Below are 46,577 nucleotides of genomic sequence, written 5' to 3'. Positions count from 1 at the left end.
CGCGCCGATGATAGTGCGGATTCCCGTGTGAAAGTAGGTCATCGTCAGGCTTTTATACTGATCAACCCCTCTGCTCTACCGAGTAGAGGGGTTTTTCTTTTTATCTCGCTGCAGCAGCGGTCTGTGGCTGGCGTGAAGGGGTTGGGATGCAGTTGCAGGATATGTTGTATTCGCAGGGTTTTGGTGTGCGCCGCGTGTGCTCGGGCCTGGTGCAACAAGGCTGGGTGCAGTTGTGGGATGCACAGGCGAACGAATGGGTTGCGGAGACGGACTCGACCGCCGACATAGAGCCTGAAGGCCTGCGCTTCAAGGTTCAGGGCGTGGAGTGGGAATACCATGCGCTGGGCTATGTGCTGCTGAACAAGCCCGCCGGCACCGAGTGCTCGCAAAAGCCTTCGGCCTATCCCAGCATCTACAGCCTGCTGCCGGTGCCGCTGCGCACGCGCCCCAACAAGAACGCCATCCAGGGTTTGCAGGCCGTCGGCCGCCTGGACCAGGACACGACTGGCATGCTGCTGCTGAGCGACGACGGCCAGTTCATCCACCGCATGAGCTCGCCCAAGAAGCATGTGCCCAAGCGCTACCAGGTGACGGCCAAGCATGCGGTGACCGAGCAGCAGATCGAGCGTTTGTTGGCCGGTGTGGTCCTGGATGACGACCCCAAGCCAGTGAAGGCTGCGGCCTGCGTGAAGACGGGTGACAACACGCTGGATCTGACGCTGACCGAAGGCAAATACCACCAGGTCAAGCGCATGCTGGCAGCCGTCGGTAACCGGGTGGAGGGCCTGCACCGTGCGCAGATTGGTGGCCTGGTGCTGAGCGATGAGCTCAAGCCGGGCGAGTGGCGCTGGTTGACGGCCGACGAGCTGGCACTGCTCAAGCCCTGAGGGTTTTGGGCCTGCTGTAGCTTTGGCGCAAGTTCAACGATTATTTACATCGCCAATCGCCCCTGCGTCGTGCTGCAATTTATCGCGGGCGGCTACACTCGCTGCGTTACTAGTAGGAATCGCTTGTGAAGCCTTTCGTTTTTGCCCGTTCTCTGCTTGCGGTGATGGCCTTTGCCGCCACTGCGGTGCATGCTGCCAACCCCATTTTGGTGCTCAATTCGCTGGATGCCAGCATCAGCGTGATTGACCCCACGACCTGGAAAGAGGTCAAGCGCATTCCTACGGGCAAGGAGCCCCACCACCTGTACCTGACGCCGGACAGCAAGTCGGTGATCGTGGCCAATGCGACCGGTGACTCGCTGACCTTTGTCGATCCCAAGACGGCCGAGGTGCAGCGCGTGATTCAGGGCATCTCCGACCCCTACCATCTGCGTTTTTCGCCCGACATGAAGTGGTTTGTGACGGCGGCCAACCGCCTCAACCACATCGACATCTACCGCTGGGATGGGCAAGAGCCCAAGCTGGTCAAGCGCATTGCCACCGGCAAGACGCCCAGCCACCTGTGGATCGACAGCAAGAGCCGGACGATCTACTCGACCATGCAGGACAGCGATGAGCTGGTCGCGATCGACATCGCCACCCAGACCCTGAAATGGCGCACCAAGACGGGGCAGATGCCCGCCGATCTGTATGGCAGCCCGGACGACAAATTCGTTTTTGTCGCACTAACCGGCAGCGACGGCGTGCAGGTGTTTGATGTGAGCGGCGCAGAGCCCCAGCTGGTCAAGACCATCAAGACCGACAAGGGTGCACACGCCTTCCGCGCGACCGGCGATGGCCGCCATCTTTTTGTCAGCAACCGGGTGGCCAATACCATCAGCAAGCTCGACATGCTGAGCCAGACGGTCGTTGACCGCTATCCCGGCCCCAGCGGCCCTGACTGCATGGATGTGAGTCCGGATGGCCGCTATATCTACCTCAGCTCGCGCTGGGCGGGCAAGATGAGCGTGATCGATACGGTCGAGCGCAAGGTGGTCAACCAGGTGAAGGTGGGCAAGTCGCCGCATGGCATCTGGGTGCTGGACCACGCACCGCGCTAGTGCATGGTCCGTGCATTGTTGAGTCAGTAGCAGAGGGGATCTCCACGCCATGCGCAGCACATTTTTCTGGCTTCTGGCCGCAAGTTGGGGCAGCGCTGCTGCCTTTGCCCAGCCTGCTGCTGCAGTCACTGCGGCAGGCAGCTGCAGCAAGCCTGTCTATCTGACCTTGGACACCGGCCACATGGGCGTGGCCAACCAGATCGCCGACGTCTTGCGCAAGACGCAGGTGAAGGTGACCTTCTTTGCCGCCAATGAACGCACCAAGGAGGGCGATGGCAGTCTGGGTGACCACTGGGCCCCTTGGTGGCGCGCCCGCGCCGCAGAAGGCCATGCTTTTGCCTCGCACACCTGGGACCACACCTACTGGCGTGGCGACATCAAAGTGCCGGCAGGTGCTGCGCCCCGCTTCAAAGTGCAGCCGTCGCAAGGGCCGCAGGCGGGGCAGCGCTTTGAATGGACCGCTGCGCAGTACTGCGCGCAGATCCAGCTATCCGAAGACCGTCTGGCCAAGATCACCGGCGTCAAGCCTTTGCCGCTGTTCCGGGCTCCCGGCGGCAAGACCTCGCCCAGCCTGATTGCGGCGGCCAGGCGCTGCGGCTATGCCCATGTGGGCTGGTCGCCAGCGGGCTTTCTGGGCGATGAACTGCCCAGCGACAAGTACCCCAACCAGCAGTTGCTGGACAAGGCACTGCGCGACATCCGCCCCGGCGATATCTTGCTGGCCCACCTGGGCATCTGGGACCGCAAGGACCCCTGGGCGCCTGCCGTGCTGCAGCCCTTGATTGAAGGCTTGCAGGCCAAGGGATTTTGTTTTGCCACCTTGCGTGAGCACCCGCAGTACCAAGATTGGATTCGTCAGCATGGTGGCTGATAGCCCTTGCCGTAGCGCACACTGGCGGCTGCAGGGCTTGCGGCCCGCATAGAACTAATGGTTTGCCATGGAATTTCTCAGCACGCTTTTTGACAACGCACAGCAGTGGCTGTTTGAGCAGTTGCTGCAGCCGCTGCTGTTCAACCTCGGCCTGGCCAGCTATCTGGAAGATGGCTACACGGCAGCGGGCTGGTTCCTCGTGGGCTGCCTGCAGATCCTCGTCATGGTGCTGGTGATTGCGCCCTTGCAGCGCTGGCGGCCGGTCGAGGCCGTGACCGACCGGCATGCGATCCGTGTGGACATGCTCTACACCTTTATCCATCGCCTGGGCCTGTTCCGCCTGGCCTTGTTCTTTACCATCGATCCGCTGTGGGACATGGTGGTGGGGGCGCTGCGCGTGCGCGGCTTTGAGACCTGGCACCTCGATGCGCTGTGGCCTGGCGTGACCGACCTGGGCTGGGTCAGCCTGCTGATCTACCTGGTGGTGTTCGACTTTGTCGCGTACTGGATCCACCGGGGTCAGCACCAATTCGTCTGGTGGTGGCGCCTGCATGCCTTGCACCATTCGCAGCAGCAGATGACGATGTGGAGCGACAACCGCAACCACCTGCTCGATGACCTGGTGCATGACAGTATTCTGGTGTTTGTCGCCGTGTTGATCGGTGTCGCACCCAGCCAGTTTGTGGCGATTGTCGCGATCACCCAGCTGAGCGAAAGCCTGCAGCATGCCAATCTGCGCCTGTGGTTTGGCCGCCTGGGTGAGCGGCTGTGGATCAGCCCGCGTTTTCACCGCCGTCACCATGCGATCGGCATCGGCCATGAGTCGCCTGCCAACAATGCCGCGCCCAACACCGCTGTGAAAGCCGGCGAGGCTGCCCCGCGCACCCGCTTGGGGGGCTGCAATTTTGGTGTGCTGCTGCCATGGTGGGATATGCTTTTTGGCACCGCCAACTTTGAGCTACGCTATGACCCCACCGGCATCCGTGACCAGGTGCAGCCCAACCGGCAAGGGCAGCTGCGCGATTACGGGCGCGGCTTTTGGAGCCAGCAATGGCGTGGGGTACTGCGCCTTTTGGGCCGCGCCTAGGTGCGGCACACCCGCTTGATACCGAATCACTGAGCGGCCCGCCAGCCTGGCCACCCGCCCAGATACACAAGGAGTTCACCCCATGCCCCTCGCGTCTGCGGGCTCCCGCCTGATGTTTGATGCCTTCTGGCGTGCCGCCGCCTATTGTTTCCGGCCCCGGGTCATGCTGCTGTCGGTGCTGCCACTGGTGGTGATGCTGGTGGCCTTGGGTGGCTGGAGCTATTTTTACTGGTCGGGCGCCGTGGCGACGATGCAGCACTGGGTGGAGACGATTGGCTGGCTGCGCACGGTATTCAGCTGGTTTGGCAGCAGTGGCACCGAAGGTTTTGCGGCCGGCATTGCGCCCTTTGTGGTGCTGATCCTGATCACGCCGGTGGCAGCGGTGGTCGCGCTGCTGGTGATTGCGCTTTTGATGACGCCGGCCCTGGTCAACATGGTGACCGAGCAGCGCTTTGCCCGGCTGGAGAAGAAGCAGGGCATGGGCCTGGTCACCAGCGTGCTCTGGGCCTTGAGCACCTCGGCGGTGGCCATTGTGGCCTTTGTCGTCACCATGCCGCTGTGGCTGATCCCGCCTTTGGTGCTGATTGTGCCGCCCGTCATCTGGGGCTGGCTGACCTACCGCGTGATGAGTGTGGATGCCCTGGCCGAGCATGCCAGCAAGGCTGAGCGCGACACGCTGCTGCAGCGCCACCGCTGGCCGCTCTTGCTGATGGGCATCATCTCGGGCTACATCGGCATTGCGCCCAGCGTCGTCTGGGCCTCGGGCATGGTGTTCACCATTGGCTTTGTGGTGCTGATTCCCATCGCCGTGTGGATCTATGCCATCACCTTTGCGTTTTCCTCGCTGTGGTTCATCCACTTCTGCCTGGCCGCGCTGCAGCAGCTGCGGATCGAGAATGGCGACCTGGGCGCGCAGCCGCCGGTGGCGGAGCCGCTCGTGGCCGATACAACCGATGCCAGCTTGCTGGCCGATGGCACGGAGCCCAAGTAAAAACCTGTTCAAAAATGGAAGGGCGCGGAGCAGGGCATGTGCCAATGGGCTCGGCCTGTGCCTCAGCTGCCAATGCACCAATAAGGTGCGAAAATAGCTATTTTGGTGCATGTGCGCCATCCGCATAAAGCGCTGGTAGTTTTGCACCATCTTGGTGCTTGTGCGGCAATGCAGGCCCTGGTCTGCAGGGATCTGGGCCCTGGGCTGCAAAATCCTCGTCGTCCCTCGGAGGCCCAGGCCAAAAGCGCGGTACAGTCTGGCATTGGGCACAGTCCGGGTGCGGTCGCGTTCTGGCGGGCCCGCATTTTCTGGTCGGCATGGGCATGTCACAAAACTGGCACGTAAACTGCTTTAGTCTTGGCACAGCCCTTTTTATTCACGATTTTCTTTGGAGCATTAGATGGCCAAGAGCGTTGCAGATGTGATGAGCATGTTGGACGAGAACGAGGTCAAGTTCGTTGATCTGCGTTTCACCGACACCCGTGGCAAGGAACAGCACGTCACGGTGCCTATCTCGCACTTTGACGAAGACAAGTTCACCTCGGGCCACGCGTTTGATGGCTCCTCCATCGCTGGCTGGAAGGGTATTGAAGCATCCGACATGCTGCTGATGCCCGATCCCAACACCGCCAATATCGATCCGTTCTTTGACGAAACCACGATGTTCCTGCAGTGCGACGTGATCGAGCCCGGTGATGGCAAGGCCTATGACCGCGATCCACGTTCGGTGGCCAAGCGCGCAGAAGCCTACCTGAAGGCATCGGGCCTGGGCGATACCGCCTACTTTGGTCCAGAGCCAGAATTCTTCATCTTCGACGGCGTGCGTTGGAGCACCGAACCCAACAACCCGTTCTTCGACATCGAAGAATACGAAGCACCCTGGAACAGCGGCGCCAAGTTCGACAACGGCAACCGTGGTCACCGTCCACGCGTCAAGGGCGGCTACTTTCCTGTGCCTCCTGTTGACAGCACCCAGGACATGCGCGCTGAAATGTCGCTGCTGCTCGAATCGCTGGGCATCCCGGTCGAAGTGTTCCACCATGAAGTGGCGGGCGCTGGCCAGAACGAACTGGGCACCCGTTTCTCGACTCTGGTCGAGCGTGCGGACTGGACCCAGGTGCAAAAGTACGTGATCTGGAACGTGGCAGACACCTATGGCAAGACGGCAACCTTCATGCCTAAGCCATACTCGGGCGACAACGGCTCGGGCATGCACGTGCACCAGTCTGTGTGGAAAGACGGCAAGAACCTGTTCGCCGGTGACGGCTATGCCGGTCTGTCCGATTTCGCGCTGTACTACATCGGCGGCATCATCAAGCACGCTCGCGCGCTGAACGCCATCACCAACCCTGGCACCAACAGCTACAAGCGCCTGGTTCCTGGTTTCGAAGCGCCTGTGAAGCTGGCTTACTCGGCCAAGAACCGCTCGGCATCGATCCGTATTCCTTACGTGAGCAACCCCAAGGGCCGCCGCGTGGAAGCACGTTTCCCCGATCCCCTGATGAACCCCTACCTGGGCTTCGCAGCGCTGTTGATGGCCGGTCTGGACGGCGTGGAAAACAAGATCCATCCGGGTGAAGCCGCCACCAAGGATCTGTACCATCTGCCTCCAGAGGAAGACAAGCTGGTTCCTACCGTGTGCCACAGCCTGGACCAGGCTCTGGAAGCACTGGATGCCGACCGCGCGTTCCTGACCAAGGGCGGTGTGTTCAGCGACAGCATGCTGGATGCCTACATCGAGCTGAAGATGGGCGAAGTGACCCGCTTCCGCCAAGCCGTGCACCCTGTCGAATACGACATGTACTACTCGCTGTAAGGCCCTGCTGGCCAGGCCCTTGGGGCTTGGCTCTTTGGGTAAAACGGCCTGCCGACCTGCGAGGGTGGCAGGCCTTTTTTTATGCGTGCTCTCGGGGCAGGGGGCATGCCCGGACAGGGGTGAATCTGTAACAGCAGGAACTGTTCGGCATGATCGGCCTCCTTTGTAGCTACACTGCGGGTTGCAGAGAGGGGCCATCGTGCAAAGCCGGTAAAGGCTGTCACGGACATACGGGCTAAGTGGAGTGAACGGGCGAAACGGGGTTATGCATACAAAGTTGTTGTTTTTGATGGTGGCAGTGGCATGTGCGCAAGGCGCGGTGGCGCAGGATCGCATTTATCGCTGTGGCAATGAATACACCAACGATGTGGCCAAGGCGCGGCAAAAGGGCTGCGCCGTGGTTGAAGGCGCCAATGTCACCATCGTGCAAGGCACGCGCCCGCACGCGCCTGCTGCCAGCCCGGCGCCCGCCCCCAATGCCCCCGCAGCTGCCCCGCGCCCCGCGCGCGCGCCCGCTGCTGCCACCCCCGCGCCACGCTCCACCACGGCCGAAGGCCGCGCCCGCGATTCCGATGCGCGCCTCATCCTCGAGACCGAGCTGAAAAAGGCCCAGGACAAAAAGCTCGCCTTGGCGCGCGAGTACAACAACGGCGAGCCCGAGAAAAACGCCCTGGAGATGCGCAACCCTGCCTTCTACACCAAGCGCGTGTCCGATCTGAAGCAGGAAATCACGCGCAACGACAGCGATATCGCCGGCATCCAGCGTGAGCTCCAACGCCTGCCGGCCCCATAATCAAAACTTCTACCTTTTGGGGCATATCCCATGTCTGACCTCCGTGCCATGGATCGCGAATGGCAGGCGCTGGAACACATCGCCACCTTGGTCGCCGTGATACGGCTCGATGGCGCCGCTGTGCGGGTCAATGCGGCGCTGGAGAATGCGCTGGGCGTCTCGCGCAAAAGCATTCTGGGCCACTACTTTGGTGGATTTTTCCAGGACGATGAGCTGATCCACAAGGCCCTGGTCGATGCGCGGGCGCAGCGCTTTTCCTCGCTGCGCTTTGAGGCGCAATTGCGGCGCAGCCTGCAAGATGCCTTTCCCGTGCATGCCAACCTCTCCTGGTGGGAAGAGGAGGAGAGCATTCTGGTGGAGCTGTGGCCGCTGGAGCAGCAGGTGCGTCAGGACCGCGAGGAGCGTGTGCGCGAGCAGGCGCTGGCCAACAAGGAGCTGATCCGCAACCTTGCCCACGAGATCAAGAACCCGCTGGGCGGCATACGGGGTGCGGCCCAGCTGCTGGAGCTGGAGCTGCCCGATGCCCAGCTCAAGGAATACACCGACGTCATCATCCACGAGGCCGATCGCTTGCAGGCCCTGGTGGATCGCTTGCTCGCGCCGCACCGCCACCCGCACACGGTGGGGGATGTGAATATCCACGAGGTCTGCGAGCGCGTTTGCCAGTTGGTGCTGCTGGAGTACCCGCAGGGCCTGCGCATCGAGCGCGATTACGACACCTCGCTGCCCGAGATCCGAGGCGATCGCGAGCAGCTGATCCAGGCCTTGCTGAACATTGTGCAAAATGCTGCGCAGGTGCTGGTGCCGCAAATGGCCCAGGACAATGCGCGCATTACTTTGCGCACCCGCATTGCCCGGCAGCTGACCTTGGGCCGCAAGCGGCACAAGTTGGCACTGGAATTGCATGTCATCGACAACGGTCCTGGCATCGAGCCGGACATCAAGGAGCGGATCTTCTACCCCTTGGTGACCGGACGTGATGGTGGCACGGGCCTGGGTTTGCCGCTGGCGCAGACCTTCGTGCAGCGGCATGAAGGCCTGATTGAATGCGAGAGCGAGCCCGGGCGCACGGATTTCCGCATCATGCTGCCGTTGACAGACTAGGGGGCAGTTGGCTTCCCTTGCTGCAGGACCACGGTATGTAGAACTGTAAGGGTAGGGTGATAGCGACAATGAAACCAATCTGGATAGTGGATGATGACCCGTCGATCCGATTTGTACTGGAGAAGGCACTCGCCCGCGAGCAACTGCCCACGCGCAGCTTTGTGCATCCCAAGGAAGTACTCGAAGCCTTTGACAATGTGAGCGACCAGGCGCTGGCGCCGTCGGTGCTGGTCAGCGACATCCGCATGCCGGGCGGCAATGGCCTGCAGTTGCTCGAACAGGTGCACGAAGACCATCCGCAGCTACCGGTCATCATCATGACCGCGTACTCGGACCTGGACAGCGCTGTCTCGGCCTTCCAGCGCGGAGCCTTTGAATACCTGCCCAAGCCCTTTGACCTGCCCAAGGCCGTGGAGCTGATCAAGCGCGCCGTGCAGCAGAGCGAAAGCCAGGCGCCCGAGCTGTCGCAGGCCGCTGGCGGTGGAGAGATGCTGGGCCAGGCGCCTGCGATGCAGGATGTGTTCCGTGCCATTGGCCGGCTGTCGCAAAGCAATGTCACGGTGATGGTGACGGGCGAGTCTGGCTCGGGCAAGGAGCTGGTCGCGCGCGCGCTGCACAAGCATTCGCCGGTAGCGGGCGGCCCTTTTGTCGCCATCAACACTGCGGCCATCCCCAAGGATCTGCTTGAGAGCGAGCTGTTCGGCCATGAGCGCGGTGCCTTCACCGGCGCGCAGACCCAGCGCCGGGGCCGCTTTGAGCAGGCCGAGGGCGGTACCTTGTTCCTCGACGAAATCGGCGATATGCCGTTTGACCTGCAGACACGGCTGCTGCGCGTGCTGTCTGACGGGCATTTCTACCGTGTGGGCGGCCATGTGCCGGTTAAGTCGCATGTGCGGGTGATAGCGGCCACCCACCAGAACCTGGAAGACCGGGTGCACAAGGGCGTGTTCCGCGAGGACTTATTCCACCGCCTCAATGTGATCCGCCTGCGCCTGCCCCCGCTGCGCGAGCGCAAGGAAGACATTCCGATGCTGGCGCGGCATTTTCTGGCTGCCAGTGCCAAGCAACTGGGGGTGGAGCCCAAGCAGCTGTCGGAAGCGGCACTGGCCCAACTGGCCCAGTTTGCGTTCCCGGGCAATGTGCGGCAGCTGGAGAACATCTGCCACTGGATCACCGTCATGGCGCCCGCGCAATGGGTGTCCGTGCAGGATCTGCCACCGGAAGTGCTGCAGGCCACGCCTGCTGCGCCGCCGGTCACCCCCAGCCAGCCCAGCGCAGCGCAAGCCGTGCAGGCTGCGCCGCAAGAGCACAGCTACCGGCCCGCTGCCGCTGAGGTGCCAGCCAGCCTGCCTGCCGTGTCCATGCCCGTCCATGGCGTGCCCAATGGCGCAGCGCAGGGCGGCGATTGGGAGGGCGATCTGGCCCGCGAGGCCGATGTGCTGCTGCAATCGGGCAGCACCGAGGTCTGGGATGTGCTCAGCCGCCGCTTTGAATCGCAGCTGATCAAGAGTGCGCTGGCCGCTACCCATGGCCGCCGCATGGAAGCGGCCCAGCGCCTGGGCATTGGCCGCAACACCATCACGCGCAAGATCCAGGAGCTGGGGCTGTCGGCCAGCGATGATTGATGCGTAAGCGCGCCGATCTTTAGAAAAACCGCCGCCTTCCAAGGCGGCGGTTTCGCTGACAGAGGCCCGCCATCGATACGGTTTGAACCGTGCCACAATGGGCTATTCCTGTCTGTCCGGTGGTGCAATCCATGCAAAAGATGACTTCGGTGTTTTCGGCCCAGGCGTACCGCAATTCGCCCGAACGCATTGGCCGCCAGCGCTCGGCGCTGCTCAATAGCTTGCGGCTGGCAGCGTCGACCGCCAATGGCATGGCTCAGCTGGCGGGCGACGCGCTGCACAGCGCCATGGCCGGCGGCCTGCCGCCCAAGGCCAAGGCCCTGTGGGGCAACCCAGCGCGCGAAGACAGCTACTGGCGCAGCCACTACCAAAGCATGGATTTTTATGTGGCGGGCCAACCCTTCGAGGCCTACCGCCCGGCGCTGGCGCTGGGCTGGTATGCCGCGCAGCGTAACCCCTCGGGCTTTGATGCGCTGGCCACCCAACTGGAGGTGCAGTGGCAGCATGTGCGCGGCAGCAACCCCATGGACTGGCCCGAGGCGAGGACCATTGCACGCGCTGCCTATGACCATGCGATCAGCGGCCTGCAAGGCGAACAGCTGTCTGCCGCCCAGGTGCAGCACGCGGTGCGCGTGCTGCAGCACGGACTGGCCGATTGCGAGGAATGCCTGGTCGCGGGCAGCGAGCAAGCCCGGGCGATTGCGTTGCGCAGCCACCTGTATGCGCTGGCCGAGCAGTTCCGCGCCATGGACTGGCAGCTGCAGGATGTGCAGCTGCTACAGGCCGAGCCCAGCCCGCTGGTCGAGCGGCCAGGATTGAGCGCCGCTGGTCGCATGCACCGCCGCTGGACCGAGTTCAAGCAGCGCGCCAACCTCCACAGCGATCGCGACCTGATTGCCGAGTGCAACCTCAGCCTGGTGCTGGTGGCCGAGCGCTACCAGCGCGTGCTGGAATCGGCCTTGCCACTGGATGTGCGGCCGCTGCTGCAAGGCCAGGCGCAGCAGCTGCGCCGTTATACCGATGAGCTGCAGCATATGCAGGACGCCCGCGCGCGCTAGAGCGCGCATTCTGAATAAGCTGTTACAAGACGCCTATACGAAATCGGGCAGACTGCCTGTGAAGCCGCCCGCACTGCGCCGTAAGTTGCCTGGCAGCTTTGTAATATTTCCCGTGAATTGGGAAAAAATTACCATGTAGGCGCCCACTTTCTCAAGGCGTACGCGTTTACCCGTAAAAACTTGCGGCTACAATCGGGCCCGCAGAACCTGCAATCCTGCCGTCCAAGGCAGCCTCATCGCTCTTCCCTTTTGCGGCCGAACCGCCGCTTGCTCCCGGCAGCAAAGCCTGCCCGGGCTGGAAAAAGCGCACACAGTCCAGCATGAACGCCTTGCTGATGTGCCGCATACGAGGCCCAGATCGCCCTGGACAGCACCATAAATCACAGACATCAAAGGTATTGGTTATGGCTCTCACGGGCAAAAAGGGCTCTTCGTCGGCGCTGTGGATTTTGGCGGCGATGCTGGCCGGTATTGCACTGGGCTACGCAGTCAATGCAGGCGCTGCGGATGCAGCCGCTGCCAAGGATATTGCTGGCTATATCGCTATCGTCTCGGATGTGTTCCTGCGCCTGATCAAGATGCTGATCGGGCCGCTGGTGTTCTCGACCCTGGTGGTGGGCATTGCGCACATGGGCGATGCCGCCTCGGTGGGGCGGGTGTTCTTCAAGGCGATGATGTGGTTCCTGACCGCATCGCTCGTGTCGCTGCTCTTGGGCATGGTGCTGGCCAATGTGCTGCAGCCCGGCGCCAACCTCGGTCTGCCGCTGCCCGATGTGAGCGCGGCCACCAACCTGGCCACCGGCAAGTTCACCTTGCGCGAGTTCATCAACCACACGGTGCCCAAGTCGTTTGCCGAAGCGATGGCGAACAACGAGATCTTGCAGATCGTCGTGTTCTCGATGTTCTTTGGTGTGGCCATGGCCGCGCTGGGCGACAAGGCCAAGACGCTTCTGGCCGCCATTGATGAGCTATCACACGTGATGCTCAAGATCACCGGCTATGTGATGAAGCTCGCGCCGCTGGCGGTGCTCTCGGCCATGGCCTCGACCGTGGCCATCAATGGCCTGGGCATTTTGCTCAAGTTCGCCGTGTTCATGGGCGAGTTCTACCTGGGCCTGTTCATTCTGTGGTCCCTGCTGGTGCTGGCCGGCATGGCCTTCCTGGGCAAGCGCGTGTTCAAGCTGCTGACCCTCATCAAGGAGGCCTTCATGGTCTCCTTTGCCACGGCCAGCTCCGAAGCTGCCTACCCCAAGATCCTCGACGCGCTGGACCGCTTTGGCGTCAAGCGCAAGATCTCGAGCTTTGTGATGCCGATGGGTTACTCCTTCAACCTCGATGGCTCGATGATGTACTGCACCTTTGCGACCCTGTTCATCGCACAGGCCTATGGCATTGAGCTGTCCTTGGGCACGCAGATCACCATGCTGCTGGTGCTGATGCTCACCTCCAAGGGCATTGCCGGGGTGCCGCGCGCCTCGCTGGTGGTGATTGCCGCCACCTTGAGCCACTTCAATATCCCTGAAGCAGGTCTGCTGCTGATCCTGGGCATCGACACCTTCCTGGACATGGGCCGCTCCGCGACCAATGCGGTGGGCAACTCGCTGGCTTCTGCCGTGGTCGCCAAGTGGGAGGGTGAGCTGCTGTCCGAAGAAGACGCCGAGGCCCTGGGCCGCAAGCTCGATGCGGAAGCCGCGCTGGCGATGCATGCGCTGCCGGAGACAGATCCCAAGGCTTGATTGAGGGCTGCGCTCAGCGCGGTACAGACAACAAAAAAACGGGCTGCGGCCCGTTTTCGCATTGGCCGAAGGCCAGATCAGCCCAAGGTCACCACCACCGGTGCATGGTCGCTGGGCTGCTTGTTCTTGCGCGGTGCGCGGTCAATCGTGCAGGCGCTCACCGCACCCTTGAGTGCATCGCTCACCAGGATATGGTCAATGCGCAGGCCCCGGTTTTTCTGAAAGCCCAGCATGCGGTAGTCCCACCAGCTGTAGCTTTTTTCGGGCTGCTCGAACAGCCGGTAGGCATCGGTCAGGCCCAGCGCGAGCAGGCTCTGGAAAGCATCGCGCTCTTCCTTGGTGTGGTGGATGGTGTCGCGCAGGCCATCGGGGTCGTAGCTGTCGCGGTCTTCCGGCGCCACATTGAAATCGCCCACCAGCACCAGGCGCGGGTGCAAGGCCATCTCGGCCTTCACATAGGCCTCCAGCCCGCTGAGCCAGCGCAGCTTGTAGGCAAACTTGTCCGAGCCCGGCTCCTGGCCGTTGACGAAGTAGCAGTTGATCACGCGGATATCGCCAGCCGGGCTGGCCACCGTACCGGCAATGATGCGCGACTGCTCATCGGCAAACTGCGGGTTGGCGCGCACCACATCCTTGAGCTCGCCCCGGCTGAGCAGCGCCACGCCGTTGTAAGTCTTCTGGCCAAAGGCCACTGCCTGGTAGCCGGCCTCCGCCAGAGCCTCATGCGGAAACTTGTCATCGGTCAGCTTGAGCTCCTGCAGACCCAGCACATCGACCGGGTTGGCCGCCAGCCATTCCAGCACCTGCGGCAAACGGACGGAGAGGGAGTTGACGTTCCAAGTGGCTATGCGCATAAAAATATCTTTCTATTGATCAATGATGTGTGGAGGCGTTTGGCCGCCAGAAAAGCGCTAGCGACCAACACTGCTACCAGTCCTTCGCACCATCGGAATTCTTGCTAGGCTCCATTTTGCTGCATGCTGGTGGTCAGATCTGCCTTGGTCCAGCTGCGGCGTACTTGAGGAAAACCTCCTTGGCATTATTTTGGCTTCTCAGCAGAGCCAAACTACACAGTCACTTGTATCAGTCCCAATTCGGGACTAAAATTCACCCTATGCGAATCATTGCCCTGTCCACGTTGCGCACATTCTGGGAGAAGCATCCACTCGCGATGGCTCCTTTGCAGGGTTGGTACCAAGAGGTTTCCAGTGCGGAATGGAAAACACCGGCTGAGATCAAGGCTCAGTACCGCAATGCAAGCTTTGTTGGAAACAACCGTGTTGTGTTTAATATCAAGGGCAATGACTATCGCATCGTCGTTGCGGTGGTTTACAAAGCTGGGGTCATGTTCATCAAGTTCGTTGGCACCCATGAGGAATACGACCAGGCTGACGTCGAAACTGTGGAGCATAAAGCATGAAATTCCAACTCAAACCGATTCGCACAGAGGCTGACTACCAAGCCGCTTTGAAAGCGGCTGAGGCATTCTTTGATGCACCAACCGAGCCAGATCCAGACAGCGAAGAAGGGGCAGCGTTTGACGCGCTTGTTACGCTGATTGAGGCCTATGAGCGGAAGCACTATCCCATAGACCCACCGGACCCTATTGAGGCCATTAAGTTTCGAATGGATCAACAAGGACTGTCAGTGAAGGATCTTGTGCCGATGATCGGGCAGACCAATCGGGTCTATGAGGTGCTAGCGCACAAGCGCCCGCTCTCTTTGACCATGATTCGTAGCCTGCATCGAGGCCTTGGCATTCCTGCTGAGACATTGATCCGCGAGACTGGGGAAAGCCCCGCGAGGATTTAGCCGGGCGTGGCAGCTTCGCTGAGGTTTGGCTTCAACTGCTTTGGCAAAATATGGCGCCATCGCATGTGCCACTTCACCCCAAGTGCAACAATGCCGCCGAGGCCGCGCACACCAGCAAGAACGGAATGCTGATGCGATGAAACTCCCACAGCCCATTGGGCAGGCGCGCCAGGCGCAGGGCGATGAGGTTGGCCAGCGAGCCCAGCACGCAGCCAAAGCCGCCCACGCTCACGCCAGCGGCCAGGGCGGGCAGGTCGCGTACGGCGCCGTCGAGCAAAATGGTGGCGGGCACATTGCTGATGACCTGTGAGGCCACAATGGCGGCCAGGTAGGCGCGCCAGCCTTCGGCAATCGGCCACTGCAGCAGCAGCGCTTGCATCGCAGGCAGCTCTGCCACCTGGCGCAGCACCACAAACATCAGCGCAATGGTGGCCAGCAAGGCCCAGTCCACGCCGCGCAGCACCCGGGGCGCTGCCAGTGCAAACACGCCAAACACCAGGCCCAGGCCGGCCAGGGTCCAGTGGCGCTCCAGTGCGATGACAAAGGCCACAAACAGCAGCACCGCGATGCTCAGCAAGCGCGGCTGCACGGCAACGGCTGCAGTAGCCGGCTTGAGCGTGATGGCCGTGCGCGGCACCAGCCACCACACTGCCACCAGGAGCCAGGCCAGCATGATGGCGACGGTCGGGCCCATCATCGCCATAAAGCCCAGAAAGCTCTCGCCAGAGCGGTGCCAGAGGTAGAGGTTTTGCGGGTTGCCGATGGGGGTGAGGGCAGAGCCGGCATTCACCGCCAAGGCCTGCAGCACCACGAGGCGCGCCAACGGCAAATGGGCCTGGGCGGCCAGCACGGCCGTCAGCGGCACCAGCAGAAACAGGCTGACATCGTTGGTCACCAGGGCCGACAGCAGCGCCGCAGTGGCCGTCAGCAGCAGTGCCAGGCCGCGCAAGGTCGATACCCGCGTCAGCAGCCGCTGCGCGGTGGCCTGCAGCATGCCGCTGCGCTCGACCGCCTGGGTAATGGCCAGCAGGCCGGCCAAGGCACCAATGGTCTGCCAATCGACCAGCGCCATGGTGGCCTGCGGGCTGCGCGGCTGCCAGACGGCGAAACCTAGGGCCAGCGCCAACAGGATCCAGAGCAGCATATTGCCACTGGGGGCATCTTGCGGCGCGTCAGAAGAGGGAGATGAGGTCGACATAGCAGAGGGCGAGGGAGAACGCTCCGCCACGGCGGAGAAGTGGATGGATTGTGCTGCAAGTCGGCACTGCCCGCGCGGCCCGAGGCGGCTGGATGGCAAATACAAGCGCCCATTCACTACAATGGCGGCCACTGCCATGAACAAGCCTCTTTCTCCCTCTTTGATCAGCACGGCCGCCCCAGCAGCCAACAGCGCGCAGCTGCGCCGCTCGGTGCGTGGTTTTAGCTCGCAGCCTGTCGCCGATGCACTGCTGCACGATTGCCTGCAGGAGGCACGGCGTGCGCCCAGTGGCGCCAATTTGCAGCCCGGCTACTTCTGGCAGGTGTGCGGCGCGCGGCGCGACCAGCTCTCTAGCCGCCTGCAGCAGGCCTATGCGGCGGGCGAGCAAGAGGCCGAGGACTATGGCTATTTCCCCAACCCTCTGCCGCTGTCGCTGCGCAAACGCCAGGTAGCAGCGGCCCAGGCCTTGTATGGCGCCTTGGGCGTGGAGCGGGGCGATGCAGCCGGGCGGGGCGCGCAGTTTGGGCGCAACTTTCGCTTTTTTGATGCCCCGGTGGCCCTCATCATCACCATCGACAGTGGCTTTGGGCCGGGCGGCTATATGGACCTGGGCATGGCCATCTACGGACTGATGCTGGCGGCGCAGTCACGCGGTTTGGCGACCTGTGCCATTGGCGCCATGGCCTCGTACCCGGGTCTGATCCGCGATGTGCTGGCGCTGCCGGCCACGCAAACGGTAGTCTGCGGCATGGCGCTTGGCTATGAGGATATGGCAGCGCCGGTGAACCAGACCTTGACCGCGCGCGCGGAACTGGACGCCTACTTCAAACGCCTCGATTGAGGCAGGCACCTGGGTCTAGCGCTCATGCCATTGCCAGCGCGGCAGCTCGCTCGCTGGGATATTGGCGATATGGGTCTCGCCCAGATTCTTTTCCAAATGGATGGCCTGGTAGTCCAGCTCGGCGGCGGCGTCTTCCAACGCGGCCAGCAAGCGGTTGGCGTGGGTGACGACGATCACCTGGGTCTGGCGCGCAGCCACTGCGATCAGCCGGCCCAGCGCGGGCAGCAGATCGGGGTGCAGGCTGGTTTCGGGCTCGTTGAGCACCAGCATCTGCGGCGGGCGCGGTGTCAGCAGCGCGGCAATCCACAGCAGATAACGCAAGGTGCCGTCAGACAGCTCATTGGTATGCAAGGGCCGCAGCAGGCCGGGCTGGTGCATCAGCAGCGCGAGGCGGCTGCCGTCCTGGTGTACCGAGATGGTGGCGCCGGCAAAGGCATCGTCCACCGCTGCCATCAGCGCCTCGTGGTCGCCAATGGCATGGATGGTTTCCCAGGCCGCTGCCAGATCGGCGCCATCGTTGCTGAGTACCGGCGTGTAGGTGCCCAGCTGCGGCTGGCGCGCAGGGGCATCCACATCGCTGCGGAAATGGTCGTAAAAGCGCCAGGAGCGCAGCTGCTCGCGCACGGTCAGCATCTCGGGCGCGGCAACGGGGTCAACAAACTCGGTCAGCATGCTGGCCCAGCGCGGGATAGGGCGCTCGACCGGCTGCCAGTCCGCGCCACGGCCATCACCGCGCAGGCGCAGCTGGGCAGCCTGGCGCTCCACCAACGTGGCGCTGGGGCGCCAGGTTGGGCCGGCCCAAAGCGCCTCGTGCTTGATTTCGGGGTCGTGTGCAAAGGCCTGCAGAGCCTGGTTGGGGACCGGCATGCCAATGTCAATGGCATAGCCAAAGCCGTCATCATCTGACGCAAAGCCCAGTTGCAGCTGCAGCGGTTTGCGCCGCACCGTCCCTTGCACCGGTACTTCGCCACGGCGCATGCGCGCCGTGATTTCTTCGGGCCCGGCCCAGAGGGTGGATGCCAGGCCGCCTTCACGCACCAAGGAGCGCACCACGCCGCCATGGGCGATATCGGCCAACAGGCGCAGGGCCTTGTAGACGCTGCTTTTGCCGCTGCCATTGGGCCCGGTAATGACGGTGAGCTGCCCCAGCGGCACCAGCAGCTGGCGCAAGGAGCGGTAGTTGGCAATGGCTAAGGTGCTGAGCATCCCGTCAATATAGCAGCGCCGTCTGACGCACCAGCGCCGCGCTGCCCAGGCCGCCGGCACCGGCTACCGCCGCCAGCCCCAGGGCTGCGGATGTGCCCGTTTTCGCCTGTTCCAGATCAGCCAGCACGCGGACCAGAGCCACCGCAGCCGATGCCCCAATCGGGTGGCCGCGCGCGATGCCGCCGCCATGGCGGTTGAGCAGGCTGGCATCCGCAGCCTGGTCTTGCAGCAGCGCCTGCCATTGCAGGCCCTGCACCGCAAAGGCATCGTGCAGCTCGATGGTGGCCAGCTGGGACCAGCCCAGTTCATTTCGCTGCAGCAAGGCCTGGGCGGCATCCCAGGCCAGCACCAGCGGCATCGCAGGCGAGCCGCCCAGCGCCTGGTGGCCCAGCCATTGCGCGCCAGGCTGCAGGCCCCAGTGCCGGCAGGCAGCTTCGCTGACCAGCAACACCAGCGCGGCGGCATCGGCCTTGGGTGAGATGGCGACGGTGCTGACGGCATGGTCGCGGCGCGCCTCGTCGGCCATGTCGGCATCGGTCTGCGCGACCACGGGCATGCGGTCCAACTGGCGCTGGCGCAAGGCGCGCGGAAAGGCGTCTTGCACCACACCCGCGATGGGGATGATCTCGCGGGCCAGCACAGCGGCACTCGCCAGCGCGCATGCATGGCTGGCGGCCGCATAGCCCTCTTGCGCGGCGCGGCTGTAGCCGGCGCTGGCGGCATAGCGGGCGGCGGCCAGCAGCAGATCCGGATCCTCATGCGGTAGCGGGGCAAAGGGCGGGCGCTCATAGGGTACGGCGCTGTCACCTGCATGCAGAGGGCGGGTGGCACGGATGGGCGCACGGCTCCAGGCCTCAGCGCCGCCGGCCACCACCACCTCGGCCTGGCCGCTGGCCACCAGACTGGCGCCCAGCGCGATGGCGTCGAGCCCGGCGCAGCACTGTGTATCGACCGTGTAGGCGGCGCAGTGCAGCGGCAGCTGGCCTGCCAGCGCCAGCATGCGTGCGGGGTTGCCGCCAGCGCCCAGGGCATTGCCCAGCACGACGGCATCGACGGCATCGGTGGGCAGCCCGGCGCGTTGCAGCAAGGCCTGCAGCACGGGTGCGGCCATCTCATGCGTTTGCAGATGCTTGAAGGCGCCGCCCACCGGCACCACGGCACTGCGGGCATGGCTGGCGATAAAGACGGGTGGAGTGGGCATGGTGGCGTTGCGCGATCAAGCTGTTTTGTCGGCGCTGGGCAGTGCAGCTGCCAGCCATTGTGCAAGCTTGGGGTGGTCCGTCTTGCCACTGGCCGTCTGCGGCCAGGGCGTGGCGCTGAACCAGCGGCGTGGGCATTTGTGGGCTTCGAGCTGGCTGCGGCACCAGGCGGCCAGCTCGCGGGCCAGCGCGGCATCGGCCAGCGGTTGCAATGGCGGCTGCGCAGGCGATGTGGGAGCATCGTCATGCAATTGCAGCGCCACCCAGACCTGCTTGCCGCGCAGCGCATCGTCGACGCCATGCACCGATGCAGCGGCCACGCGCGGGTGCTCGCAGAGCACCGCTTCCACCTCTTCGGGGAACAGGTTTTTGCCCTGGGTGACGATCATGCGCTTCTCGCGCCCCACCAGGGTCAGCAGGCCTTGCGCATCGAGGCTGCCCATGTCGCGCACGCTGAGCCAGTCGCCATCGCGCAGGGCAGCCGTCGCATCGGCCTGTGCACCCACATAGTCGATAAACAGCATGGGGCTCTTGAGCCAGATGGTGCCCACGTTGCCGCTGGGCAGCGGCTGTATCTCTGCATCGCGGATCTGCAGCTGCACATTGCTGAAGGCCCGGCCCACCACCTGCGGCGAGGCCTCGGCATCGGCATCCATCCAGGCGATAAAGCTCGATTCCGAGGCGCCATAGAACTCGACAATCCGCGCACGGGGGAACAGCGCCTGCAGCGCCGGTGTGTGCTGGCGCATCCAGCGCGCGCCGCTGATCATCAGCAGCTGGAGCGACTCTACCGGCGCGATCGCACGGCGCTCGGCCAGCTGCAGCATCACAAGCAGCTGGCTGGGCACCGCCACGAGGCAAGGCGTGGCCTGCTCTCGCAAGGTCGCCAGACACTGGCTCGCAGAAAAACGTGGCTGCAGCTGCATACCGCCGCCCGTCCAGATGCCTTGCAGCGCGCCAAACAAAAACAGCGAATGCGACAGGCTGCCAGGCGCCATCACGCAGCCGTTGGCGGCCTCGCCAAAGCTATCGACGCACACGCGAAAGCTCTCGCTCCAGGACTGGTGGTGGCGCCGAAAGCCCTTGGGCAGCCCGGTGCTGCCCGAGGTAAAGCCAATGTAGAAGGGCTGTAATGCGGCATCAGCCTGGTGGTTGCGGGGCGTGGCGGCCAGCGCGTCTACCCATTGCTGCGCCTGCGCTTGCTGGGCGGGCGACCAGGCCCTGTCGCCCAGCGCGGCGCAGCGGCCGCTCGCATTGGTGGCCAAAAAATCGCTGATCAGCGCCGCCGGCGACTGGCTGGCATCGAGCAGGCGCGTGTGCGGTGCATTCCGGGCCTCCAAGGCCTGGGCTTGCTGCGCTACAGCGGCATGCAGATCGGCAAAGCGGATGCGTTGCTGGCCGTCATCGATGGCGATGGCATCGGGCCGCTGCTGCGCCCAATGGGCCAGCGGGCCATGCACCAGGCGCTGCCAGGGGGCCAGGCCAGGGGGCACGTGGGGCAAGCCGCTCACAAGCGGCGTCCACCAAAGCGCCAGTCGGGCAGGCCGCGTGCCACCGTGTGCACAATCAGCGCCACCAGCACACACTTGACCAGGTCACCGGGCACAAACACCAGCGTGCCGACGGCGGCCTGCACCAAGCTCAGCTTGGCCAGCAGCATCAGACCGACCACCCCAAAGGCGTGGACCACGACAATGCCGCCCACCACCGAGGCCACAAAGGCGCAACCCGCCAGCCGCGCGGGCGACGAGTTGCCCTTGCCCGCCAAGGCGCGCATCACCAGGCCCGCCACCGCAGCGGCGACGGGGTACGAGACAAGGTAGCCTGCGGACGGCAAAAAGAACACACCCATGCCGCCCCGGCCGCCCGACAGCAGCGGCAGGCCCAGCGCCACCGCGGCCAGGAACAGCACCATGGCCTGAAAGCCCATGCGCGCGCCCAGCATGCAGCCGGCCAGCATCACGCCGGTGGTCTGCGCGGTAATGGGCACGCCCAGTGGCAGGTCAATCTTGGGAATCAGGCCAAAGGCGGCCAGCAGCGCGGCAAACAGCGCCACCATGGCAATGCGCTGGGCGCGGGTTTCGGTGCGGTGATCGGTGGTCATGTGCATGTCCGTGGTTTCCAGTGGTGTCGGGTGGTGGTGAGGGGCGCCTGGCGGCTTAGAGCTTGAGGCGAATGGCCAGCGCATCGGCCACCTTGCGGGCGGTGATGAGCATATGGATGGTGAGCGGTGCCAGCAAGCGCCAGCCGCCCGGGCGGCCGGTGCGCACCCGGTAGGCATCGGCCAGGCGCTGCCATTGCACAAAAAACTGCTCGGCAAAGCGCAGCATCAGGCCTAGCTGCAAAGCCAGGCGCTCGACTGGCAGGCCCAGGCGCGCGAGCGGCGACAGCAGCCATTCGGCCACGCCCAGCAGATCGCCAAACCGGGTGGTCGCCGTCAGCATCGCGCCCAGCATCGTCGTGCTGACCAGGCGCAGGCCGCTGGCCAGGCCCAGCCAGGGCTGGCCGGTCGCTGTATGCAGGCCACCCACCAGCGCCGACGCAATCAGGGCCACCACCACCAGCCGGCGCGTGGGGCGCGAGGCCGCGCCGAGGCTCGCGTAAAGCAAGGCAATCGCAGCAAAGGCCAGCGCCTGTATACGCAGATCGCTGAGCGCCAGCAAGGCCATGCTGCTCAGGGCCAGCAGCAAGAGCTTGAGCCCGGCGGGCAGCCGGTGCATCCAGCTGGGGATTTCGCTGTAGAGCGTACCCATCACGGCGCCCCTGGCGTGGTGGCGGCGGCTGCCGTATCCAGTGGCTGGGCAATGCGCGCTTTTACATCGGCCTCATAGGCCGCGCAGACGGCAGCGCCGGGGCCGTCGCCGCGCAGCTGGCCCTGGTCCAGCCACAGCACGCGCTCAAACTGGCGCACATGGTCCAGCACATGGGTGGAGATGATGACCTGGGCGGGAGCGGCATCGAGCTCACGCGCCAGGCGTGCCTGGCCGGGCAGATCCAGGCTGGCAAAAGGCTCGTCCAGCAGCATCACCTGCGGGGCGGCCATCAGCATCGCCAAAAAGCAGACCTGCTGGCGCTGGCCTTGGCTCAGGCCACTGACGGCGCGCGGCGCCCAGTCGGCCAGGCCCCGCGCCGCCAAAAACTCCCGGGCCTGCACAATGGCGGCCTTGCGGGCCACGCCACGGTATTGCAGGCTCAGACCCAGCTCTTCCTCCACGGTGGGGAAGATGATCTGGTCATCGGGGTTCTGGAACATCAGGCCCACCACGCCCGGCAATTGCTCGCGCTGGCGCTGCACATCGCAGCCTGCCACCTGCACGCTGCCCTGGTGGGCATGCTCGAGCCCGCAGAGCAGCCTGAACAGGCTCGTCTTGCCTGCCCCGTTGTCGCCAATCAAGCCGATGCGCTGCTGCGTCAAGTGCAGGCTCAGACCCTGAAACACCGTATGCGCACCTCGGTTAAGGTGCACATCGCTCAGGCGGATGTCTGCAGTGGATAGGGGCTGGGCCGAAGGGAGGGTCATGTCAGCTGCTAAAGGCAACGACGCATGCGGTGCCGTCTGGTTCCAAAAAATACAAGTTGCATGTCGCGACCATGGCTCCAGCGGAGTGGCAGGTTTGGTACCCCATATCCGGTGGCGGTGATGGCTGGGCGACAAGCGGGCGAGCCAACCGCTCATGGCTGGCAAAGCCCATACAGACGCGGCTTGCGGCCAGCTTGCAGGGCTGGGGCGTATTGTCGCACCAAGCGCCGGCCAGGGGCAGGGCGGGGCCAAGGCTGAAGCCAGCGATAGCCACCTTGTTTTGGCCACTGCTTTGCGGGTAGTTGCCAGACGTTGACGTAAAGATGTCTGCAAGTTCGCTTAACACTGCGGCAACATGCAGGCTCTCACAGCCACCCCGCCTGCCGATAAGCCCCGAGCCACTATCAAAAAGGATAGCAATAAATGCGATGAATAAAGGGCTTGTGGATGATCGCCTTCAGGTGCGCAGATCGATTCCCAAAAAGTGCCAAGCTGGCTGTGGGGTTATCCGGCGGATTCCGGGGCAGTTTGTTCAACAAACAACGGTATAAGCACAGACGTTTTCTGACAGACAGCGGGAATGCCCCATGGTGCAATAGAGACATTCCACAGTTCCCATCCCGCGTTGGGGTGGCAGAGGCACAGGTTCAAGTAACACCAGTCTCCGTGGAAAGGAGGTTCACCATGTTTCAGCACCACCACAGCCATTGGTTTGACGCAGCCTCTTTTATCGCCCTGGTCCTCGCCGTCCTGGTGGCCTTTATCCTCACCATCTGGCCGGTCTCCAGCGCAGCCGCAGCCGACTCGCTGGCGCACATGATGCAGGGCGTGATCCAGGTCTGGTGCCGTCCCTGAGCTTGACCGTTCCGAGCTGCGGCTCGTGCAAGCCAAGCCGCTACACACACCACAAGCCGTCCTGTGGGCCATGGGGCGGCTTTTTGCTGTGCGCTTATAGATCCCAATGGCATGAGCTGATATCGATAATTTCTGAGCGAAGGGCCGCTGGCAGGTTCATACTTGCGGGTTTGCTGCGGCGCCGTCCACACAGGGCTTGGAAAGGCTCGGATCTGGTTGCTGCGTTTTCGGATTGCCTGGAGAGTTTTTTGATGTCCGCTCGTTTTTCCTTCGCTGCTGGGCGCCGTGCCGTGGTGGCTGGCGCTGCCCTGGCTTTGATTGCCGCTGTGTCCCTGCCTGCCATGGCCCAGGATGTGGCCAAGAAGAGCCTCAAGATTGGCGCCACTGCCGGCTCCAACTACGACCTGCTGCAAAAGGGCATCCTGCCGCAGCTGGAGAAAAAGGGCTACCAGATCAAGCTGATCGAGTTCAACGACTATGTGCAGCCCAACCTGGCGCTGTCCGACGGCTCGCTGGACGCGAACTTCTTCCAGCACCGCGCCTACTTTGACCAGTTCACGACCGACCGCAAGCTGGCGTTGACAGCCATCGTGCAAGGCCCGGTGGCACCGATGGGCGTCTACAGCAAAAAGCACAAGACCCTGGCCGATATCCAAAGCGGCGCCAAGGTGGCCTTGCCCAACGACCCGAGCAACCTGGCACGCGCCCTGCTGGTGCTGCAACAAGCAGGTCTCGTCAAGGTGAAGGAGGGTGTGAACCCGGCCCGTATCTCCGAGCTGGACCTGGCGGCCAACCCGCACAAGCTCAAGTTTGTGGCGCTCGAAGCTGCCCAGCTGCCACGCGTGCTCGAAGACGCCGATTACGTGGTCGTCAATGGCAACTTTGCCGTCTCCTCGGGCCTGAAGCTGAGCGAAGCCGTGGTGCTGGAGAACACGCCCGACCAGTACCTGAACGTGGTCGCCGTCAAGACCGGCAATGAGAAAAGCGCTTGGGCCCAGGACCTGGCTGCCGCCTACCGCTCGCCCGAGTTCAAGGCCGTGGTGGACAGCCAGTTTCCCGGCTACGCCAAGCCTGCTTTCCTGAAGTAAGGCGTTGCGCCGGGCAGGCCCGGCGTATTTACCGCGTGCGCGCCAGCACCTCGGCTTCCAGGTGCTGCAGTGCGCGCAGCTCCATCTCCTGCAGCTGCAGGCGCTGCGCCGCTGGCAATTCGCCCAGCATCGATGCTGCGCCCAAATCGCTCAGCACCGCGTCGCCAGTGTCCGGGTTCCACAAAATATTGTGGGCATACAAATCCCCATGCAGCATGCCCCGGCCATGCAGATGCGCGACGGCGCTGCGCACCTGCGCGAGCAGGCGTTGCGCGGCAGCAAGAGAGAAGCGGGCGCCGTCGGCATAGACATCGCGCGTGCAGCTCGCCAGGCTGGGCGGGCCGGCCAAGGGCTGCAGGCCGGGGGGCAGCAGTGGCAGGACCATTGCCAACATGGAGGTGTCCATCCCAGCCTCCGCATCCGGCTGCAGCACCGCCAGCGGTGTCAGCAAATGCGGGTGCTCGCCAGCTGCCAGGCCTGCGGCCATTTCTGACTGGGGCGTGCCATCGCTCGTCTGCCCCGCCTTGAACACTTTCAGCGCCACATCGGCCGCACCATCCACAGGGCTTGCGCGGTAGATATGGCCGCTGGCGCCTTGCCCCAGCAGTTCATGCCGCTGCAGATCCTGGCTGCGCCAGGCGCGTGGGGCCTGGGCCTGCAGCACCTGCTGCTCGCTGTGCTGGGTCATCGGGTTGCCGGCCATCGCCAGCCAGGCCAGCGCCGGCATGGCCAGCACCTCGGGCGGCAGCGCGGTAAAGCGGTTGCCGGCCAGGCGCAGCAGCTCCAGCCGGGGGCTGCGGGCGAGGCCGCGCGGCAAAGCCTGCAACTGGTTGCAGGCCAGCATCAGCTTTTGCAGGCGCGGGCGCTCGCCCAGGGTATCGGGCAGCTCGGTGATCTGGTTGTCGGTCAGGATCAGCCAGCGCAGCTGCGCGGGCAGGCTATCGGCCGCCACGGTGCGGATCTGGCAGGCCTTGAAGCCCACCATCTCCAGCCGGGGCATGCGGCCTAGCACGCGTGGCAGCTCGGTGAACGGGTTGTTCGATGCGAACAGCACCCGCAACTGGCCAAAGCGGCTCAGGTCATCGGGCAGGCTGGCGAGCTGGTTGCCGCTGAGGTCGAGCACTTCGAGGGTGTCTGCGAGCGCAAAAAGTTCGCGTGGAAACTCGGACAGACCCGCCGACAGCTTGATCTGGCGGGCGCCGCGCAGCGCGCCGCTGTGCAGCTGCGCTTGGAAGGCTTGGAGGCTTTGCATGGCTGCACAGTGTAGGTGCTGGCAGCGCAGGCCAGCCCCAGATCTGGCTGGATCTGGGGTGCCATAGGGTCAGATAGGGCCAGACGGGGCCGGATAGTGCCAGCTGCGATCATTCGGCCCGCTCAATGCGGGTGATCGTCAGGCTGCCGCCTTCGTTCTGCACATGAAAGCGTACCTTGTCGCCCGGGTTGAACTGCGCCACCTGCGTGCTGTCCTTGAGGCCAAACACCATGGTCATGGCCGGCATGTCCAGGTTCTTGATGTCCTCATGGCGAATGGTCAGCTTGCTCGCGCGCTTGTCCACGCGGGTGATCTCGCCGGCAGTCATCACCGCGCCGGGCGTGGCGGCCGCCGCGGGCGCGGTGGCCGGTGCTGCGCTGCCATGGCTGGCGTGGTCGGCATGGTTCTGGGCCAGCGCTGGGGTCAGCAGGCTGCAAGCCAGGGTGAAGGCGGCGAGGGTAGAAGTGGTGGTGTTCATTCAGTGCTCCAAATGTCTATAAAAAAATAGTGGTGTGCTCAGTCGCGGTAGCTGCTGAAAACGCGGGTTGTCACCTCGCTGCCCGCTCCGGTTTTGCTGACCAGCAGCACATCAAACGGGTCTTTGCGGCCGCCGTAGGCGGGTCCGTCCATGCCGGGGCTGCCCACCGGCATGCCGGCCACGACAATGCCCAGGGCCTTGGGCTTTTGCTGCAGCAGCTTGCGTACATCGGCGGGCGGCACATGGCCTTCCACCAGGTAGCCGCCTACCACGGCGGTGTGGCAGGAACCCAGGTGCTGGGGTAGCCCCAGCCTGGCGCGCACTGCCTGGTTGCCGCTGTCATGCACGGTGGCGCTAAAACCGGCTTTTTCCATCAAGGTGATCCAGTCCTTGCAGCAGCCGCAGTTCGGGTCTTTCCATACCTCTATGGGTGTCAGGGCTGGGCTGGCCGCGAGCGCGGACCATACGGCGGTCATACCGGTGCTCAGGCCAGCGGCCAGCATTTGCAAGCTGCGGCGGCGGGTGCCGTCGTGGGTGTGGAGGTGCTGCATGGGGTGTCCTTGGTATGGGTCAATCGGTGACGGTAAACGTGCCCGTCATCCCGGCCTGGTAGTGGCCGGGGATCAGGCAGGCAAAGTCAAAATTGCCGGCGCGGTTGAAGTGCCAGACCAGGTCCTCGCTTTTTTGCGGCGCCACATGGGCCATGTAGGGCTCGGCATGCTCCATGCCGGGGTACTTGAGCATCATCTGCGCGTGTTGCGCAAGCGAGGCCTTGGTGCCCAGCACCACCTCGTGCATGACCTGGCCCTGGTTGACGACGCGCAGGCGCAGGGTTTCGCCCTTTTTCACCGTGAAGTGCGCGGGTGAGAAGCGCATGTCATCGCCCATGTTCAGCGCGATGATGCGCGTGGCCTGCCGGGGATCGCCGCCGATGCCCCAGTCCTTTTGTTCCTTGGTGGCCGCCAGGGTGGCATGGGCGGTTGCTGGGGCGGCTGCATGGCTTTCGCTGCCATGGGCAAAGGCGCTGCTGGCGCTGGCCAGCAGCGCACAGGCCAGTATTTTTGGGATGGTGTTCATGGGATCACTCCGGGGTTCAATGGTTGGCATGGCCGCTGCCAGCGGCGGGCTTGTGGACGCTGGGCGCGCCGGGCGCCGTGCCGGGCAGGCTCTGGCGGGGCGCTTGCGCATCCAGCGGCGCGCCCTGCCACTCGTAGGCCACGGTGCCTGCGGGCTGGGCATACCAGCCGGGGTCGCGGTAGTCCTGCGCAGCCAGGCCCCGGCGCACCTTGAAGGTGGTGAACATGCCACCCATCTCGATATTGCCGAAGGGGCCCTTGCCGGTCATCATCGGGAAGGTGTTGTCGGGCAGCGGCATCTGCATGGCGCCCATGTCGCCCATGCCGCGCTCGCCCATCAGCATGTAGTCGGGCACGATCTTCTGGATCTGGCCGACCAGGCCTTTGTGGTCCACGCCAATCATCGTTGGCACATCGTGGCCCATGGCGCCCATGGTGTGGTGGCTTTTGTGGCAGTGAAAGGCCCAGTCGCCCGGTTCGTCGGCGATCAGCTCGATCTGGCGCATCTGGCCGACGGCCACATCGGTGGTCACCTCGGGCCAGCGCGCGCTGCGCGGCACCGGGCCGCCGTCGGTGCCAGTCACCTCAAACTCATGGCCATGGATATGGATGGGGTGGTTGGTCATGGTGAGGTTGCCCACGCGGATGCGCACCCGCTCGCCCAGGCCTGCGACCAGCGGCGTGATCGCGGGGAAGGCCCGGCTGTTGAAGGTCCAGATGTTGAAGTCCGTCATCTCGGCCACACGGGGCGTCATCGCGCCGGGCTCCACTGCATAGGCGCTGAGCAGAAAGGCGTAGTCGCGCGCCACCTCGGCGATCTGCGGGTGGCGGCCCTTGGGGTGGGTGATCCACAGGCCCATCATGCCCATGGCCATCTGCACCATCTCGTCCGAATGTGGGTGGTACATGAAGGTGCCAGGGCGGCGCGCCTCGAACTCGTAGACAAAGGTCTTGCCCGGCGGGATATGGGGCTGGTTGAGGCCTCCCACGCCATCCATGCCATTGGGCAGGCGCTGGCCATGCCAGTGCACCGTTGTGGCTTCGGGCAGGCGGTTGGTGACAAAGATGCGCACCCGGTCGCCTTCAACCACCTCGATGGTGGGGCCGGGCGACTGGCCGTTGTAGCCCCACATGTTGACAAAAAAGCCCGGTGCCACCTCGCGCACCACGGCCTCGGCCACCAGGTGGAACTCCTTGACGCCAGCGTTCATGCGCCAGGGCAGGGTCCAGCCGTTGAGGGTGACCACCGGCTGGTAGGGCCGGCCATTGGGTGGCGCCAGTGGCGCAGCGGTATCGGCGCTGGTCTGGATGACGGGCTCGGGCAGGGCGGCCATGGCCACCGGGCTGACGGCGGCAGCGGCCACGGCCGAGGCGGCGCCAGAGAAGAATTGACGGCGTTGCATATCAGTGGCCCTGTGGTTGGGTTGCGGGGGCGGCAGGCGCTGCGCTGTTGCTGGCTGCGCGCACGCTGGCGGCTGCGGGTTGCGGTGATGTGCCGCTCAGCGCCAGTTGCAGATCCGTCTCGGCGAGCCAGAAGTCGCGCTGCGCCTCGGTGGCCGTGAGCACCGCCTGGGTGGTACTGCGGGCCTGGGCCAGCAGCTGCCAGATGCTGAGCAACATGCCGTTGTAGCGGTAGATGGTCTCTTGCTGCACGAGCTGCGCCAAGGGCAGCACTTCGCTTTGCTGCTGGTGGGCCAGGTCCCAGGCGGCGCGGTAGCTGCGCCAGCTGCTGCGGGCCTCGCTGCGCGCACGGATGGCGCTCTCGCGCAGCTGCGCCGCATTGGCTTGCACCTGGTGGCGCGCCATGGCGCTGGCGGCAGATCCCCAGTCGAACAGCGGCAAGGGCACATCCAGCTCCCAGCCCCGCGTGCGGTCCTGGTGGCCGCTCTCGCGTTCGGTGCTGGTATCGCGGCTGTAGGTGGCGCCGATGTCGCCAAACACGGCCCCCAAGGCGGCCCAGCCTTGGCGATCGGTGCTTACATCCAGGTTGCGGCGCAGTGCGCCCAGGTCCAGGCGTTCGCGCAGCGCGGTGGCCTCGGCATCGTCACCGCTGCGCAAATCGCTGGCGGTTTTGGGCAGCGGCGGCAGGGCCTGGGGCAGCACAAAATCGAGCTGCGGGCCCCACAGGCCCATGCGCTGGGCCAATTGCGCGCGCGCCTGTTGCGCTGCCAGCTCGGCCCGCAGCAGCTGCGCGGCCGCTTGCTGCTGCTGGGCCAGCTCACGCGCCTGGTCGAGCTTGCTGAAGTTGCCCACGGCCGCCATGCGCCGGGCCAGCTCGCCGCCCAGCGCAGCAGCATCATGCATGCGGGTGTGGGCGGCCAGCGCCTGCTCGGCGGCGACGGCATTCAACCAGGCGCGGCGCGTGTCTGCGGCCAGCAGCAAGGTTTGCTGCGCCGCCTCCAATGTGGCCTGCTCCATCTGCCAGCCCTGCCAGCGGCTGCGCCAGGGCAGGGTGAGCAGATCGACCAGGCCAAAGCCCAGCTTGCGCTCGATCTCGCGCTCATGGCCGTTGCGAAACCAGCCCAAGGTCAGGCTCGGGTTGGGCAGGGTGATGGCCTGCACCCGCTGGGCATCGGCAATGCCCAGCTGTGCCAGCTGGAGCTGCAGGCCCGGGTTGTTCAACAGCGCAATGCGCACGGCGGTATCGGCATCCAGCGGCTGCTGCAGCCAGGCATCGATGTGCGTCTGTGCCGACTGCTGGCTGGGTGCATCGGCTGCGGGCAGCTGGGCCTGGGCGGGCAGGCGGCCCTCCAGTTGTTTTGCCACGTCGCTGCGCAGCCCATCGGGCGAGACGCTGGCGCAGCCGGCCAGCAGCAGTGCGCTGGCGAGGGACGAGAGGCGAAGGCTCAGGCGCTTCATTGCTGGCCTCCCTGCACGTGGGGCTGGCCCTGCGCGCTGTGGTCGCCATGCGCTTCACGGCTGTGGGCATCCACCCGGCTGGCCGGCATGGCCTGGGTGCTGCCGGGGCCCGCCTGGGCCTTTTCCCAGGCGATGACGTCGGCATGGCCACGGCCAAAAGCAGCCACCGCTGCATTGGCCTGGCGCCAGTCGCCGGGCTCGTCGACAATGCTGCCGCTCTTGGCCAGGGGCCGGTGCTGGAGCACCGATGTGGGCGCGTTGGGGTCGGTGGCGGCCGGGGCCGCCGTTTGGGCAGATAGCCAGCTGGTAACAGCCAGGCCGCCCGCGCCGGCAAGGCAGCGCAAGACATGCACAGTGCGCATGGGAGTCTCCTGAAAGCTTGGTCAAAAGTCGCCTGCACGGCAGCTGCCATGCGGACGCACCTCGGGTGTCAGCGATCAGGAAATGGGTGGTTTGGAGGCTTGGGCGAGCAGGGCGCTGGCAAAGGGCGCGCTGCCGCTGGCGCGCGCCAGCGAGGGGGCGGCGAGGGCTGCAAAACCCGCGCCGTTGAACAGATCCACAGCGGAGTGGCAGATGCCGCAGGCCGAGCAGCTGCCGCCATGCTGGGCCGGGTCGTGCTGGCTGTGGTCGCTGACTTGGCTGCCGCTGCCGCCGTGGCTGCTGGATGCCATCACATGGTCTGTGTCCATGTCGGCATGGTCCGCCATGCTGCTGGCGTGGTGCACCGCGATGGCCGCCGGAATGACCGGCGCCACCAGCCCCATCGCCATGGCGTCGCCCATGAGGCCGCGCAGGGCCAGCATCAGCATCAGCAACAGGGACAGACAGGCACGCATGGTGGATTCAGACTGGGCAGGGTGCAGAAAGTTCCGCAGCGGCTGAGTGTAGCGCAGCTGGACGGCCCGCTGAGGCAAAGCTAGTACTGCGACTCCACCTGCCAGTTCACCGCGATCTCGGCCACGCTGGCGCTGGCAGGCAGCTCCAGCACCGTGCGCACCAGGGTGGCAATGTCGGCCGGTTGGCTGATCTGGGCGCGCAGCGCAGGCTGCACGCCATCGGCCATGTCGGTGTCGACAAAACCCGGGCAGATGGCGGTGCAGCGGATGCGGTCGGCCCCGCCGCAGTGGCGTATGCCATGGGCCAAGGCCAGGGCCGCATGCTTGCTGATGGCGTAGAGCGAGCCCTCGGGCGCCCGCACCCGCTTGCCGGCAAGCGACGCCATCACGACGACCTTGCCATTGGGCGACTGCTGCAAATAGGGCCAGACCTGGCGCGTCAGCCGCATCGGTGATTTCACATTGATGGCCATCAACCGGTCAAACTCCGCATCGCTCGCCGTCAAAACGCTGTCCGTGCTCAGCACCCCAGCGTTGTGGACGATGGCATCGATGCGCCCAAAATACGCGGCGGCCTCGGCGATCCAGCGGGTTTCGCTGCCCGCGTCGAGCGCATCAAAGTGGCTGCGCTGCAGCTGCGCAGGCGCATGGTCCGCCAGCTGCGGCACTGGTTGGCGTGTGCCTATGCTGACGCGCCAGCCATGGGCCAGCAGCTCTTGCGCAATGGCCAGGCCCAGGCCGCGCCCGGCGCCGCTGACCAGGGCCACCGGCTGCGATGAGGCAGGTGTGCTTGCGCTGGGCATGGGCAGCACCCTCAGACCCGGGCCCGCAAGGCCTCATCGAGCGCGCCGGCTAGCAGATCGGCGTGTTCGGTCTCAAAGGGCAAGGGCGGGCGGATCTTGAGCGTATCGCCCAATGGGCCACTGGTGCTGATCAGCACGCCGGCCTGGCGCAGGTGGTTGACGACGGTGCTGGCCAGGCTGCCGCTCTCGAGCTGCACGCCCCAGTACAGGCCTTCGCCCCGGATCTGGGTGATGGCGCTGTGCTGCGCTGCCAGCGACTGCAGCGCCTGCTGCAGATGGCCGCCCACGCGGCGCACATGGGCGGGGGCATCGATGCGCTCCAGCTCATCAAGCACCGCCAGGGCCACTGCCGCCGATACCGTGTTGCCGCCAAAGGTGTTGAAGTAGCGGCAGCGCTTGCCAAACACCTCCATCAGCGGCGTCTTGAGCACCAGCGCCGCAATCGGGTGGCCATTGCCCATGGGTTTGCCCATGGTGACCATATCGGGCACCACGGATTCGCGGCCAAAGGCCCACCAGCGGCCGGTACGGCAGAAACCGCCTTGTACCTCGTCGGCAATGAACAGGCCCCCACGCCTGCGCACCGCCTGGGCGGCGGCTTGCAAAATAGGCGCGGCATCAATATGCACGCCATCGCTGGCAAACACGGTGTCGAGCAGCAGGGCGCTGACCGGCGTGCCACGCGCCTCCAGCGCGGCGGCGGCCTCATCGACCCGCTGGGCGAAGGCCGCTGCAGCGGCCTGGGCATCCACGCCCGGGAACGCGGGCGGATCAATGACTTCGACATGGTCTGCTGGCGGGCACAGCGAGGGCGAGCATTGGGCCAGTGCCATGGTCACACCATGGTAGGCATGGCGGGTGATGATCAGGCCCCGGCGGCCGGTAAATTCTTGCGCCACGCGCAAGGCCAGGTCATTGGCCTCGCTGCCGGTGCAGGTGAACACGCTGGTGTCCAGCGCTGCCGGGAAAAGCGCGCGCAGCCGCTCCGCTAGTTGCACCACGTTGTCATGCAGGTAGCGGGTGTGCGTGTTGAGCAGCTGGCTTTGCGCGATGAGTGCCGCGTTCACCGCTGCGTTGGCATGCCCCACCACCGGCACATTGTTGTAGGCGTCCAGATAGCGTCGGCCATCGGCATCGAACAGCCAGACGCCTTCGCCGCGCACCGGGTGCAGCGGCTCATCGTAGAACAGGCGGTAAGAGGGGCCCAGCGCACTTTGGCGGCGCGCAAGCAGGCGCTGGTCGTCGGCGGAGAGGGTTGGCATCGGGAGGTGCTCCAGGTGGGGTCAGGCGGCGGTGGGGTGGGTGTCGGCACGGTGGTCGGCCTGCGCGCCATGGGCTTGCAGCCAGCCGCCAATCATGCGGCGGAACAAGGCCGTGGCCGTGGCCTGGCTGCGCAGGATATAGACGCGGTTGTCGGGGTAGAGGCGGGCGCGCCAGGCAGTAATCACCATGCGCTGCGTGAGCCGCGCCAGGATCAGGTCGGGCAGCAGCGCATGCTCAGCAGCCGTCAGTGGCAGCAGGCTTTCATAGCCGGCCAGCATGGCGGCCAGCGCGGCATCGGGTGCATCGGTCAGCGGCATTTGGTAAGAGGCGGCAATCGCGAGATCGGCCACGCGCGGAGCCAGCAGCATGTCGCCAAAATCCAGCACGCCGGCAATGCCCAGGCCGTCGTCGCTCGCCAGCAGGTTGCTGGGCGAGAGGTCGTTGTGGATGGTCTGCGTGGGCAGCTGCGGGCCCAGCTGTGCCAGCCGCTGCTCAAACACGGCCCAGAACGCTGCAATCTGCGCGCGCAGTTGCGCATCGCCCACCACCTCCAGCCAGGGGCGCAGCAGCGGTGCGCGGCGTGCATCCCATAAAAAGGGGCGCTCGGTGGCCGGGTGGGCAAAGTCTGCCAAGGCCCCATGCAACTGGGCAATCGCCAAGCCCCAGGCCTGCCAGGCGGTGGCACTGCGCTGCAGGTCACCGCCCGCCTTGCCATCGAGAAAGCTGTAGCAGCGCACCCGCAAATGCTCGCCCGCCTGGCTGCGCCAGTCCAGCCAATCGGGGCTGGTTTCGTGGCCGGTTTCGTGGCCGGTGGGGGGGCGGGTGTGGGCGCTGGCGCTGGCTTGGGTAGCGGTGGGCAGTCGCAGCGGATGGTGCAGTGGCACCGGCACGGCGCAGCGGTCTGCCAGGTGCTTGAGCACCGCTATCTGCATCTCTGTTTCTGCCAAGGATTCGGCCGCGCTGATGAACTTGAGGGTCACGGCGCTGCCATCGGCTGTGCGGACCAGAAAGTTGCGGTCCCGCTCTCCGGACAGGGGTTGCGCATTGCCTTGGATGCCATAGGCTTCCCAGGCCAATGCCTGCGCCTGTTCAGCGCTGACCTGGGGCACGGCCGTCAAAAAGGCCTGGCTGGCTTGCGCCAAGGCGTCCGATTCATTCGGTTCGGCAAAGGCGGTAGGGGCAAAAGGGGAGCTGTTCATGGAATGCGGCGGCCGGTGGTGCAAGGGCGCGCTGCTTGGACAGCACTGGCGCAGAGGGCGATCAGTCCGGTCAAGGCAGCGTTTTGCTTAATTTGATGTTTGATGCATCAAAAATGGGGTGAAGAGATTTAAACAGCAACTTTGCTCAATAGCATCGGGGTAAACCTGCATGCGGCTATGAAGGCTTATGATGCATCTTGCTGCATGGCATGGCGGTCAGCACCGCCTTGGCAGACCTGCATCACAACAAGAATCGCGAGGAGCAATGGCAGATGGCAGACAGGTTCGAGAGCGTCAACACCGAGAGCAAGGGCGACCAGATCTATGCCCAGCTGGCGCAGGCGCTGGTCAAAGGGCAGTTGCTGCCAGGCGAGCGTCTCAAGATCCGCGAGCTGGCCGCGCAAATGGGCACCAGCGTGACGCCCGTGCGCGATGCCATCCTGCGCCTGGTGCAGCACGGCGTGCTGGTGATGCTCAGCCCCCGCGATATACGCGTGCGGCGCCTGACCTTGGACGAGTACCTGGAGATCCGCAACATCCGCGTGGAACTCGAAGGCATGGCCGCCAGCCAGGCCGCCCTGCGCGCCACGCCTGACGAAGTGCAGCGCCTGGCCGAGCAGGTGCAGCACAACGAGGACGCGGTGCGGCGCGGTGATATTGCCCAGGCGATTGCGCTGAACCAGGATTTTCACTTTGCGCTGTGCCAGCTGGCCCGCATGCCGCTGCTGTCCGATATCTTGTACGGCCTGTGGCTCAAGATGGGCCCGCTGATCGCCCAGAGCTACAGCGAAGGAGGCCGCAGCATGATCGACCACCACTACCCCGTTGTCGAAGCCCTGCGCCGCAACGACCCGCATGCCGCGCGCGTAGCGATCCAGACCGATCTGCTATCGGGGGGGCAGTCGATTTATGAGCGGTTTGGGCGGGTGGAGCAGAAGGCAGAGGTGCAGTAAGGCTTGCCTGGGCAAGAGGTGGCTGCGCCAGAGCCTCTGAACTTACTTATGGCGACGGCAACAGCGGCGCTGCAAACGCCCGCGCGACCTCGCGGTTACGCAGCGCCAGCGCCCGCATGGCCGCAGAGGTCGGTGCTGCCAGCTGGGCATCGCTGGCCGCTTCCCAGAAGGCATCGGCCGCACGTGCGGCCAGGCTCCACACCTTGGGGATGGCGCCAATGGTGCTGACCTTGGGCTCGATCGGTACCAGCTCGGGGTCCAGCCCGCCGCCGATGGAGGCGTAGCGCATCGGCAGGATGTCGTAGGCCGGGGCAATGCCCAGATACTCGCCGTCGTCGCCAATCAGCAGCGAAATGTTCTCGAAATGCCGGTCGGTATTGCCAATGAGCTCGCTGAACGCGGCCATCACGGCCACATGCTCGGCATGCTGGGGGCTGAAGTAGTCTGCGTTCACGCAGCGTGCGGCGAACTCGGGCCAGGTATCGCGCGCACCAAAGAACTCGTCGTCGACGGCGCCGGCCGAGAGCATGCCCAGGCGCCCTTGCTTGCCAACGCGGTCAAAGCGCTGCACTTCCAAAAACACAAACTCGCCGCGCGCCAGCAGCTGGGTCTTGGCGGTGGGCACACCCACGTTGGCCAATGATGCCAGCGCCAGGTGCTCAAGCGGCAGAAGCTCTGCCATGCGGCTGCCGCTGCGCGCGAACTTGACGATCACCGATCCCGTGTCTTCGGCCACCCAAAGAAACTTGGGCTGCTCGCCGCCGGCGCTTGAGCCATAGGATTCGTTCTTGAGCTGCTGCGCCAGCGCGACATACACGTCGAGCTTGTCTTGCGCCTCTGGACGGGGCTGGCGCAGCAAATCCATTTCCCGCTGCAAAGGGATATCGCCAAAGATCAGGTTGCCCGGCAGATTCATCCCTTGGGTGAACAGAAACGCAATGCGGTGGTCGTCGCTCCAGTCGCGCAAGCTGGCGGGGAAGGGCTGCTGCAGGGCGGCCGTTTGTGCGAGCTGCCGGCCCAGAAACCCCGATGGCGCAGCAAACAGCATATAGGGGGGCAGGCCTTCGTAGAGACGAATGGCGCTCGCATCCCCACGCTCGAGCGTGCCGCCACCCACGAGAAATTCAAGATCCGCATAGGGAACGATGTGGCCGCTGGAGAGAAAGCGGTACACGCGCTGGCGCGGCTTGAGCCCCAATGGCAGCTTGCGCAGCAAGGCGTACTGGGGCGTGCGCTGGCCCGGCTCGCGGAACATGGTGACGCGGGCCGATAGTTCGCGAATAGCTCGGGACAGCGTTGGCTGGCTGATGCCCAGCGCCTCTACCAGCTGCTGTCCAGAGCGCGGGCCACCGGCCAGCGCGCGCTCGATGGCCTGCTGCAGATCGTTCAAAGGCTGGGGTGAGGGGCTAGGCATAGCAGGGGGTTTGAATAATTCATGAATTTTATATGAATTCCAAATTCATCGCTCGCCACGGCACTTGGCTGGGACTACGCCGGCCCTTGCGCCTGCCTCAGCGTATGCACCAGCAGCTGGTACAAGCTGTCTACCGCCTTGGAGCGCCGTGATTCCTTGCTGCGGTAGACGGCGACCTCCATCGGTGCCAAGGGGCCCAGCCCATGCTTGCTGCCCAGCACCTGCAGATGGGGCGGGGCGCTGCACTGGGTCAGTGCCGCAACGGCCAGGCCACTCTCCACCGCCGCAATCTGCCCGGCCAGGCTGGAGCTGTTGTAGACCACGCGGTGCTGGCGCCCTTGCAGGGCCAGCGAGTGCAGCGCGCCGCGTCGTGCCAGGCTGGCTTCTTCATACACCGCGATGGGCAGCGGGTCCCGCCGCCACAGCGCAAAGTGCTCGGAGCCGACCCAGACCATGGGCTCATGAAAGAGCAGGGTGCCCCGGCGTGCGTGGTCGCGCGACACCAGCGCCAGATCCAGGTCGCCAGCTGCCACACGGGGAATCAGTGCGGTCGATTGCTCGCAGCTGAGCACGATCTCCACGCCGCTGTGGCGGGGGGCAAAGCGCCTGAGCACGGGCGTGAGGTACCTGGCCGCATAGTCGTCGGGCACCCCCAGGTGCACGCTGCCGCTCAGTGCATCGCCCTGCAGCGCAAACTGTGCCTCGCTGTGCAGATCCAGAATGCGCCGCGCATAGCCCAGCAGCCGCTGGCCTTCGGCGGTGAGTTGCTGGCTGCGGCTGTCGCGCTCGAGCAGGCAGTGGCCGACAGCCGCCTCCAGTTTTTTGAGCTGCATGCTGACCGCAGACTGGGAGCGGTGCACCTCGCCGGCTGCGCCCGAGAGCGATCCGGTATCGACCACCGCGACAAAGCATTTGAGCCAATCCATCTGAAGGTCTTGCGAGCTTGCGGGCATGAGGTTTCGATGAACGAATAGCTGATGCATGAATTATGCGCTTTTCGATAAGTTGCCCGCGCAGCACACTGGCGGCCATGAGCCAATATCCCAGCCAGCGCGCATGACCGCTGCAAACATGGACCCATCGTCACGCACGGCATCTGCCACGACAGGCGAGGCCTTCGGCGGCCTGCTGCCCTTTGTGCTGGGCAGTGCGCTGCTGGGCAGCATCGGCATTTTTGTACACATGGCCCAGGCCGGGGCGCTGACGGCGACTTGGTTCCGCTGCGCATTCGGGCTTTTGGGGCTGACGGCCTGGCTGCTGTGGCGCCGGCAGCTGCATGCTTTGCGGCTGGCGCGCAGCACGGCGGGCTGGGTGCTGCTGGCCAGCGCCTTGATGGTGCTCGGCTGGGTGCTGTTCTTCGCGGCGATGGAGCGCATCTCCGCCGGGGTAGCGGTGGTGCTGTTCCATATGCAGCCGATGTGGGTGTTGCTGCTCGGCGCGCTGTGCCTGGGCGAGCAGCCGGGCAGGCACAGGGTGGCCGCAGTCGCGCTGGCCATGCTCGGGCTGGTGCTGGCCACCGGTGTTTTGCAGCAGGCCGCATCGCAGCAGGGCGCCCAGCCGCAGTACTGGTGGGGTGTGGGCATGTGCTTGCTGGGTGCATTTTTGACCGCTGCGGTCACCGTCATTGCGCGGCGCCTGCGTGCTATGCCAGCCGGTGTGCTGGCCTGGTGGCAATGCGCCGTCGGCAGCGCCGTGCTGTGGCTGGCGCCCGCCACGCAAGGCTGGCCGGCCTGGGGTGCCTCCTGGGCATGGCTTGCTGCCTTGGGCCTGGTGCATACCGCCACCGCCTATGCCTTGATCTACACCGGCATGTCCCGGCTACCGACGGGGCGCATTGCGGTGCTGCAGTTTGTCTACCCGGCAATCGCGATCGTGGTGGACTGGCAGTATTTTGGCCACAGACTGGGAGCGCTGCAGATGGTGGGCGTGGTGGTGATGGGGCTGGCTATTGTGTATGCCGAGCGCGGGGCCTCTGGCAAAACAAGGCCATCTTGAAGCGTGCATAACTAGTGGCGTTTGTTCTTCCAGGCCAGGAGGGCGAGGCCCAGCCAGGTCAAGACCAAAGGGATAGAGGCCCAGACCAGGGAATGAGATTTGCTGAAAATCGCATACAACGCGGCACCCAGCAGTGCGCTCAGCAACACATGGCGTTGCGGCCGGTTGCGAGCCAACTTGGCCACGACATAGCCCGAGAGCACGGGGGTAAACAGCAGGAACAGCGCGAGGAGAAAAAGTGGGGCGAATCCATAGAGGGCGGTATCGGGCAACAACGCGGTCAGTAGCGCAAATGTGATGTTTTGCAGCAGCAGCGTGACTGCGCCGTAACTCACGGCAAATGCAATCAGAATCGCTTTCAGGTCAATATTGAAGAGCATCTCTCTACCGTAGTGGTGTTTTAGGTATGGCCTCGCCTTCCTCACATCCCATCGAGGGCGGAGGCTTGAAGCGCATCGACAGCATTCTGGCGTCTCCACTGGCTTGTCCGGAGCGCTGAGTTGCTTGCCCACTACGGTGCTCGATAAATTTCTTTGTCAAGAGCGTGGCGAGCGCCACACCGAGGATGCAGGGCAGCCTCCGCGCTGCCCATTGCCTCCTGTCCAGGATTTACTGGCGTTTGCGGCGGCCCAGACCTGCCAAGCCGGCGACGGCCAGTGTCCCGCTCAGTGCAAGAACACTCCACTGGCCAAGGGTGGGTACGGCAGTAGGGCTGGCCACGGGAGCTGCGACAAAGCTCAGCTTGACTTGACCGGCACCGCCATCAAAGCCGATGCCCACGCGGCTGCCGCCGCCGCCGCCGCCGGGCGCGCTGCCAGGGGCTTCTTCATTGCCGCCCCTGCCGCCATCGGCCACGGCGATGCCGCCAACATAGCCCAGGCCAGGCTGGCCATCGGCGGCGGAGCCCGCAGAGCCGCCGCCTCCGCCGCCTTCCACGGAGGGCGTAGGGGCGCCCGCTGCGCCTGCGCCGCCAGAGAAACCGGTCAATCCTGCACCGCTGCAAGCCGCTCCGCCCGCGCCTCCAGTCGATCCTGTCGCGCCTTCGCCCCCGGCGGCGCTGATGGAGCCGCCCGTCCAGCTGACGGTCGATGCTGTACCTGCTGTGCCATCGAGGCCGCTGCTAGTGCCACCCGTGCCCGTGCTGATGGTCAGCTCCGCGCCAGCGGCCAAGCTGAAGCTGCCCTTGCAATAGGCGCCACCGCCACCCCCACCACCGCCATCGATGCCAACATCACCGCCTCCCGATCCACCCCCAGCGCCCCAGACTTCGATCACGACCGAGCTCGAGCCTGCCGGTACGCTGCAATTGGCGGTATTGATACCGCTGACGCAATCAGCCGCCCAAGCGGGGGCTGCTGCAAGCCCTCCCACCATTACACACGCGGCGTAGGCCATATTTCTGGATAGCAAGCTCATAAATTTCCTCAAAAATAAATGCGGACACGCCACTTATATCGCAAAGCAAAAAGAATCGCAGCAGAAAAATGCATATTTCTTGCATTACTGCGGTAACGAATATCTTAGTTTAGATAATTCCAATCAAATGGCTATCTGGAATTTAATTAAGTGAATATCCATAGGGGTGAAGCGGTTCTCAGAGGATAAAATATTTTTATGATGAATGCCTGCATCGCGGTAGATGCGGTTGATGTGGCATTTGATGCGGGTCAATAATTTTCAATAATCCCGCGATGGCGGCAAAGCCCGGGGCTGTGGCATGGCCGCGGGTGCCGCTTTATTCCACCCAAGGAGGGCGAGCGGATTGCGCAAGCCCGCGTTCAGGCCACGGCTGGAGGCAGGGAATGCCTGGTTACGCGGGAGCTGGGCGCAGATGCGAGTCCATGGACGTTTGGTGAGATCTCATAGCAGCATTTCTTGCTTTCAGCACGGTTGGATGCACCGCCAAACTCGGCATTTCCAGCGGTGATTAGCGCTTTCCAATCAGCCGTTTCTGCCGGGCATGGAGCGGCGAGAAAACCAAGTGCGACAAGCCGAAAAGCAATCTCCTCCGTCCAGGCCAGGACGGAATCGGGCGGTTGGATTGCCCGCGCCCGCAAGAGATTTTGGGGTTGTGCGGTTTAAGGTCATTAAAAGGAGTACCGTGGGGCGAGGCAATCCTTCCTGGTGTGCCCCACGAGGCCGGAGGTCTGCATGTTCCCATTCTCAGCCCGCCTGCCAGCATCGGCGCTTGCCTTTTTATAGGAGTAGGGATGGAGACGTTTTACGACATCTATCTGGGCCGACTGGGTGCCAGAAACACGCGGCGGGTTGCCAAAAATCAGACCACAGTAGAGGTCGATATCTGGAAAGCCAAAGGCTATCGCCTGCAGGCCGAGCGGCGTGTGGCAGAGCGCTTGCACGAAATCTATTTCATTACGGAATGAAGACGGGGGCGATGAGATACCCGCGATACGGACTCTCTACCCCCGCACTGAACAGGATCAACGGGTCATGAAACTCAACCTAAAGGCCAAGCCCTCCAAGATGTCGGATATCCAGAAATCACGGCTGGAGACTGAACGCATCTCCTACTCGGAAGACGCACCGCCAGCCCGCCAGACCTGGAAGGAGCGGCCAGCCTATGACGGCGACGAGCTGTCCTACCGGGGGCAGGTCAAAAAGACCTTGATTACCCTCAAAAGCCATGGATGAAAAGACTTGGCTGCCGATGGGGCTGGTGGAGTGAACAGCCAACTATATGGACCCGGCGGTACCCACCAGTCTCTGCAAAACTCTTGCTCCGTAAGCTGGCAGCGGATGGGGATGGGGCCAAAGGCGTCGTTTGAGAGCGAGCCTGACCTCTTGCCGGCGAAGACAGTGCGGCGGATCGGACGAGTCTGGATTCAGCCCCAAGCAAGCATCTATATGGATCGTTCTCTGCCCCGCAGATCCTGCCAGCGAAAGCCCAGTACCGCCGCCACAATCAAGCCCATGCCCCACCATTGGAACGTGCTGGGGTGGGCGCCAAACCAGAGCAGGTCCACGGCCAGGGCCACTGCCGGGTAGATAAAGCTCAGCATCGCAATGGCGGCCGGGCCCAGGCGCTGAAAGGCGCCATACATCAGCCCGTACATCAGCGCGGTGTGCAGCAGGCCCAAGACCAGCACGCAGACAAGCGTCTTGGCCGATGGTAGCTGGGCGCCGAGCCCCGCGACCTGCATCAACATCGGCGCCGACCACAGGGCCAGTGCAGCGCCTCCCACCAGCATCTGCACCATGGCAATTTGCGCCGGTGCAATGCCCTGGACGCGCCGCGTACTGACCACCGTCACGGTGTAGAGGGCGGCGGCCAGCAGCGCCAGCACAATGCCCCAGACCGGCGCGCTCGCCTGCGCGGCGATGGTGGCAGCGGCCTCGCTGCCCAGCCCACTGCTCAGCACCACGCCCGCCAGTGCCAGCAGCATCCACAGCAGCTTGCGCCCGCCCATGGCCTCGCCCCCTAAGGCGGCGGCCAGCACCAGCATGAAGGGCTGGACATGGTAGACCACCGTGGCAATCGCAATCCCCACATAGGCATAGGCGTGGAACAGCATCACCCAGTTGGCCACCAAAGCCAGGCCGCCGATCAGCATCGCCGCCCAGGCCCGCCGGTCCGGCCGCACCCAGGCCCGCTGCCACCATAGCCACAGCCCCAGGCCCAGTGCTCCAAGCAAGCAGCGCAGCAGCACCACGCGCTCCACCGGCAAACCGCTCTCGATGACGGCCAGGCCAATCGTTCCCGACAAGACCATGGCGGCGACCATGCGCCAGGTGCCGCCGCTGCTGCGGCTGTGGGTGGGGTTGGCTGCCGCTTGGGGCATGGCTGCTGCGCTGGGGGAGTGCATTGCGGTATCTCGCTGGAGTCAATGGCTCCGATGGTCATGCATGCGCAATCATTAAACAATACGGCTTTGATTCAATTTATTATTGTCTGTAAATCAACACTGAGATGCCATGAGCCCCGATACCCTCCCGCTTGCCGATATGCAGGTCTTTGTCCAGGTTGTCGCCCAGCACAGCTTTGCGGGTGCGGCGCGGCAGTTGCGCCTCACCACCGGCGCTGTCAGCCGCAGCGTCGGCCGGCTGGAATCGGCACTGGGCGTCAAGCTGCTGCACCGCACGACGCGGTCTCTGTCGCTGACCGAGGTGGGGGCGGCCGTGCATGCCGATTGCCTGCTGATGCTGCACAGCGCCGAGCAGGCGGTATCGCGTGCGACGGCCCACCGCCAGCAGCCGCAGGGCATCTTGCGCATCAACGCCCCCTTGGTGTTTGGCGATTGGTGGCTGGCACCGCTGCTGCCCGGCTTTTGCGCGCGCTTTCCCGACGTGCAGGTGCAACTGAGCATGAGCGACACCATGGCCGACCTGACCGCCGAAGGGCTGGATCTGGCGATCCGCATCACTGCGGCCGATGCGCTACCGCCCGCCATGGTGGCCCGGCCGCTGCAGCGCGTGGGCTATGTCCTGGTGGCGCATCCCGCTTATCTGCAATCCCGGCAGGCGATCGCCCAACCACAGGATCTGCTCGCCCACCCCTGCATGAGCCTGGGCTACGGCCCCTTCCAAAACCTGGTGGAGCTGGTGCCAGCCGATGCGCCCAATACGGTTGCCACCAAGCTGCGGCTGAACACCCCCATCACCATTGCCAGCAGCCAGGGCTTGCTCAATGCCTTGCAGCACGGCGCTGCCTCTGGCATCGCGCTGATGGCCGATTTTGTCGCGCGCAGCCATCTGACGGATGGCCGCCTGGTCCAGGTGCTGCCCCACTGGCAGTTGGCCGGCAGCTACGCCCCGCGCATGGCCTATGCCCTGCATGCCCCGGGGCCGCACATACCGCCTAAATTGCGTGCGATGCTGGACTATTTGCAGAGCCAGGACGCGTCTGTCTCCGTATCCGCATAAGCACAGCGCAACGCATGCGCATCGGCATGGGCAGGCGAGGGCGATCGGGGCAAAGGCTGCGCAGCGCATCAGCGATCAAGCGTGCCGTTGGCCTGCCCCGCCGGGCAGCGTTTTCGTATCCGCAGCCGCAAACATCCGCGCGCAAAGATAGTCCACCAGCGCCCTGACCTTGGGTGATGCATGCCGGCCTGCAGGCCACAGAATGTGGAACACCCCTGTGCGCTCGGCCAGCCCGGGCATGACCTGCACCAGCCTGCCATCGGCCAGCGCGTCGCCGATGGCAAAGTCCGGCAGGCAGGCGATGCCGCGCCCCTGCAACGCAAAGCAAGCGCGGGTTTCAATGTTGTTGCAGACCATGGATACTGGCAGGTTGACGGGCTCGCCATCGTTCGCTGCGGGAAGCGGCCAGGCCTCCAGCTTGCCGCTGTAGGGCCAGCGGAAATGCATGCAGCGGTGAGAGGCCAGGTCTTGCACCTTCTGGGGGGTGCCGTGGGCGGCCAGGTAGCCTGGCGACGCTACCAGCAGCATCTTGAAATGGCCAAGCTTGCGGGCCACCAGGCGCGAATCGGCAGGCTCGCCGGTGCGCACCACGGCATCAAAGCCTTCTTCCACCACATCCACCAGGCGGTCAGAAAAATCCAGGTCCAGCTGGATATCGGGGTAGTCGCGCATGAAATCGGCCAACACCGGCAGCACCAAGGTGCTCACCAAGGGCAGGCTCACGCGCAGCCGGCCCCGGGGTGCCGATGAGGCCTGCGACAGCTCCGTTTGCGCCGCCTCGATCTCCGCCAGGATGCGCCTGCTGCGCTCCAGCAGCAGCAGGCCTTCGGCCGTCGGCGTAATGCTGCGCGTGCTGCGGTGGAACAGGCGCACGCCCAGCTTGTCTTCCAGCCGCGCCACACTCTTGCCCACGGCCGAGGCAGAAATACCCAGCAACCGGCCCGCTGCCGTAAAGCTGCGCGTCTCTGCCACCTGCACAAACACCGTAAATGCGTTGAGGCTATCCATGGGTTCTCACCTGCGTTACTCGGCCCGTATGGCCAGGGCCCATTGCGGACATCAATGTCCTGAAAGTATGGAACTCTATCCTGGTTTTTCTGGGATCGCAGGCTGCCTAAGCTAATGGCTGTGTTCCAACCAAGGTAGCGATGCTATGGATTTTTCAGTTTCTGGCGCACCCGGCAGCGGTGTGCAGCAGGGAGTTATTGGCTTGACTGGGCCGTGGGCGCCGGTTGCCGATGTGTTGCATAGGGCTCTGGCCGAGCAGCGCCTGGTGGGCGCCGTGGTGCTGGTCTACCGGCATGGCCAGGCGCTGTGCCGCATCGCAGCAGGCTGGGCAGACCGGGAGGCGCGCACCGCGATGGCCGAGAACACCGTGTTTCGCTGGGCCTCCGTCAGCAAGCCCGTCGTCAGCGCTGCGGTGATGCGGCTGGTCGCCGATGGGCGTCTGGCCTTGGACGAGCCCATCACCACCTGGCTGCCGGTCTTTCGCCCCCGCTTGCCCGATGGGCGCGAGGCGCGCATCAGCCTGCGCCAGCTGCTGAGCCACACCGCCGGCCTGGGCTACCGCTTTTTTGAGGCGGACGACCAAGGGCCGTATGCCCAAGCCAGCGTGTCCGATGGCATGGATGCCAGCGGCATCGATCTGCAGGAGAACCTGCGCCGCATCGCCAGCGTGCCGCTGCTCTACGAGCCCGGCACCGGCTGGGGCTACTCCTTGGCGGTGGATGTGCTGGGCGCCCTGGTCGAAGCGGTGTGCAACACCCGCTTGCCGCTGGTAGTGGAAGCACTGGTCACGCAGCCCTTGGGCATGGCCGATGCCGGCTTTGTCTGCCGCGATGCCGCGCGCCTGGCAACGCCTTACGTCAACAGCGGCCCCGTGCCCCACCGCTTGCAGGAAGGCGAGGTAGTGGCCCCCTTTGACGGTACGGTGGGCATCCGCTACAGCCCATCCCGCGCTTTGGATGCGGGCGCCTTTCCCTCCGGCGGCGCCGGCATGGTCGGCACAGCGGATGATGTGCTGCGCCTGCTGGAAGCATTGCGCACTGGCCAAGATGGCTGGCTGCCCGAGCAGCTGATCGCCGAGATGGCTCGCGACCAAACCCAGGGCCAAGATCTGGCGGCTGGCCCGGGCTTGGGGTTTGGCTTGGGTTTCTCGGTGCTGCGCGATCCTGCGCTGGCGCAGTCGCCTGAATCGCCAGGCACCTGGCGCTGGGGCGGCGCTTACGGCCATGCCTGGTGGGTGGACCGGCCCCGAGGGTTGACGGCGGTGGCCCTGACGAATACCTTGTACGAGGGCATGTCGGGGCGGTTTGTGACGGAGTTGCGGGATGCCGTGTATCGAGGGGTTCAAGGATCGTCTGGGATGCGGCAGCTAAGTGCTGGTTGAGTATCTCGGTAATTCCTCCCTTGTTTCCTTCGGCGCGCACTCTCCATAATGCTCGCCGAGGGGGGACAGCATGAATTTTTCAAAGGTATTTTTGCAGTGGATAGCGCTCGGAACTCTGGCCTTGTCTTGGGGGTGGAGCGCTGCTTTTCAGATTGGACCTCTTGGCACCCGACACGAAGAGCGCCTAACCAATTAATCCAACTCGACGCTGGCCGATATCGCAGGCAGGTTAGGCGTTTTGGTCAAGGCTCCGGTTCACGAAGAAATCACCCATCTCGGCAAGTGGTGCTCTGTTGAACGAGCCAATCTTGCCTCTGAATCGCCCCGACTTGGCTAGACACTCTTGAGCCGTTGGGAATGGCGCTGTTCAAACTCGATGGGCGATAGCCCTG

At 64.4% G+C, this 46,577-nt stretch carries 47 protein-coding genes; 22 read left to right on the top strand and 25 right to left on the bottom strand.

Translation table 11 applies throughout. The annotated features are described in order from the left end of the window. The first annotated feature begins 146 nt into the window (after positions 1 to 146). The 11 genes from WH367_RS24015 (at position 147) to WH367_RS23965 (ending at position 13,068) form a co-directional block, all read left to right on the top strand. Complete coding sequence (locus WH367_RS24015; protein ID WP_339537963.1) at positions 147 to 887, top strand: 16S rRNA pseudouridine(516) synthase; 741 nt, start codon at positions 147 to 149, stop codon at positions 885 to 887. Between the two features lie 164 nt (positions 888 to 1,051). Further along, entirely contained in the window at positions 1,052 to 1,987 is a 936-nt protein-coding gene (locus tag WH367_RS24010) for a YVTN family beta-propeller repeat protein (RefSeq protein WP_021024920.1), read from the top strand. A 49-nt stretch (positions 1,988 to 2,036) separates the two neighbouring features. Beyond that, positions 2,037 to 2,858 (top strand): polysaccharide deacetylase family protein, encoded by an 822-nt coding sequence (locus WH367_RS24005; protein WP_339537962.1) that lies wholly within the window; start codon positions 2,037 to 2,039, stop codon positions 2,856 to 2,858. Positions 2,859 to 2,925: 67 nt separating this feature from the next. Continuing rightward, on the top strand, positions 2,926 to 3,945 hold the full coding sequence (locus tag WH367_RS24000) for a sterol desaturase family protein (protein ID WP_021024918.1): 1,020 nt from the start codon (positions 2,926 to 2,928) through the stop codon (positions 3,943 to 3,945). An 82-nt stretch (positions 3,946 to 4,027) separates the two neighbouring features. Next, the gene (locus WH367_RS23995; RefSeq protein ID WP_339537961.1) at positions 4,028 to 4,936 is read left to right on the top strand and encodes an EI24 domain-containing protein; all 909 of its coding nucleotides are present in this window, start codon (positions 4,028 to 4,030) and stop codon (positions 4,934 to 4,936) included. A 400-nt stretch (positions 4,937 to 5,336) separates the two neighbouring features. Beyond that, positions 5,337 to 6,752 carry a type I glutamate--ammonia ligase gene (gene glnA / locus WH367_RS23990; RefSeq protein ID WP_116927832.1) on the top strand — a complete coding sequence of 472 codons (1,416 nt, stop codon included), beginning with the start codon at positions 5,337 to 5,339 and terminating at the stop codon, positions 6,750 to 6,752. Between the two features lie 265 nt (positions 6,753 to 7,017). Further along, complete coding sequence (locus WH367_RS23985) at positions 7,018 to 7,545, top strand: hypothetical protein (RefSeq protein ID WP_339537960.1); 528 nt, start codon at positions 7,018 to 7,020, stop codon at positions 7,543 to 7,545. A gap of 30 nt (positions 7,546 to 7,575) precedes the next feature. After that, positions 7,576 to 8,649: a nitrogen regulation protein NR(II) gene (glnL, locus tag WH367_RS23980; protein WP_052329739.1), complete on the top strand. Its 1,074-nt coding sequence runs from the start codon at positions 7,576 to 7,578 to the stop codon at positions 8,647 to 8,649. Between the two features lie 68 nt (positions 8,650 to 8,717). After that, a complete protein-coding gene (gene ntrC, locus WH367_RS23975; RefSeq protein ID WP_021025409.1) occupies positions 8,718 to 10,274 on the top strand; it encodes a nitrogen regulation protein NR(I) in 1,557 nt (518 codons plus the stop codon). A 131-nt stretch (positions 10,275 to 10,405) separates the two neighbouring features. After that, on the top strand, positions 10,406 to 11,332 hold the full coding sequence (locus WH367_RS23970; RefSeq protein WP_339537959.1) for a hypothetical protein: 927 nt from the start codon (positions 10,406 to 10,408) through the stop codon (positions 11,330 to 11,332). A gap of 404 nt (positions 11,333 to 11,736) precedes the next feature. Next, on the top strand, positions 11,737 to 13,068 hold the full coding sequence (locus WH367_RS23965; RefSeq protein ID WP_021025412.1) for a dicarboxylate/amino acid:cation symporter: 1,332 nt from the start codon (positions 11,737 to 11,739) through the stop codon (positions 13,066 to 13,068). A 77-nt stretch (positions 13,069 to 13,145) separates the two neighbouring features. Here WH367_RS23965 and xth read toward each other — a convergent pair whose 3' ends face one another. Further along, the gene (gene xth, locus WH367_RS23960) at positions 13,146 to 13,922 is read right to left on the bottom strand and encodes an exodeoxyribonuclease III (protein ID WP_021025413.1); all 777 of its coding nucleotides are present in this window, start codon (positions 13,920 to 13,922) and stop codon (positions 13,146 to 13,148) included. A gap of 260 nt (positions 13,923 to 14,182) precedes the next feature. On the opposite strand from xth, the gene WH367_RS23955 reads away from it, so the two are divergent. Then, entirely contained in the window at positions 14,183 to 14,488 is a 306-nt protein-coding gene (locus WH367_RS23955) for a type II toxin-antitoxin system HigB family toxin (RefSeq protein ID WP_027010542.1), read from the top strand. Further along, positions 14,485 to 14,880, top strand: a complete 396-nt coding sequence (locus tag WH367_RS23950) for a helix-turn-helix domain-containing protein (protein WP_021025415.1) — start codon at positions 14,485 to 14,487, stop codon at positions 14,878 to 14,880. Before WH367_RS23955 ends, WH367_RS23950 begins: the two co-directional genes overlap by 4 nt. A gap of 73 nt (positions 14,881 to 14,953) precedes the next feature. Here the strand turns inward: WH367_RS23950 and WH367_RS23945 are convergent, their stop codons facing one another. After that, on the bottom strand, positions 14,954 to 16,078 hold the full coding sequence (locus WH367_RS23945; RefSeq protein ID WP_339537958.1) for an SLC13 family permease: 1,125 nt from the start codon (positions 16,076 to 16,078) through the stop codon (positions 14,954 to 14,956). Positions 16,079 to 16,214: 136 nt separating this feature from the next. Here WH367_RS23945 and WH367_RS23940 point away from each other — a divergent pair, with 136 nt between their 5' ends. Beyond that, positions 16,215 to 16,919: a nitroreductase gene (locus WH367_RS23940; RefSeq protein WP_339537957.1), complete on the top strand. Its 705-nt coding sequence runs from the start codon at positions 16,215 to 16,217 to the stop codon at positions 16,917 to 16,919. Positions 16,920 to 16,934: 15 nt separating this feature from the next. On the opposite strand, the gene WH367_RS23935 is transcribed toward WH367_RS23940, so the two are convergent. Genes WH367_RS23935 through WH367_RS23910 form a run of 6 tightly spaced genes read right to left on the bottom strand, consistent with a single transcriptional unit; the run spans position 16,935 to position 22,844 of the window. Then, positions 16,935 to 18,125 (bottom strand): AAA family ATPase, encoded by a 1,191-nt coding sequence (locus WH367_RS23935; protein WP_339537956.1) that lies wholly within the window; start codon positions 18,123 to 18,125, stop codon positions 16,935 to 16,937. A gap of 4 nt (positions 18,126 to 18,129) precedes the next feature. After that, positions 18,130 to 19,326, bottom strand: coding sequence for a thiolase family protein (locus WH367_RS23930; protein ID WP_339537955.1), 1,197 nt, complete (start codon positions 19,324 to 19,326; stop codon positions 18,130 to 18,132). 15 nt (positions 19,327 to 19,341) lie between these two features. Continuing rightward, positions 19,342 to 20,835: an AMP-binding protein gene (locus WH367_RS23925; protein ID WP_339537954.1), complete on the bottom strand. Its 1,494-nt coding sequence runs from the start codon at positions 20,833 to 20,835 to the stop codon at positions 19,342 to 19,344. Next, a complete protein-coding gene (locus WH367_RS23920) occupies positions 20,832 to 21,428 on the bottom strand; it encodes a biotin transporter BioY (protein WP_027010818.1) in 597 nt (198 codons plus the stop codon). Before WH367_RS23920 ends, WH367_RS23925 begins: the two co-directional genes overlap by 4 nt. Before the next feature lie 55 nt (positions 21,429 to 21,483). Continuing rightward, on the bottom strand, positions 21,484 to 22,077 hold the full coding sequence (locus WH367_RS23915; protein ID WP_339537953.1) for an energy-coupling factor transporter transmembrane component T: 594 nt from the start codon (positions 22,075 to 22,077) through the stop codon (positions 21,484 to 21,486). After that, positions 22,077 to 22,844 (bottom strand): energy-coupling factor ABC transporter ATP-binding protein, encoded by a 768-nt coding sequence (locus tag WH367_RS23910; protein ID WP_339537952.1) that lies wholly within the window; start codon positions 22,842 to 22,844, stop codon positions 22,077 to 22,079. Before WH367_RS23910 ends, WH367_RS23915 begins: the two co-directional genes overlap by 1 nt. A gap of 684 nt (positions 22,845 to 23,528) precedes the next feature. Here WH367_RS23910 and WH367_RS23905 point away from each other — a divergent pair. Together WH367_RS23905 and WH367_RS23900 are read left to right on the top strand one after the other, a co-directional pair. After that, positions 23,529 to 23,699, top strand: coding sequence for a hypothetical protein (locus WH367_RS23905; protein WP_021026548.1), 171 nt, complete (start codon positions 23,529 to 23,531; stop codon positions 23,697 to 23,699). A gap of 251 nt (positions 23,700 to 23,950) precedes the next feature. Further along, a complete protein-coding gene (locus tag WH367_RS23900; RefSeq protein WP_027010817.1) occupies positions 23,951 to 24,787 on the top strand; it encodes a MetQ/NlpA family ABC transporter substrate-binding protein in 837 nt (278 codons plus the stop codon). Positions 24,788 to 24,815: 28 nt separating this feature from the next. Here WH367_RS23900 and WH367_RS23895 read toward each other — a convergent pair whose 3' ends face one another. The 11 genes from WH367_RS23895 to WH367_RS23845 form a co-directional block, all read right to left on the bottom strand. Continuing rightward, a complete protein-coding gene (locus WH367_RS23895; protein WP_339537951.1) occupies positions 24,816 to 26,039 on the bottom strand; it encodes a leucine-rich repeat-containing protein kinase family protein in 1,224 nt (407 codons plus the stop codon). Positions 26,040 to 26,148: 109 nt separating this feature from the next. Continuing rightward, positions 26,149 to 26,517 carry a copper-binding protein gene (locus WH367_RS23890; RefSeq protein ID WP_339537950.1) on the bottom strand — a complete coding sequence of 123 codons (369 nt, stop codon included), beginning with the start codon at positions 26,515 to 26,517 and terminating at the stop codon, positions 26,149 to 26,151. 38 nt (positions 26,518 to 26,555) lie between these two features. Continuing rightward, entirely contained in the window at positions 26,556 to 26,993 is a 438-nt protein-coding gene (locus WH367_RS23885; RefSeq protein ID WP_445228154.1) for a DUF411 domain-containing protein, read from the bottom strand. A 94-nt stretch (positions 26,994 to 27,087) separates the two neighbouring features. Continuing rightward, positions 27,088 to 27,594 carry a cupredoxin domain-containing protein gene (locus WH367_RS23880; RefSeq protein ID WP_339537949.1) on the bottom strand — a complete coding sequence of 169 codons (507 nt, stop codon included), beginning with the start codon at positions 27,592 to 27,594 and terminating at the stop codon, positions 27,088 to 27,090. A 16-nt stretch (positions 27,595 to 27,610) separates the two neighbouring features. Beyond that, positions 27,611 to 28,996, bottom strand: coding sequence for a multicopper oxidase family protein (locus WH367_RS23875; protein WP_312988983.1), 1,386 nt, complete (start codon positions 28,994 to 28,996; stop codon positions 27,611 to 27,613). Position 28,997: 1 nt separating this feature from the next. Then, the gene (locus WH367_RS23870; protein WP_339537948.1) at positions 28,998 to 30,452 is read right to left on the bottom strand and encodes a TolC family protein; all 1,455 of its coding nucleotides are present in this window, start codon (positions 30,450 to 30,452) and stop codon (positions 28,998 to 29,000) included. Next, entirely contained in the window at positions 30,449 to 30,814 is a 366-nt protein-coding gene (locus WH367_RS23865; protein ID WP_339537947.1) for a hypothetical protein, read from the bottom strand. Before WH367_RS23865 ends, WH367_RS23870 begins: the two co-directional genes overlap by 4 nt. 75 nt (positions 30,815 to 30,889) lie before the next feature. After that, entirely contained in the window at positions 30,890 to 31,288 is a 399-nt protein-coding gene (locus tag WH367_RS23860; RefSeq protein ID WP_339537946.1) for a hypothetical protein, read from the bottom strand. A gap of 80 nt (positions 31,289 to 31,368) precedes the next feature. Further along, positions 31,369 to 32,091: an SDR family NAD(P)-dependent oxidoreductase gene (locus tag WH367_RS23855; protein WP_339537945.1), complete on the bottom strand. Its 723-nt coding sequence runs from the start codon at positions 32,089 to 32,091 to the stop codon at positions 31,369 to 31,371. Positions 32,092 to 32,102: 11 nt separating this feature from the next. After that, complete coding sequence (locus WH367_RS23850) at positions 32,103 to 33,353, bottom strand: aspartate aminotransferase family protein (RefSeq protein ID WP_339537944.1); 1,251 nt, start codon at positions 33,351 to 33,353, stop codon at positions 32,103 to 32,105. A 21-nt stretch (positions 33,354 to 33,374) separates the two neighbouring features. Then, positions 33,375 to 34,553, bottom strand: coding sequence for a phosphotransferase (locus WH367_RS23845; protein ID WP_339537943.1), 1,179 nt, complete (start codon positions 34,551 to 34,553; stop codon positions 33,375 to 33,377). 209 nt (positions 34,554 to 34,762) lie between these two features. Between WH367_RS23845 and WH367_RS23840 the strand changes: the two genes are divergently transcribed. Further along, the gene (locus tag WH367_RS23840) at positions 34,763 to 35,506 is read left to right on the top strand and encodes a GntR family transcriptional regulator (protein ID WP_339537942.1); all 744 of its coding nucleotides are present in this window, start codon (positions 34,763 to 34,765) and stop codon (positions 35,504 to 35,506) included. A 46-nt stretch (positions 35,507 to 35,552) separates the two neighbouring features. On the opposite strand, the gene WH367_RS23835 is transcribed toward WH367_RS23840, so the two are convergent. Both WH367_RS23835 and WH367_RS23830 read right to left on the bottom strand, forming a co-directional pair. Next, the gene (locus WH367_RS23835; RefSeq protein ID WP_339537941.1) at positions 35,553 to 36,920 is read right to left on the bottom strand and encodes a HipA domain-containing protein; all 1,368 of its coding nucleotides are present in this window, start codon (positions 36,918 to 36,920) and stop codon (positions 35,553 to 35,555) included. Positions 36,921 to 36,994: 74 nt separating this feature from the next. Next, positions 36,995 to 37,846 carry a LysR family transcriptional regulator gene (locus tag WH367_RS23830; protein ID WP_339537940.1) on the bottom strand — a complete coding sequence of 284 codons (852 nt, stop codon included), beginning with the start codon at positions 37,844 to 37,846 and terminating at the stop codon, positions 36,995 to 36,997. Between the two features lie 130 nt (positions 37,847 to 37,976). Here WH367_RS23830 and WH367_RS23825 point away from each other — a divergent pair, with 130 nt between their 5' ends. Continuing rightward, entirely contained in the window at positions 37,977 to 38,915 is a 939-nt protein-coding gene (locus tag WH367_RS23825) for a DMT family transporter (RefSeq protein WP_445228153.1), read from the top strand. A gap of 11 nt (positions 38,916 to 38,926) precedes the next feature. On the opposite strand, the gene WH367_RS23820 is transcribed toward WH367_RS23825, so the two are convergent. After that, positions 38,927 to 39,295 (bottom strand): hypothetical protein, encoded by a 369-nt coding sequence (locus tag WH367_RS23820; protein WP_339537938.1) that lies wholly within the window; start codon positions 39,293 to 39,295, stop codon positions 38,927 to 38,929. 229 nt (positions 39,296 to 39,524) lie between these two features. Then, entirely contained in the window at positions 39,525 to 40,289 is a 765-nt protein-coding gene (locus tag WH367_RS23815) for an IPTL-CTERM sorting domain-containing protein (RefSeq protein WP_445228152.1), read from the bottom strand. Between the two features lie 836 nt (positions 40,290 to 41,125). Here WH367_RS23815 and WH367_RS23810 point away from each other — a divergent pair. Together WH367_RS23810 and WH367_RS23805 are read left to right on the top strand one after the other, a co-directional pair. Continuing rightward, the gene (locus WH367_RS23810) at positions 41,126 to 41,299 is read left to right on the top strand and encodes a hypothetical protein (protein ID WP_339519415.1); all 174 of its coding nucleotides are present in this window, start codon (positions 41,126 to 41,128) and stop codon (positions 41,297 to 41,299) included. 67 nt (positions 41,300 to 41,366) lie between these two features. After that, the gene (locus tag WH367_RS23805; RefSeq protein ID WP_312988968.1) at positions 41,367 to 41,567 is read left to right on the top strand and encodes a hypothetical protein; all 201 of its coding nucleotides are present in this window, start codon (positions 41,367 to 41,369) and stop codon (positions 41,565 to 41,567) included. A gap of 209 nt (positions 41,568 to 41,776) precedes the next feature. Here WH367_RS23805 and WH367_RS23800 read toward each other — a convergent pair whose 3' ends face one another. Then, a complete protein-coding gene (locus WH367_RS23800; protein WP_339519417.1) occupies positions 41,777 to 42,739 on the bottom strand; it encodes a DMT family transporter in 963 nt (320 codons plus the stop codon). A 109-nt stretch (positions 42,740 to 42,848) separates the two neighbouring features. Between WH367_RS23800 and WH367_RS23795 the strand changes: the two genes are divergently transcribed. Then, entirely contained in the window at positions 42,849 to 43,796 is a 948-nt protein-coding gene (locus tag WH367_RS23795) for a LysR family transcriptional regulator (protein WP_339537936.1), read from the top strand. 75 nt (positions 43,797 to 43,871) lie between these two features. Here WH367_RS23795 and WH367_RS23790 read toward each other — a convergent pair whose 3' ends face one another. After that, a complete protein-coding gene (locus WH367_RS23790; protein ID WP_339537935.1) occupies positions 43,872 to 44,804 on the bottom strand; it encodes a LysR family transcriptional regulator in 933 nt (310 codons plus the stop codon). Between the two features lie 145 nt (positions 44,805 to 44,949). Between WH367_RS23790 and WH367_RS23785 the strand changes: the two genes are divergently transcribed. Further along, positions 44,950 to 46,185 (top strand): serine hydrolase domain-containing protein, encoded by a 1,236-nt coding sequence (locus WH367_RS23785; RefSeq protein ID WP_339537934.1) that lies wholly within the window; start codon positions 44,950 to 44,952, stop codon positions 46,183 to 46,185. Positions 46,186 to 46,577 lie beyond the last annotated feature (392 nt).

This window comes from Comamonas sp. MYb21 (assembly GCF_037479395.1).
Taxonomy (GTDB): Bacteria; Pseudomonadota; Gammaproteobacteria; order Burkholderiales; family Burkholderiaceae_C; genus Comamonas.
Note: the sequence above shows the minus strand (reverse complement) of the source record. Positions and strands in the feature narration are given on the sequence as shown.

What these genes read in the sequence shown, in the direction of transcription:
- WH367_RS23845 (WP_339537943.1), bottom strand. Translation starts at nt 34,553, where the DNA reads ATGAACAGCTCCCCTTTTGCCCCTACCGCCTTTGCCGAACCGAATGAA.
- WH367_RS23910 (WP_339537952.1), bottom strand. Translation starts at nt 22,844, where the DNA reads ATGACCCTCCCTTCGGCCCAGCCCCTATCCACTGCAGACATCCGCCTG.
- WH367_RS23965 (WP_021025412.1), top strand. Translation starts at nt 11,737, where the DNA reads ATGGCTCTCACGGGCAAAAAGGGCTCTTCGTCGGCGCTGTGGATTTTG.
- WH367_RS24000 (WP_021024918.1), top strand. Translation starts at nt 2,926, where the DNA reads ATGGAATTTCTCAGCACGCTTTTTGACAACGCACAGCAGTGGCTGTTT.
- WH367_RS24010 (WP_021024920.1), top strand. Translation starts at nt 1,052, where the DNA reads ATGGCCTTTGCCGCCACTGCGGTGCATGCTGCCAACCCCATTTTGGTG.
- WH367_RS23865 (WP_339537947.1), bottom strand. Translation starts at nt 30,814, where the DNA reads ATGCGCACTGTGCATGTCTTGCGCTGCCTTGCCGGCGCGGGCGGCCTG.
- WH367_RS23905 (WP_021026548.1), top strand. Translation starts at nt 23,529, where the DNA reads ATGTTTCAGCACCACCACAGCCATTGGTTTGACGCAGCCTCTTTTATC.
- glnL (WP_052329739.1), top strand. Translation starts at nt 7,576, where the DNA reads ATGTCTGACCTCCGTGCCATGGATCGCGAATGGCAGGCGCTGGAACAC.
- WH367_RS24015 (WP_339537963.1), top strand. Translation starts at nt 147, where the DNA reads ATGCAGTTGCAGGATATGTTGTATTCGCAGGGTTTTGGTGTGCGCCGC.
- ntrC (WP_021025409.1), top strand. Translation starts at nt 8,718, where the DNA reads ATGAAACCAATCTGGATAGTGGATGATGACCCGTCGATCCGATTTGTA.
- WH367_RS23950 (WP_021025415.1), top strand. Translation starts at nt 14,485, where the DNA reads ATGAAATTCCAACTCAAACCGATTCGCACAGAGGCTGACTACCAAGCC.
- WH367_RS23955 (WP_027010542.1), top strand. Translation starts at nt 14,183, where the DNA reads ATGCGAATCATTGCCCTGTCCACGTTGCGCACATTCTGGGAGAAGCAT.
- glnA (WP_116927832.1), top strand. Translation starts at nt 5,337, where the DNA reads ATGGCCAAGAGCGTTGCAGATGTGATGAGCATGTTGGACGAGAACGAG.
- WH367_RS23785 (WP_339537934.1), top strand. Translation starts at nt 44,950, where the DNA reads ATGGATTTTTCAGTTTCTGGCGCACCCGGCAGCGGTGTGCAGCAGGGA.
- WH367_RS23815 (WP_445228152.1), bottom strand. Translation starts at nt 40,289, where the DNA reads ATGGTGGGAGGGCTTGCAGCAGCCCCCGCTTGGGCGGCTGATTGCGTC.
- WH367_RS23885 (WP_445228154.1), bottom strand. Translation starts at nt 26,993, where the DNA reads ATGACCGCCGTATGGTCCGCGCTCGCGGCCAGCCCAGCCCTGACACCC.
- WH367_RS23875 (WP_312988983.1), bottom strand. Translation starts at nt 28,996, where the DNA reads ATGCAACGCCGTCAATTCTTCTCTGGCGCCGCCTCGGCCGTGGCCGCT.
- WH367_RS23850 (WP_339537944.1), bottom strand. Translation starts at nt 33,353, where the DNA reads ATGCCAACCCTCTCCGCCGACGACCAGCGCCTGCTTGCGCGCCGCCAA.
- WH367_RS23900 (WP_027010817.1), top strand. Translation starts at nt 23,951, where the DNA reads ATGTCCGCTCGTTTTTCCTTCGCTGCTGGGCGCCGTGCCGTGGTGGCT.
- WH367_RS23915 (WP_339537953.1), bottom strand. Translation starts at nt 22,077, where the DNA reads ATGGGTACGCTCTACAGCGAAATCCCCAGCTGGATGCACCGGCTGCCC.
- WH367_RS23890 (WP_339537950.1), bottom strand. Translation starts at nt 26,517, where the DNA reads ATGAACACCACCACTTCTACCCTCGCCGCCTTCACCCTGGCTTGCAGC.
- WH367_RS23810 (WP_339519415.1), top strand. Translation starts at nt 41,126, where the DNA reads ATGGAGACGTTTTACGACATCTATCTGGGCCGACTGGGTGCCAGAAAC.
- WH367_RS23835 (WP_339537941.1), bottom strand. Translation starts at nt 36,920, where the DNA reads ATGCCTAGCCCCTCACCCCAGCCTTTGAACGATCTGCAGCAGGCCATC.
- WH367_RS23790 (WP_339537935.1), bottom strand. Translation starts at nt 44,804, where the DNA reads ATGGATAGCCTCAACGCATTTACGGTGTTTGTGCAGGTGGCAGAGACG.
- WH367_RS23940 (WP_339537957.1), top strand. Translation starts at nt 16,215, where the DNA reads ATGAACAAGCCTCTTTCTCCCTCTTTGATCAGCACGGCCGCCCCAGCA.
- WH367_RS23995 (WP_339537961.1), top strand. Translation starts at nt 4,028, where the DNA reads ATGCCCCTCGCGTCTGCGGGCTCCCGCCTGATGTTTGATGCCTTCTGG.
- WH367_RS23985 (WP_339537960.1), top strand. Translation starts at nt 7,018, where the DNA reads ATGCATACAAAGTTGTTGTTTTTGATGGTGGCAGTGGCATGTGCGCAA.
- WH367_RS23880 (WP_339537949.1), bottom strand. Translation starts at nt 27,594, where the DNA reads ATGAACACCATCCCAAAAATACTGGCCTGTGCGCTGCTGGCCAGCGCC.
- WH367_RS23920 (WP_027010818.1), bottom strand. Translation starts at nt 21,428, where the DNA reads ATGACCACCGATCACCGCACCGAAACCCGCGCCCAGCGCATTGCCATG.
- WH367_RS23870 (WP_339537948.1), bottom strand. Translation starts at nt 30,452, where the DNA reads ATGAAGCGCCTGAGCCTTCGCCTCTCGTCCCTCGCCAGCGCACTGCTG.
- WH367_RS23795 (WP_339537936.1), top strand. Translation starts at nt 42,849, where the DNA reads ATGAGCCCCGATACCCTCCCGCTTGCCGATATGCAGGTCTTTGTCCAG.
- WH367_RS23805 (WP_312988968.1), top strand. Translation starts at nt 41,367, where the DNA reads ATGAAACTCAACCTAAAGGCCAAGCCCTCCAAGATGTCGGATATCCAG.
- WH367_RS23970 (WP_339537959.1), top strand. Translation starts at nt 10,406, where the DNA reads ATGCAAAAGATGACTTCGGTGTTTTCGGCCCAGGCGTACCGCAATTCG.
- WH367_RS23825 (WP_445228153.1), top strand. Translation starts at nt 37,977, where the DNA reads ATGACCGCTGCAAACATGGACCCATCGTCACGCACGGCATCTGCCACG.
- WH367_RS23930 (WP_339537955.1), bottom strand. Translation starts at nt 19,326, where the DNA reads ATGCCCACTCCACCCGTCTTTATCGCCAGCCATGCCCGCAGTGCCGTG.
- xth (WP_021025413.1), bottom strand. Translation starts at nt 13,922, where the DNA reads ATGCGCATAGCCACTTGGAACGTCAACTCCCTCTCCGTCCGTTTGCCG.
- WH367_RS23820 (WP_339537938.1), bottom strand. Translation starts at nt 39,295, where the DNA reads ATGCTCTTCAATATTGACCTGAAAGCGATTCTGATTGCATTTGCCGTG.
- WH367_RS24005 (WP_339537962.1), top strand. Translation starts at nt 2,037, where the DNA reads ATGCGCAGCACATTTTTCTGGCTTCTGGCCGCAAGTTGGGGCAGCGCT.
- WH367_RS23800 (WP_339519417.1), bottom strand. Translation starts at nt 42,739, where the DNA reads ATGCACTCCCCCAGCGCAGCAGCCATGCCCCAAGCGGCAGCCAACCCC.
- WH367_RS23935 (WP_339537956.1), bottom strand. Translation starts at nt 18,125, where the DNA reads ATGCTCAGCACCTTAGCCATTGCCAACTACCGCTCCTTGCGCCAGCTG.
- WH367_RS23860 (WP_339537946.1), bottom strand. Translation starts at nt 31,288, where the DNA reads ATGCGTGCCTGTCTGTCCCTGTTGCTGATGCTGATGCTGGCCCTGCGC.
- WH367_RS23895 (WP_339537951.1), bottom strand. Translation starts at nt 26,039, where the DNA reads ATGCAAAGCCTCCAAGCCTTCCAAGCGCAGCTGCACAGCGGCGCGCTG.
- WH367_RS23945 (WP_339537958.1), bottom strand. Translation starts at nt 16,078, where the DNA reads ATGTCGACCTCATCTCCCTCTTCTGACGCGCCGCAAGATGCCCCCAGT.
- WH367_RS23830 (WP_339537940.1), bottom strand. Translation starts at nt 37,846, where the DNA reads ATGGATTGGCTCAAATGCTTTGTCGCGGTGGTCGATACCGGATCGCTC.
- WH367_RS23840 (WP_339537942.1), top strand. Translation starts at nt 34,763, where the DNA reads ATGGCGGTCAGCACCGCCTTGGCAGACCTGCATCACAACAAGAATCGC.
- WH367_RS23855 (WP_339537945.1), bottom strand. Translation starts at nt 32,091, where the DNA reads ATGCCCAGCGCAAGCACACCTGCCTCATCGCAGCCGGTGGCCCTGGTC.